This window comes from Streptomyces sp. NPDC058221 (assembly GCF_042882365.1).
Classification (GTDB): Bacteria; Actinomycetota; Actinomycetes; order Streptomycetales; family Streptomycetaceae; genus Streptomyces.
Genome location: NZ_JBHVWF010000011.1, coordinates 1 through 55,689 on the forward strand (window position 1 = coordinate 1; position 55,689 = coordinate 55,689).

Annotated in this window: 53 protein-coding genes (1 of these 53 only partly in view); 19 read left to right on the forward strand and 34 right to left on the reverse strand. The window is 70.8% G+C overall.

Annotation, left to right across the window (positions count from 1 at the left end; all coding sequences use genetic code 11):
* Window positions 1–78: 78 nt before the first annotated feature.
* Window positions 79–2,607: an ATP-dependent Clp protease ATP-binding subunit gene (locus tag ACFVW8_RS05915; protein WP_363029574.1), complete on the reverse strand. Its 2,529-nt coding sequence runs from the start codon at window positions 2,605–2,607 to the stop codon at window positions 79–81.
* Between the two features lie 442 nt (window positions 2,608–3,049).
* Between ACFVW8_RS05915 and ACFVW8_RS05920 the strand changes: the two genes are divergently transcribed.
* Window positions 3,050–3,661 (forward strand): SCO3374 family protein, encoded by a 612-nt coding sequence (locus tag ACFVW8_RS05920; protein ID WP_389686458.1) that lies wholly within the window; start codon window positions 3,050–3,052, stop codon window positions 3,659–3,661.
* Here the strand turns inward: ACFVW8_RS05920 and ACFVW8_RS05925 are convergent.
* The 10 genes from ACFVW8_RS05925 to ACFVW8_RS05970 all read right to left on the reverse strand — a co-directional run bounded on the left by ACFVW8_RS05925 (window position 3,640) and on the right by ACFVW8_RS05970 (window position 11,874).
* Complete coding sequence (locus ACFVW8_RS05925) at window positions 3,640–3,975, reverse strand: Lsr2 family protein (RefSeq protein ID WP_363071198.1); 336 nt, start codon at window positions 3,973–3,975, stop codon at window positions 3,640–3,642. The two genes, ACFVW8_RS05920 and ACFVW8_RS05925, sit on opposite strands and share 22 nt — an antisense overlap.
* Before the next feature lie 144 nt (window positions 3,976–4,119).
* On the reverse strand, window positions 4,120–4,677 hold the full coding sequence (locus ACFVW8_RS05930) for an amino-acid N-acetyltransferase (RefSeq protein ID WP_311311808.1): 558 nt from the start codon (window positions 4,675–4,677) through the stop codon (window positions 4,120–4,122).
* Window positions 4,678–4,686: 9 nt separating this feature from the next.
* Window positions 4,687–5,169, reverse strand: coding sequence for a BlaI/MecI/CopY family transcriptional regulator (locus ACFVW8_RS05935; protein WP_389686461.1), 483 nt, complete (start codon window positions 5,167–5,169; stop codon window positions 4,687–4,689).
* Between the two features lie 124 nt (window positions 5,170–5,293).
* A complete protein-coding gene (locus ACFVW8_RS05940) occupies window positions 5,294–5,473 on the reverse strand; it encodes a hypothetical protein (RefSeq protein ID WP_389686463.1) in 180 nt (59 codons plus the stop codon).
* Between the two features lie 43 nt (window positions 5,474–5,516).
* Complete coding sequence (locus ACFVW8_RS05945) at window positions 5,517–6,095, reverse strand: hypothetical protein (RefSeq protein WP_389686627.1); 579 nt, start codon at window positions 6,093–6,095, stop codon at window positions 5,517–5,519.
* 185 nt (window positions 6,096–6,280) lie between these two features.
* On the reverse strand, window positions 6,281–7,078 hold the full coding sequence (locus tag ACFVW8_RS05950) for a type III pantothenate kinase (protein WP_389686465.1): 798 nt from the start codon (window positions 7,076–7,078) through the stop codon (window positions 6,281–6,283).
* Window positions 7,078–8,112 carry a carboxylating nicotinate-nucleotide diphosphorylase gene (nadC, locus tag ACFVW8_RS05955; protein WP_389686467.1) on the reverse strand — a complete coding sequence of 345 codons (1,035 nt, stop codon included), beginning with the start codon at window positions 8,110–8,112 and terminating at the stop codon, window positions 7,078–7,080. The genes ACFVW8_RS05950 and nadC overlap by 1 nt, the downstream gene beginning before the upstream one ends.
* Window positions 8,113–8,114: 2 nt before the next feature.
* Window positions 8,115–9,872: an L-aspartate oxidase gene (locus ACFVW8_RS05960; RefSeq protein WP_389686469.1), complete on the reverse strand. Its 1,758-nt coding sequence runs from the start codon at window positions 9,870–9,872 to the stop codon at window positions 8,115–8,117.
* Entirely contained in the window at window positions 9,869–10,930 is a 1,062-nt protein-coding gene (panC, locus tag ACFVW8_RS05965) for a pantoate--beta-alanine ligase (protein WP_389686471.1), read from the reverse strand. The genes ACFVW8_RS05960 and panC overlap by 4 nt, the downstream gene beginning before the upstream one ends.
* Window positions 10,927–11,874 carry a Rossmann-like and DUF2520 domain-containing protein gene (locus ACFVW8_RS05970; RefSeq protein WP_389686473.1) on the reverse strand — a complete coding sequence of 316 codons (948 nt, stop codon included), beginning with the start codon at window positions 11,872–11,874 and terminating at the stop codon, window positions 10,927–10,929. Before ACFVW8_RS05970 ends, panC begins: the two co-directional genes overlap by 4 nt.
* A gap of 223 nt (window positions 11,875–12,097) precedes the next feature.
* Here ACFVW8_RS05970 and ACFVW8_RS05975 point away from each other — a divergent pair, with 223 nt between their 5' ends.
* Window positions 12,098–13,321 (forward strand): threonine aldolase family protein, encoded by a 1,224-nt coding sequence (locus tag ACFVW8_RS05975; protein WP_389686475.1) that lies wholly within the window; start codon window positions 12,098–12,100, stop codon window positions 13,319–13,321.
* A 27-nt stretch (window positions 13,322–13,348) separates the two neighbouring features.
* Here ACFVW8_RS05975 and ACFVW8_RS05980 read toward each other — a convergent pair whose 3' ends face one another.
* The 3 genes from ACFVW8_RS05980 to ACFVW8_RS05990 form a co-directional block, all read right to left on the reverse strand.
* Window positions 13,349–13,957, reverse strand: coding sequence for an AAA family ATPase (locus ACFVW8_RS05980; RefSeq protein ID WP_389686477.1), 609 nt, complete (start codon window positions 13,955–13,957; stop codon window positions 13,349–13,351).
* Window positions 13,958–13,960: 3 nt separating this feature from the next.
* Window positions 13,961–14,635, reverse strand: a complete 675-nt coding sequence (locus ACFVW8_RS05985) for a response regulator (protein ID WP_389686479.1) — start codon at window positions 14,633–14,635, stop codon at window positions 13,961–13,963.
* Between the two features lie 62 nt (window positions 14,636–14,697).
* Window positions 14,698–15,906, reverse strand: a complete 1,209-nt coding sequence (locus ACFVW8_RS05990) for a sensor histidine kinase (RefSeq protein WP_389686481.1) — start codon at window positions 15,904–15,906, stop codon at window positions 14,698–14,700.
* Window positions 15,907–16,002: 96 nt separating this feature from the next.
* On the opposite strand from ACFVW8_RS05990, the gene ACFVW8_RS05995 reads away from it, so the two are divergent.
* Window positions 16,003–17,028, forward strand: a complete 1,026-nt coding sequence (locus ACFVW8_RS05995; RefSeq protein ID WP_389686483.1) for an SAM-dependent methyltransferase — start codon at window positions 16,003–16,005, stop codon at window positions 17,026–17,028.
* A 169-nt stretch (window positions 17,029–17,197) separates the two neighbouring features.
* Complete coding sequence (locus tag ACFVW8_RS06000) at window positions 17,198–18,340, forward strand: NADH-quinone oxidoreductase subunit D (protein WP_389686485.1); 1,143 nt, start codon at window positions 17,198–17,200, stop codon at window positions 18,338–18,340.
* A 35-nt stretch (window positions 18,341–18,375) separates the two neighbouring features.
* Here ACFVW8_RS06000 and ACFVW8_RS06005 read toward each other — a convergent pair whose 3' ends face one another.
* The 4 genes from ACFVW8_RS06005 to ACFVW8_RS06020 all read right to left on the reverse strand — a co-directional run bounded on the left by ACFVW8_RS06005 (window position 18,376) and on the right by ACFVW8_RS06020 (window position 22,034).
* Complete coding sequence (locus tag ACFVW8_RS06005; protein WP_389686487.1) at window positions 18,376–19,395, reverse strand: hypothetical protein; 1,020 nt, start codon at window positions 19,393–19,395, stop codon at window positions 18,376–18,378.
* Between the two features lie 205 nt (window positions 19,396–19,600).
* A complete protein-coding gene (locus ACFVW8_RS06010; protein ID WP_389686489.1) occupies window positions 19,601–20,572 on the reverse strand; it encodes an ABC transporter substrate-binding protein in 972 nt (323 codons plus the stop codon).
* Between the two features lie 69 nt (window positions 20,573–20,641).
* Window positions 20,642–21,316 carry an ABC transporter permease gene (locus ACFVW8_RS06015; RefSeq protein WP_389686491.1) on the reverse strand — a complete coding sequence of 225 codons (675 nt, stop codon included), beginning with the start codon at window positions 21,314–21,316 and terminating at the stop codon, window positions 20,642–20,644.
* Window positions 21,317–21,320: 4 nt separating this feature from the next.
* On the reverse strand, window positions 21,321–22,034 hold the full coding sequence (locus ACFVW8_RS06020; RefSeq protein ID WP_389686493.1) for an ABC transporter permease: 714 nt from the start codon (window positions 22,032–22,034) through the stop codon (window positions 21,321–21,323).
* A 131-nt stretch (window positions 22,035–22,165) separates the two neighbouring features.
* On the opposite strand from ACFVW8_RS06020, the gene ACFVW8_RS06025 reads away from it, so the two are divergent.
* On the forward strand, window positions 22,166–23,371 hold the full coding sequence (locus ACFVW8_RS06025) for a betaine/proline/choline family ABC transporter ATP-binding protein (protein WP_389686495.1): 1,206 nt from the start codon (window positions 22,166–22,168) through the stop codon (window positions 23,369–23,371).
* 130 nt (window positions 23,372–23,501) lie between these two features.
* Here the strand turns inward: ACFVW8_RS06025 and ACFVW8_RS06030 are convergent, their stop codons facing one another.
* On the reverse strand, window positions 23,502–24,623 hold the full coding sequence (locus ACFVW8_RS06030) for an alpha/beta hydrolase (RefSeq protein WP_389686497.1): 1,122 nt from the start codon (window positions 24,621–24,623) through the stop codon (window positions 23,502–23,504).
* A 140-nt stretch (window positions 24,624–24,763) separates the two neighbouring features.
* Here ACFVW8_RS06030 and ACFVW8_RS06035 point away from each other — a divergent pair, with 140 nt between their 5' ends.
* From ACFVW8_RS06035 to ACFVW8_RS06060, 6 genes are all read left to right on the forward strand, one after another.
* Entirely contained in the window at window positions 24,764–26,605 is a 1,842-nt protein-coding gene (locus tag ACFVW8_RS06035; RefSeq protein WP_389686499.1) for a phosphatidylglycerol lysyltransferase domain-containing protein, read from the forward strand.
* A 194-nt stretch (window positions 26,606–26,799) separates the two neighbouring features.
* On the forward strand, window positions 26,800–27,597 hold the full coding sequence (gene folP / locus ACFVW8_RS06040) for a dihydropteroate synthase (RefSeq protein WP_389686629.1): 798 nt from the start codon (window positions 26,800–26,802) through the stop codon (window positions 27,595–27,597).
* Window positions 27,594–28,076: a nuclear transport factor 2 family protein gene (locus tag ACFVW8_RS06045; protein ID WP_389686501.1), complete on the forward strand. Its 483-nt coding sequence runs from the start codon at window positions 27,594–27,596 to the stop codon at window positions 28,074–28,076. Before folP ends, ACFVW8_RS06045 begins: the two co-directional genes overlap by 4 nt.
* Window positions 28,077–28,287: 211 nt before the next feature.
* Window positions 28,288–28,647 carry a dihydroneopterin aldolase gene (gene folB / locus ACFVW8_RS06050; RefSeq protein ID WP_389686503.1) on the forward strand — a complete coding sequence of 120 codons (360 nt, stop codon included), beginning with the start codon at window positions 28,288–28,290 and terminating at the stop codon, window positions 28,645–28,647.
* Entirely contained in the window at window positions 28,644–29,255 is a 612-nt protein-coding gene (gene folK / locus ACFVW8_RS06055) for a 2-amino-4-hydroxy-6-hydroxymethyldihydropteridine diphosphokinase (RefSeq protein WP_389686505.1), read from the forward strand. The genes folB and folK overlap by 4 nt, the downstream gene beginning before the upstream one ends.
* A 73-nt stretch (window positions 29,256–29,328) precedes the next feature.
* A complete protein-coding gene (locus tag ACFVW8_RS06060; protein ID WP_389686507.1) occupies window positions 29,329–29,814 on the forward strand; it encodes a DUF3180 domain-containing protein in 486 nt (161 codons plus the stop codon).
* Between the two features lie 46 nt (window positions 29,815–29,860).
* On the opposite strand, the gene folE is transcribed toward ACFVW8_RS06060, so the two are convergent.
* The 6 genes from folE to dacB form a co-directional block, all read right to left on the reverse strand.
* Window positions 29,861–30,466, reverse strand: coding sequence for a GTP cyclohydrolase I FolE (gene folE, locus ACFVW8_RS06065; RefSeq protein WP_389686509.1), 606 nt, complete (start codon window positions 30,464–30,466; stop codon window positions 29,861–29,863).
* A gap of 148 nt (window positions 30,467–30,614) precedes the next feature.
* Entirely contained in the window at window positions 30,615–32,642 is a 2,028-nt protein-coding gene (gene ftsH / locus ACFVW8_RS06070) for an ATP-dependent zinc metalloprotease FtsH (RefSeq protein ID WP_389686511.1), read from the reverse strand.
* Window positions 32,643–32,837: 195 nt separating this feature from the next.
* The gene (gene hpt / locus ACFVW8_RS06075; RefSeq protein ID WP_145767241.1) at window positions 32,838–33,377 is read right to left on the reverse strand and encodes a hypoxanthine phosphoribosyltransferase; all 540 of its coding nucleotides are present in this window, start codon (window positions 33,375–33,377) and stop codon (window positions 32,838–32,840) included.
* A gap of 98 nt (window positions 33,378–33,475) precedes the next feature.
* Entirely contained in the window at window positions 33,476–34,567 is a 1,092-nt protein-coding gene (gene tilS / locus ACFVW8_RS06080) for a tRNA lysidine(34) synthetase TilS (protein ID WP_389686513.1), read from the reverse strand.
* A gap of 201 nt (window positions 34,568–34,768) precedes the next feature.
* The gene (locus ACFVW8_RS06085; protein ID WP_389686515.1) at window positions 34,769–35,902 is read right to left on the reverse strand and encodes a zinc-dependent metalloprotease; all 1,134 of its coding nucleotides are present in this window, start codon (window positions 35,900–35,902) and stop codon (window positions 34,769–34,771) included.
* A 68-nt stretch (window positions 35,903–35,970) separates the two neighbouring features.
* Window positions 35,971–37,467, reverse strand: coding sequence for a D-alanyl-D-alanine carboxypeptidase/D-alanyl-D-alanine-endopeptidase (gene dacB / locus ACFVW8_RS06090; protein ID WP_389686517.1), 1,497 nt, complete (start codon window positions 37,465–37,467; stop codon window positions 35,971–35,973).
* A gap of 86 nt (window positions 37,468–37,553) precedes the next feature.
* Here dacB and ACFVW8_RS06095 point away from each other — a divergent pair, with 86 nt between their 5' ends.
* Both ACFVW8_RS06095 and ACFVW8_RS06100 read left to right on the forward strand, forming a co-directional pair.
* Window positions 37,554–38,048, forward strand: a complete 495-nt coding sequence (locus tag ACFVW8_RS06095; RefSeq protein ID WP_384126354.1) for an inorganic diphosphatase — start codon at window positions 37,554–37,556, stop codon at window positions 38,046–38,048.
* A 152-nt stretch (window positions 38,049–38,200) separates the two neighbouring features.
* On the forward strand, window positions 38,201–39,916 hold the full coding sequence (locus ACFVW8_RS06100) for a threonine/serine exporter ThrE family protein (RefSeq protein WP_389686519.1): 1,716 nt from the start codon (window positions 38,201–38,203) through the stop codon (window positions 39,914–39,916).
* Window positions 39,917–39,964: 48 nt separating this feature from the next.
* Here the strand turns inward: ACFVW8_RS06100 and ACFVW8_RS06105 are convergent, their stop codons facing one another.
* Window positions 39,965–40,663 carry a DedA family protein gene (locus ACFVW8_RS06105; protein WP_389686521.1) on the reverse strand — a complete coding sequence of 233 codons (699 nt, stop codon included), beginning with the start codon at window positions 40,661–40,663 and terminating at the stop codon, window positions 39,965–39,967.
* Window positions 40,664–40,812: 149 nt separating this feature from the next.
* Between ACFVW8_RS06105 and ACFVW8_RS06110 the strand changes: the two genes are divergently transcribed.
* Window positions 40,813–41,178, forward strand: coding sequence for a YbjQ family protein (locus ACFVW8_RS06110; protein ID WP_389686523.1), 366 nt, complete (start codon window positions 40,813–40,815; stop codon window positions 41,176–41,178).
* 46 nt (window positions 41,179–41,224) lie between these two features.
* Here ACFVW8_RS06110 and ACFVW8_RS06115 read toward each other — a convergent pair whose 3' ends face one another.
* Window positions 41,225–41,983 carry a MerR family transcriptional regulator gene (locus ACFVW8_RS06115; protein WP_389686525.1) on the reverse strand — a complete coding sequence of 253 codons (759 nt, stop codon included), beginning with the start codon at window positions 41,981–41,983 and terminating at the stop codon, window positions 41,225–41,227.
* 137 nt (window positions 41,984–42,120) lie between these two features.
* On the opposite strand from ACFVW8_RS06115, the gene ACFVW8_RS06120 reads away from it, so the two are divergent.
* The gene (locus ACFVW8_RS06120; RefSeq protein WP_389686527.1) at window positions 42,121–43,395 is read left to right on the forward strand and encodes an ion channel protein; all 1,275 of its coding nucleotides are present in this window, start codon (window positions 42,121–42,123) and stop codon (window positions 43,393–43,395) included.
* Between the two features lie 124 nt (window positions 43,396–43,519).
* Window positions 43,520–44,944, forward strand: a complete 1,425-nt coding sequence (locus tag ACFVW8_RS06125) for a glutamate decarboxylase (RefSeq protein WP_389686529.1) — start codon at window positions 43,520–43,522, stop codon at window positions 44,942–44,944.
* A gap of 129 nt (window positions 44,945–45,073) precedes the next feature.
* On the opposite strand, the gene ACFVW8_RS06130 is transcribed toward ACFVW8_RS06125, so the two are convergent.
* The 3 genes from ACFVW8_RS06130 to ACFVW8_RS06140 are packed head-to-tail and all read right to left on the reverse strand — an operon-like array spanning window position 45,074 to window position 48,157.
* Complete coding sequence (locus ACFVW8_RS06130; RefSeq protein ID WP_389686531.1) at window positions 45,074–45,715, reverse strand: PadR family transcriptional regulator; 642 nt, start codon at window positions 45,713–45,715, stop codon at window positions 45,074–45,076.
* 48 nt (window positions 45,716–45,763) lie between these two features.
* The gene (locus ACFVW8_RS06135; RefSeq protein ID WP_389686533.1) at window positions 45,764–47,221 is read right to left on the reverse strand and encodes an aldehyde dehydrogenase family protein; all 1,458 of its coding nucleotides are present in this window, start codon (window positions 47,219–47,221) and stop codon (window positions 45,764–45,766) included.
* A 54-nt stretch (window positions 47,222–47,275) separates the two neighbouring features.
* Window positions 47,276–48,157 carry a helix-turn-helix domain-containing protein gene (locus ACFVW8_RS06140; RefSeq protein ID WP_389686534.1) on the reverse strand — a complete coding sequence of 294 codons (882 nt, stop codon included), beginning with the start codon at window positions 48,155–48,157 and terminating at the stop codon, window positions 47,276–47,278.
* Between the two features lie 333 nt (window positions 48,158–48,490).
* On the opposite strand from ACFVW8_RS06140, the gene ACFVW8_RS06145 reads away from it, so the two are divergent.
* Window positions 48,491–48,988 carry an ATP-binding protein gene (locus ACFVW8_RS06145; RefSeq protein WP_389686536.1) on the forward strand — a complete coding sequence of 166 codons (498 nt, stop codon included), beginning with the start codon at window positions 48,491–48,493 and terminating at the stop codon, window positions 48,986–48,988.
* Between the two features lie 70 nt (window positions 48,989–49,058).
* On the opposite strand, the gene ACFVW8_RS06150 is transcribed toward ACFVW8_RS06145, so the two are convergent.
* Entirely contained in the window at window positions 49,059–49,301 is a 243-nt protein-coding gene (locus tag ACFVW8_RS06150; protein ID WP_384126280.1) for a DUF397 domain-containing protein, read from the reverse strand.
* 251 nt (window positions 49,302–49,552) lie between these two features.
* Here ACFVW8_RS06150 and ACFVW8_RS06155 point away from each other — a divergent pair, with 251 nt between their 5' ends.
* A complete protein-coding gene (locus tag ACFVW8_RS06155) occupies window positions 49,553–50,050 on the forward strand; it encodes a hypothetical protein (RefSeq protein WP_389686538.1) in 498 nt (165 codons plus the stop codon).
* Window positions 50,051–50,098: 48 nt separating this feature from the next.
* Here ACFVW8_RS06155 and ACFVW8_RS06160 read toward each other — a convergent pair whose 3' ends face one another.
* The 3 genes from ACFVW8_RS06160 to ACFVW8_RS06170 all read right to left on the reverse strand — a co-directional run bounded on the left by ACFVW8_RS06160 (window position 50,099) and on the right by ACFVW8_RS06170 (window position 54,519).
* A complete protein-coding gene (locus ACFVW8_RS06160) occupies window positions 50,099–52,243 on the reverse strand; it encodes an FUSC family protein (RefSeq protein WP_389686540.1) in 2,145 nt (714 codons plus the stop codon).
* A gap of 89 nt (window positions 52,244–52,332) precedes the next feature.
* Complete coding sequence (locus ACFVW8_RS06165) at window positions 52,333–53,514, reverse strand: DUF2786 domain-containing protein (protein ID WP_389686542.1); 1,182 nt, start codon at window positions 53,512–53,514, stop codon at window positions 52,333–52,335.
* A 93-nt stretch (window positions 53,515–53,607) separates the two neighbouring features.
* Window positions 53,608–54,519, reverse strand: coding sequence for an NADP-dependent oxidoreductase (locus ACFVW8_RS06170; protein ID WP_389686544.1), 912 nt, complete (start codon window positions 54,517–54,519; stop codon window positions 53,608–53,610).
* 120 nt (window positions 54,520–54,639) lie between these two features.
* On the opposite strand from ACFVW8_RS06170, the gene ACFVW8_RS06175 reads away from it, so the two are divergent.
* Window positions 54,640–55,689 carry the 5' portion of a bifunctional 3'-5' exonuclease/DNA polymerase gene (locus ACFVW8_RS06175; protein WP_389686546.1) on the forward strand. 666 nt of this gene lie beyond the right edge of the window, so only the first 1,050 of its 1,716 coding nucleotides appear in the window; the start codon lies at window positions 54,640–54,642; the stop codon falls past the right edge of the window.

Below are 55,689 nucleotides of genomic sequence, written 5' to 3' on the forward strand. Positions count from 1 at the left end.
ACCCCTCTGGGGCGCCCCCGCCGGCCGTCGCACCGGGGGGGGCCCCCGCCCCTTCGGACGTGCGGCGCTAAGCGCCTGTCACGCTTCCTTCGTCATGTTCGGGCCGGCGCCGCCTGCCGCCTGCTCGATCGGAGGGACGTCGGGCAGAGCCGACTTCTCCTCGCCGCGGAAGGTGAACGTCTTCTCGTCACCTTCGCCCTCGGTGCCGACGACCACGATGTGACCGGGGCGCAGCTCACCGAAGAGGATCTTCTCGGAGAGGATGTCCTCGATCGAGCGCTGGATCGTCCGGCGCAGCGGCCGGGCGCCCATCACGGGGTCGTAGCCCTTCTTCGCCAGGAGCGACTTCGCGTCCGCGCTGAGCTCGATGCCCATGTCGCGGTCCTTCAGCCGCTCGTCCACCTTGGCGAGCATGAGGTCGACGATCTGGATGATGTCTTCCTCGGTGAGCTGGTGGAAGACGACCGTGTCATCGACACGGTTGAGGAACTCGGGCCGGAAGTGCTGCTTGAGCTCTTCGTTGACCTTGTTCTTCATCCGCTCGTAGTTCGTCTTCACGTCACCCTGGGCGGCGAAGCCCAGGTTGAAGCCCTTGGAGATGTCCCTGGTCCCGAGGTTGGTCGTCATGATGATGACCGTGTTCTTGAAGTCCACGACCCGGCCCTGGGAGTCGGTCAGGCGACCGTCCTCCAGAATCTGGAGCAGGGAATTGAAGATATCGGGGTGGGCCTTCTCGACCTCGTCGAAGAGGACGACCGAGAACGGCTTGCGCCGCACCTTCTCGGTGAGCTGACCGCCCTCTTCGTATCCCACGTACCCGGGGGGAGAACCGAAGAGACGGGAAACCGTGTGCTTCTCGCTGAACTCCGACATGTCGAGGGCGATCAGTGCGTCCTCGTCGCCGAAGAGGAATTCGGCGAGCGTCTTGGAGAGCTCGGTCTTACCGACACCGGACGGACCGGCGAAGATGAACGAGCCACCGGGACGCTTCGGGTCCTTCAGACCCGCTCGCGTACGACGGATCGCCTGCGAGAGCGCCTTGATGGCGTCCTTCTGGCCGATGACGCGCTTGTGGAGCTCGTCCTCCATGCGCAGCAGACGGGAGGACTCCTCCTCCGTCAGCTTGAAGACCGGGATGCCGGTGGCGGTGGCGAGGACCTCGGCGATGAGCTCGCCGTCGACCTCGGCCACGACGTCCATGTCGCCGGCCTTCCACTCCTTCTCGCGCTTGGCCTTCGCCGCCAGCAGCTGCTTCTCCTTGTCACGGAGAGAGGCCGCCTTCTCGAAGTCCTGGGAGTCGATGGCCGACTCCTTGTCGCGACGCACGCCCGCGATCTTCTCGTCGAACTCGCGGAGGTCCGGCGGCGCGGTCATCCGGCGGATGCGCATCCGGGAACCGGCCTCGTCGATCAGGTCGATCGCCTTGTCCGGCAGGAAGCGGTCCGAGATGTACCGGTCGGCCAGCGTCGCGGCCTGGACCAGCGCCTCGTCCGTGATGGACACGCGGTGGTGGGCCTCGTAGCGGTCGCGCAGACCCTTGAGGATCTCGATGGTGTGCGGCAGCGAGGGCTCCGCGACCTGGATGGGCTGGAAGCGGCGCTCGAGAGCGGCGTCCTTCTCCAGGTGCTTGCGGTACTCGTCGAGCGTGGTGGCACCGATGGTCTGGAGCTCACCTCGCGCCAGCATCGGCTTGAGGATGCTGGCCGCGTCGATCGCGCCCTCGGCGGCACCCGCACCCACCAGGGTGTGGAGCTCGTCGATGAACAGGATGATGTCGCCGCGGGTGCGGATCTCCTTGAGCACCTTCTTCAGGCGCTCCTCGAAGTCACCGCGGTAGCGGGAACCGGCGACCAGTGCACCGAGGTCGAGGGTGTAGAGGTGCTTGTCCTTGAGGGTCTCGGGCACCTCGCCCTTGACGATGGCCTGGGCCAGGCCCTCGACGACCGCCGTCTTGCCGACGCCGGGCTCGCCGATGAGGACCGGGTTGTTCTTCGTACGGCGGGACAGCACCTGCATGACCCGCTCGATCTCCTTCTCGCGCCCGATGACCGGGTCGAGCTTGGATTCACGAGCGGCCTGGGTGAGATTCCGGCCGAACTGGTCCAGCACCAGAGAGGTGGAGGGCGTGCCCTCCGCGGGGCCGCCCGCTGTGGCAGCCTCCTTGCCGCCCGAGTAGCCGGAGAGCAGCTGGATGACCTGCTGGCGGACCCGGTTCAGGTCGGCGCCCAGCTTCACGAGGACCTGGGCTGCGACGCCCTCGCCCTCGCGGATCAGGCCGAGCAGGATGTGCTCGGTGCCGATGTAGTTGTGGCCGAGCTGAAGGGCCTCGCGGAGCGACAGCTCCAGGACCTTCTTGGCTCGGGGAGTGAAGGGGATGTGGCCGGACGGGGCCTGCTGGCCCTGACCGATGATCTCCTCCACCTGCTGGCGGACCGCCTCGAGCGAAATCCCGAGGCTCTCCAGGGCCTTAGCGGCGACACCCTCACCCTCGTGGATCAGGCCCAGGAGGATGTGCTCGGTGCCGATGTAGTTGTGGTTGAGCATCCGGGCTTCTTCCTGAGCCAGGACGACAACCCGCCGCGCGCGGTCGGTGAACCTCTCGAACATCGTTAATCGCTCCTCAGAGCGGTCAGGCAGTAAGGGGTCGGTCCCCTCCCTGTCCTTCCGCAGCTTAGTCCCGCAAGCGGGGACCGCTCATTTCAACTGCCGACACCCGGCCCTGCTTCCCGGGGGATCTGCCGCCCCGAACGCCGACAACTGCTCCAACCCGATGGTGCGAGACGATGTTCCCGCAGGCCAGGCAGATACCCCTATCGCCAGTACGCCGATGGCGAACGTGAGACGTCCGGTGGCTGCGTGTCGCCCCTTCCCCACTAGGGATGTCTTACCCGCAATTACAGACAGTCCATGCGGCGTACGCGGGTTCCCTCCGCTACGGGCGAACATCTTCGTACTCCTGAATGCGCCCGTACGCCCCCAACCCGGACACACTACGCGTTCGATCAAGGACTCTGCGTAACCCCCGGACGGGATCGGGAGTTCTTCCAGCATGGCCCTCACCGTCCCGCCTCCCCGCATTCCGCTTCCCGCCGAGCGGGACGGCTGTGATCCGCGGGGCGGCTGCGCCCGGTGGTACGAGCAGGAGCTCGGCTGGGCCACCGCCGGTGACGCGCCGGTGCGGCTGCTGACCGGGTTGCGGTTCGACGCGCTCGTCGTCCCCGCCGCCGCCGGGCACGCGGCGCTGCGGCGGGTGGGCCGCACAGGCCCCGTGGCTCTCATGGGCCGGCGGATGAGCCTGCTGGTGGCCGCGGGGAGCGCGGATGAGCTGCCCGGGCTGCTCGACTGGCTGGAGTGGGGCCAGGTCGCCCTCACGATGACCGTTCTCGGCGCGGGCGGCCGGATCACCGCACCGCCACCGCCGGGCCGGCCGGGCCCGCCGGGGGCCGCGGTGTGGCTGCGGCCCCCCTGCCCACCGCACGAGCAGGAGGGGGGACCGGTACTCCCGGCCCTCTCCGGCTTCGGGAGCAGGGGTGGGGCTACTCCCGATCTCGTCCGGATCGTGGACGCCGTGGCGACGGAATGCCACCGGGCCCGACTGATGCGCGCCCGGACGGGACTTTCCTCCGATGAACCGGCTGCTCAGCCGTTGGCCTTCTCGTAAGCCTCACGGATGTCGGCGGGAACACGGCCGCGGTCATTCACATTGTGGCCGTTCTCGCGTGCCCACTTACGGATCTCGGCGGTGTCCTTGTTGCCACCGGGAACCGCACGGCCCTTGCCGCGACCGGACGCCGCACGGCCACCGGTGCGCCGACCGCTCTTGGCGTAGGGCTCCAGCAGCGTACGGAGCTTGTCCGCGTTGCTCGTGGTGAGGTCGATCTCGTATGTCTTGCCATCCAGCGCGAACGTGACGGTCTCGTCCGCCTCGCCGCCGTCGAGGTCGTCAACAAGAAGGACCTGAACCTTCTGTGCCACCGGATTTCCTTTCATCGAAAATGGAGTACGCGGAAAGGAAACCGCTTTTCCCCGGAAAACACAAACCCCCGGGAGAGGTTCAGGTGCGCAAGAAGACGGGAAACGTGCGCGATTCGGACATAGGGCTCGGGCTTCTTCCGGCGGTCACAGGTGCAGAAGCATCCGACTGTTACCCAAGGTGTTCGGCTTCACTCGTTCGAGACCGAGGAACTCCGCGACTCCCTCGTCATAGGAACGCAGCAGCTCGCTGTAGACATCTCCGTCGACCGGAGTCTCCCCGATCTCCACGAAGCCGTGCTTCGCGAAGAAGTCGACTTCGAAGGTGAGGCAGAAAACCCGCCGCACGCCCAGCCAGCGGGCGGTCTGCAACAACTTGTCCAGTACCTGGTGGCCGACTCCCGCACCCTTGATGCTGTGGTCGACCGCGAGGGTACGGACTTCGGCGAGGTCTTCCCACATCACATGCAGTGCGCCGCAGCCGATGACCCTGGCATCCTCGTCGCGTTCGGCGATCCAGAACTCCTGGATGTCCTCGTAAAGCGTGACCGTTGCTTTGTCCAGCAGGATGCCTTCACGTACGTAGCCGTCGAGGAGTCGCCGGACGGCGGGCACATCGCTCGTCCTCGCACGTCGGACGGTGATGGCCACGTTTATAACCGACGGTTCGGTCTGGAAATCGGTTTGTGGAAGCTCTGAGGACATACCCCGACGCTATCGCCCGGCCTCAGACTCCGCTCCATCGGCTGCTTCGGCCGCTTCATCGACCGGTTCACCGACGGCTTCAACCGCTTCATCGCCCGCTTCACCGCTCGGGTCCGCGGCATCTTCGGCAAGAGTGGGCACAACCATCCGCATCGCGTCCCGGAGAGCGTCCCGCTGCTCGGCCGACATCATGCCGAAGAACGCGACCAGTGCGGCGGCCGGGTTGTCACTCGTCGACCAGGCTTCGTTCATCAGTGCGGCCGAGTACGCGGCGCGGGTGGAGACCGCCGTATATCGATAAGCGCGGCCGTCCACTTCCCTGCGGACCCAGCCCTTCTGATGGAGATTGTCCATTACCGTCATGACGGTGGTGTAGGCGATGGACCGTTCCTGCTGAAGGTCCTCAAGGACTTCCCGCACGGTGACCGGACGGTTCCATTGCCAGACCCGGGTCATCACGGCGTCTTCCAGCTCTCCCAATTGACGGGGCACAGCGTCACCCTAGTGCCAAATGTCTGGAATAGCCGGTTATTCACACAGCAAAAGGGCGTACGGCTCTCTCGGAGCCGTACGCCCTTCGTACGGTGCTGCGTGCAATGCGCGCGGGTCCGCGGAGTCAGACCGCTTCGGTCCGCGGGGCCTGGTGGGCCGCCTCCGCGCGGCTGATCGCCGCATCCACGGCCGCATCCTCTTTGGCCTTGTTGGGGCCGCCCTGGCTCTTGACGATCGTCACGACCAGACCGATGAAGAAGGCTGCCATCACCACGGGGGGCACAAGCGCGGATACGTAGTCCATGGTGTCCAGAGTAGCGAGCCCGGTACGGACTTCCGCGCGCCCCCTATCCCGCGGCGCGCTGCTGCTGCGGCGGGGGTGCCGGACGGCGGCGGGGCGGGAAGACCTCGGAGGGCTTCGGGGCCGGGCGGTCGGACGGCGCCGCCGGCCGGGCCGGGGCCGCCGGGACCTTCGGCTTGTCCGGCTCCGCGGCGCGGCCGCCGGGGAGCGCGAGCAGCCGGCTGCGGGGCGCCGGTGTCGTCGCGGCGACGGAGCGGCCGGCCAGCCGGGCTCGCACCGAACGCTCCGCGAGCACCTGACACCGCTCCAGGAGCGCCGCCGCGACCGGTCCGCCGCGCAGGGCGCGCAGCGCGGCCAGATCCTCGGGGCGGGGGTCGTACCCGGCGGCCAGCGCGTCCTGGAGGAGCTCCAGATAGCCGCTGAGCGAGCCGGGGAGGGCGTTTCGGTAGCGGACGAGGTCGGCGAGGAGGAAGGCGCGCAGCCGTCCGGCCTCGCTGACCGTCTCGTCCACGGAGCCCGCTAGCCGCAGGCAGTCCTGGACATCCTCGTCGGGCAGGGGCGCGGGATGGAGGGCGATGGCGAGGGCGCGTCGGAGCACTCGCAGCTCGTCCGCGCTGAACGCCATACCGCCGCGTGATCCGTAAGGCGTGGGCATGACGCGACAATACGTGCTAAATGGACAAAATCCGTTTAACTGGCCGTCGGGCGGCGCGGCGGCCCGGCGGAGCCGTCGCACCGCCGAACCGCCGGTCGGGGCCTGTTTCCGGGCCCGGCCAGGCCCTGTCCGGCCCTGATCCGCCGGACACGGCCCTACAGGCGCGCGACGTTCCGCTCGTACACCAGGCGCAGGCCGATGAGCGTGAGCCAGGGCTCGTGCTCGTCGATGACCGACGACTCGCCCAGCACCATCGGAGCAAGGCCGCCCGTCGCGATGACGGTGACGTCGTCGGGGTCGGCGGCCAGTTCCTTCTTCATCCGCCCTACGACACCGTCGACCTGGCCGGCGAAGCCGTAGATGATGCCGGACTGCATGGCCTCGACGGTGTTCTTGCCGATCACGCTGCGCGGCCGGGCCAGCTCGATCTTGCGCAGCTGGGCACCCTTGACGCCGAGCGCCTCGACCGAGATCTCGATGCCGGGCGCGATGACGCCGCCGGTGTACTCGCCCCGGGCGGAGACCGCGTCGAAGGTGGTGGCCGTGCCGAAGTCGACGACGATCGCCGGACCGCCGTACAGGTCGACGGCGGCGACCGCGTTGATGATGCGGTCCGCGCCGACCTCCTTCGGGTTGTCCATCAGGATCGGCACGCCTGTCTTGATGCCCGGCTCGACGAGAACGGCGGGGACGTCGCCGTAGTAGCGGCGGGTCACCTCGCGCAGCTCGTGCAGGACGGCGGGGACGGTGGAGCAGATGGCGATGCCCTCGATGCCGTCGCCCAGCTCCATGCCCAGCAGCGGGTGCATGCCCATCAGGCCCTGGAGCAGCACCGCCAGCTCGTCGGCGGTGCGGCGGGCATCGGTGGAGATCCGCCAGTGCTCGACGATCTCCTCACCGTCGAACAGACCGAGCACGGTGTGGGTGTTTCCGACGTCGATGGTGAGCAGCATCAGGCGCCGGCCCCGTCGGTGTCGCGGAAGTCCAGGCCGATGTCGAGGATCGGCGAGGAGTGGGTGAGCGCGCCGACGGCCAGGTAGTCCACACCGGCCTCGGCGTAGGCGCGGGCGGAGCCCAGCGCCAGCCGGCCGGAGGACTCCAGGACCGCGCGGCCGCCGACGAGGGCGACCGCATCGGCCGTCTGCGACGGGGTGAAGTTGTCCAGCAGGATCAGATCGGCGCCCGCGTCCAGCACCTCGGTGACCTGCTCCATCGTGTCGACCTCGACCTCGATCGCGAGGTCCGGGAACTCGTCCCTGACCCGCTTGAAGGCCTCGGCGACCCCGCCTGCCGCGATGACGTGGTTGTCCTTGACCAGCGCGGCGTCGGAGAGCGACATGCGGTGGTTGACCCCGCCGCCGCAGCGCACCGCGTACTTCTCCAGGGCGCGCAGGCCCGGGGTGGTCTTGCGGGTGTCACGGACCTTGGCCTCGGTGCCTTCGAGCACATCGGCCCAGGCGCGGGTGGCGGTGGCGATGCCGGAGAGCCGGCAGAGCAGGTTGAGCGCGCCGCGCTCGCCGGTGAGCAGATCACGGGTGCGGGTGGTGACGGTCAGCAGCTTCTGGCCGGCGGCGACGCGGTCGCCGTCCTCCACGTGCCGCTCGACCTCGAACTCGGACGTGCAGACGATGGACAGGACGGCCTCGGCCACGTGCAGACCGGCCACCACTCCCGCCTCCCGGGCGGTGAAGTCGCCGGTGGCCATGGCGTCCTCGGGGACGGTGGCCACGGTCGTGACGTCCACCCCGCCGTCGAGGTCCTCCGCGATCGCGACGTGCGCGACGTCCTCGACCTGCACCGGGTCAAGACCCGCATCGGCGAGGAGCCGGGCGAGCGAGGGGTCGAGCCCGCACTCCTCCTCGTAGCCGTCGTCCCCGCCGCAGCCGCAGCCGTCCCCGCAGCCACCCGCGGCAGGTGCGGGCGCGCCGATCTGGATCAGCGGTACGTCCACGGGTGTGGGGCGCGGATTCTCTTCGGGCGTGCTCACGGTTACGGCTCCTCGGGGGTGGGGTGGGTGGTGCCTGCTGCTGCGCAGTCTGCTCGCCCGGACGGGCGTACGGGGCCGAATGCCTCGGTATCCGTCCGACGGAGGACGAGCGCCGCGGCAGGCAGCGTCGGCTGCCGGTTGGAGGTGAGCCGTACGACGAGGTGCCGGCGCCAGTGCTCGTCGTCGCGCTCGGGCCGGTCCTCACGCCAGTGGCAGCCGCGGGTCTCCTCGCGCTCCCTGGCCGCGGCGACCAGCACCCGGGAGACCAGGAGGAGGTTGGTGACCTCCCAGGCCTCGACACCGGGCTCCGCGAGCTTCGGCTCGGTCGCCCCGGCCTTCAGGAACGCGCTGCGGTGCAGGTCCTCCAGCTCGTCGGCGGCCCTGGCGAGGCTGTCGGCGGAGCGCAGGACGCCCGCGCCGCGGGTCATGATGCGCTGGATCGTTCCCCGGGCCTCGGGGGCCAGCAGCGGCGAGGTCACCGGATGTGCGGCAACGGCCTCGGCGCCCGCACGGGGGCGGTCCGCGACGATGTCCGCCGCGATGCGCTCGGCGAAGACCAGACCTTCGAGGAGCGAGTTGGAGGCCAGCCGGTTGGCGCCGTGCACACCGGTGCAGGCGGTCTCGCCGCAGGCGTACAGGCCGGGCACGGTCGTACGTCCCCGCAGGTCGGTGCGGATGCCGCCGGAGGCGTAGTGCGCGGCCGGGGCGACCGGGATCGGCTCCTTCACCGGGTCGATGCCGTGGGCCCGGCAGGCGGCCAGGATCGTGGGGAAGCGCTGTTCCCACATCTCGGCGCCGAAGTGGCGGGCGTCGAGGTACATGTGCTCGGTGCCGTGCAGCTGCATCTGCCGGGTGATGGCCTTGGCGACGATGTCGCGCGGGGCGAGCTCCGCCATCTCGTGCTGCCCGAGCATGAAGCGCGTGCCGGACGCGTCGACGAGGTGGGCGCCCTCGCCCCGTACCGCCTCCGAGACGAGGGGCTGCTGGCCCTCGGAGCCGGTGCCGAGGAAGAGGACCGTGGGGTGGAACTGGACGAATTCGAGGTCCGAGACCTCCGCGCCGGCCCGCAGCGCGAGTGCCACACCGTCACCGGTGGAGACCGAGGGGTTGGTGGTGGCGGAGAAGACCTGGCCCATGCCGCCGGTGGCGAGGACCACCGCGGGGGCGTGGACCGCGCCGACGCCGTCGTGCTGGCCCTCGCCCATGACGTGCAGGGTGACGCCCGCGGTGCGGCCTTCGGCGTCGGTCAGCAGATCGAGGACCAGGGCGTTCTCGACGGTGTGCAGGGCGGCTTCGCGGACCGCTTCGACCAGGGTGCGGGAGATCTCCGCCCCGGTCGCGTCGCCGCCCGCGTGCGCGATGCGGCGGCGGTGGTGACCGCCCTCCCGGGTCAGCGCGATGTCGCCGTCGTCCGTGGTGTCGAAGTGGGCGCCGGTGCCGATCAGCCGCCGCACGGCGTCCGGGCCCTCGGTGACGAGCAGGCGCACTGCCGCCTCGTCGCACAGGCCGACGCCCGCGACCAGGGTGTCGTCCAGGTGCTGCTCGGGGGTGTCGCCCTCGCCGAGGGCCGCCGCGATGCCGCCCTGGGCCCAGCGGGTCGAGCCGTCGTCGAGCCGCGCCTTGGTGACGACGACGGTGGCGAGGCCCGCGGCGGCGCAGCGCAGTGCGGTGGTGAGGCCGGCCACGCCGGAGCCGACCACTACGACATCGGCGTCGATGGACCAGCCGGGGGCGGGGGCGGTCAGCCGTATTCCGGTCACGCGGTGGCTCCGAAGGTCAGCGGGATGTTGTCGATGAGGCGGGTGGCGCCCACCCGGGCGGCGACGGCGAGTACCGCCTCGCCGGCCGTGCGGTCGTCGGGGATCTCGGTGAAGTCGGCCGGGTCCACGAGCGCCACGTAGTCGAGGGCGAGCGGGGGCTGTTCGGCCGCCGCCTCGTCCAGGACCGCGCGGGCCGCGGCGCGCACGGCGGCGGGTCCGCCGTCCTGCCCGGCGCGGGCGACCGCCTGCGCGTCGGCTGCCAGCCGGGCCTCGCCGAGCCGGTTGAGCCCGGCGGCCCGGCCCTCGCTCGCCCCGCCGGCCAGTGCGCGGGCGTGCAGCGCCTGCTGGGCGGCGAGCCGGTCGCGGGCGGCGAACAGGGCCCTGGACAGGGCGAGCGCGGTGTGCCGTTCCTGAGGGTCGAGGAAGCGGTTGCGGCTGGAGAGCGCGAGCCCGTCGGGCTCGCGGGCCGTCTCCACGCCGACGATCTCCACGGGGAAGTTCAGATCGCTCACCATGCGGCGGATCAGCGCCAGCTGCTGGGCGTCCTTCTGCCCGTAGAACGCGAGGTCCGGGCGGGTGAGGTGGAGCAGCTTGGCGACGACGGTGAGCATCCCGTCGAAATGCCCGGGGCGCGAGGCCCCTTCGAGACGCTCGCCCATCGGGCCGGCCGAGATGCGGACCTGCGGCTGCCCGCCCGGGTAGACCTCGTCGCCCGACGGGGCGAAGACGACGTCGGCACCGGCCGCGCCCGCGAGGGCGAGATCGGCGTCGAGGGTGCGGGGGTAGCGGTCGAGGTCGGCCGCCTCCCCGAACTGGAGCGGATTGACGAAGACGGTGACGACGACCTGACCGGCCCGGCCCACAACAGCGCGTGCGGTACGGATCAGCGAGGCGTGGCCCTCGTGCAGGGCGCCCATGGTCATCACGACGGCGCGCTCGGGCCCGGTCCGGCCGGTGTCGGCCGTGCTGTCGACGGGGGCGTACGCGTGCCCGTCGGCGGGGGCATAGGCATCGAGCTCCGCGGCGGTGCGGAGCAGGGTGGCGGCGGGATCGGTCATCGGGACTCCTCCGGTCCGGTGCCGCCGGTGCGGCCGCCGTCGCCCAGGACGCCGAGCAGGTCCTCGGCGAGCTCCGGCTTGAGCATGCCGTGGGCGAGCGCGCGGTCGGCGGTGGCGCGGGCCATGGCGACGTATCCGGCCACCGTCTGCGGGGCGTGGGTGCGCAGCTCGCCGATGTGCGCGGCGACCGTGCCGGCGTCACCGCGGGCGACCGGGCCGGTCAGCGCGGCGTCACCGGAGCGCAGGGCGTTGTCGAGTGCGGCGCCGAGCAGCGGGCCGAGCATCCGGTCGGGGGCGGCCACCCCCGCCGTGCGCAGCAGCTCCATCGACTGGGCGACCAGCGTGACCAGGTGGTTTGCGCCGAGGGCGAGGGCCGCGTGGTAGAGCGGGCGGGACTCCTCGGCGATCCATTCCGGCTCGCCGCCCATCTCGATGACCAGCGCCTGGGCCGCCAGCCTCAGCTGCTCGGGTGCGGTGACGCCGAAGGAGCAGCCGGCCAGCCGCTGGACGTCCACGGAGGTGCCGGTGAACGTCATCGCCGGGTGCAGGGCGAGCGGCAGGGCGCCGGCCCGCAGCGCGGGGTCCAGCACCTTCGTGCCGTAGCGCCCGGAGGTGTGCGCGATGAGCTGTCCCGGCCGGACCGCGCCGGTCTCGGCAAGGCCCTCCACCAGGCCCGGCAGCGCGTCGTCGGGGACGGTCAGCAGGACGAGCTCGGCGCGCGCCAGGACCTCGGCGGGCGTCACCAGGGGGACGTCGGGGAGCAGGGCGGCGGCGCGGCGCACCGAGGCGTCGGACACGCCGGAGACCGCGACCGGGCGGTGTCCCGCGAGCTGCAGGGCGACGGCCAGGGCGGGGCCGACACGGCCCGCGCCGACGACACCGACGGTGAGGCGGGCAGGGCGGTCCCTCGCGTCGAGAGGGTCCTTCGGGGCTGTTGCATTCACGCGGCAGTGGCCTTCCGTTCCAGTCCGCGGGGGGTACCGGACGATTTCTCTGCATGCTACGCCAGCGTTTCGTCCGGCTCCGGGCCGTCCACAGGCTGTGGGAAACTCCGTGCCCCGCAGGGCGTCCCGGCCGGACCGCACCGACGGGCCGCCGGACGGACCGAAGGGAGCGGCCTCGCGATAACCCGTGGGCGGCAGCCCCGTTCTGCGTGATGATCGTCCCATGGCAGACATGAACGAGCAGGCGCACGGCAGGACGGCGGACGAGGCAGCGGACTCCGGCGACGGGCAGCGGGACGAGGACGACGCCCCCACGCTCCGCCGGCTGGCCGCCTGGCGGCAGGCCGGACGGACCCTGCACCGGTCGCCGCTCGACCGCTCGCTCGGCGAACAGCTGGAAGTGCTGGCCGCCGAGGCCGGCACGGTCACCGATCTCGACCGGCCCGGGGACATCTACGGCAACGGTGTCGTCACCGAGCTCGAGCAGCGGATCGCCGAGGTGCTGGGCACGGAGGCCGCCGCGTTCTTCCCGACCGGGACGATGGCCCAGCAGGTCGCGCTGCGGTGCTGGGCCGGACGGACCGGCAGTCCGACGGTGGCGCTGCATCCGCTGGCCCACCCCGAGGCGCACGAGCGCGGCGCGCTCGGCGCGGTGAGCGGGCTGCGTACCGTCCATCCGACGTCGGCGCCGAGGCTGCCCACGGCGGACGAGATCCGTGACTTCGAGGAGCCGTTCGGCACCCTGATGCTGGAGCTTCCGCTGCGTGACGCGGGCTTCGTCCTTCCCACCTGGGAGGAGCTGGAGGCAGTGGTGGCGGCCGCGCGCGAACGCGACGCGGTGGTCCACTTCGACGGGGCGCGGCTGTGGGAGTGCACCACCCGTTTCGGGCGGGAGCTGCCGGAGATCGTGGCGCTCGCGGACAGCGTGTACGTGTCGTTCTACAAGACCCTCGGCGGAATCTCCGGCGCCGCGCTCGCCGGTTCCGCCTCGCTGATCGACGAGGCCCGTACCTGGCGGCACCGGTACGGCGGCCAGCTCTTCCAGCAGTTCCCGGCTGCGCTCTCCGCCCTGAGCGGCCTGGACCGGGAGCTGCCGAAGCTGCCGTCGTACGTGGCACAGGCACGGTTGGTGGCCGCGGCGCTGGCCGAGGGGTTCGCGGAGTCCGCTACCGGGTGGTCCCGGGTGCACCCCGAGCCGCCGCACACGCACCAGTTCCAGGTGTGGCTGCCGTACGGGGCCGACGTGCTGACGGAGGCGGCGGTGCGGCAGGCGGAGGAGACGGGAGTGTCGCTCTTCCGCAGCTGGTACCCGGCGCCCGCCGCACCCCCCGGACTCTCCCTCACGGAGGTCACGGTCGGGGCCGAGGGGCTGGAGTGGACAGCCGCCGACGTCAAGGCGGCCCTGGACGAGTTCCTGAAGCGGGTGGCCGAGGGGATCCGGCGCTGAGCGCCGCGCGGCGCTCAGCGCCGGCGGTCAGTCGAACCGGATGTGCCTGATCCCCGTCCAGGTGCGCCGCAGCCGGTGCCGCAGCGCGCTGTCCGTGTCCGGCAGCAGGGTGAGCCCCGCCGGTCCGGCGATCCGGTCGGCGACCTGCGGAACGGTCAGCCGGTCGGTGTGGATGTGCTCGGCGAACTCCGGAGCCGCGAGCCGCTCCAGGCAGTGATCCAGCTTCGCCACGGCGAAGCTCTCGCGCTTCAGCCCGCGCCCCAGTCCGCGTTCGCGCAGCCGCCGCAGCACCGTCGCGCGCTCGGCGAGCAGGGCGAAGTGGTGCACCGTGTGCCCGTCCTCGCGCAGCCGCCCGATGATCTCGGCGAAGTAGCCGGAGTCGACCAGGGTCATCGGGGCGATCACTGTGCCGGGATGCCCGTCCAGGGCGAGGGCGAGCATGTCGTGCACACCATGCCGCCAGACAGGCAGATCCTGGAAATCGCCGCGCAGCGCCGGCGGCAGCGTCCGGTGCAGCCCGAAGCCGATGTGCTCCGGGTCGCAGACCACGCTGCCGGGCAGCCGCCGCTTCAGTTCGTACGCTGTCTGCGTCTTGCCGCCGCCGAACGGGCCGTTCACCCAGATCAGCGCCCCCATGACTCAGCCCGCTCCGCCGCCGGCGCGCACCAGCCCCGTCTCGTAGGCGAGGACGACGACCTGCACCCGGTCGCGCAGACCCAGCTTGGTCAGGATGCGGCCGACGTGCGTCTTCACGGTCGCCTCGGAGAGCACCAGCCGGGCGGCGATCTCACCGTTCGACAGTCCCTGGGCGACCAGCAGCATCACCTCGCGTTCGCGTTCGGTGAGCTTGGCGACGTCCTTGTGGCGCGGCTCGGGCGTACCGCTCGGCAGCATCGGCGAGAACCGGTCGAGCAGCCGGCGGGTGGTGGACGGGGCGACGACCGCGTCGCCGCTGTGCACGGAACGGATCGCGGCGAGCAGTTCGCTCGGCGGCACGTCCTTGAGCATGAAGCCGCTGGCCCCGGCCTTCAGCCCGGAGAACGCGTACTCGTCGAGGTCGAACGTCGTCAGGATGAGCACCTTGGGCGCGTCAGGCTCCGCACAGATGCGGCGGGTGGCCTCGACGCCGTCCAGCCTCGGCATCCGCACATCCATCAGCACGACGTCGACCGCGGTGGACCGGAGGTTCTCGATCGCCTCCACGCCGTCGCCGGCCTCGGCGACGATCTCCATGTCCGGCTGCGCGGCCAGCACCATCCGGAATCCGGTACGCAGCAGCACCTGGTCGTCGACGAGCATTACGCGGATCGCCATGAGGGTCCTTGTCTCCTGTTTCGTTCTGTGGTCGGTCGTCGGCGGGTTCCGAGGCGCGCGGGTCAGGTGGCCGGCTTGAGCGGCAACAGCACGCTGATCCGGAATCCGCCCCCGGGGCGCGGTCCGGCGTCCAGCGTGCCGCCGACCATGCCGACGCGCTCACGCATGCCGATCATCCCGTGGCCCGCGCCGTCGGCACCGCCGTCCTCGTACAGTTCGTGCGCGGCACCCCGGCCGTCGTCCTCCACCAGCAGGCCGAGCCCGTCGTCGAAGTACACCAGCCGCACGCTGGCCCCCGCGTTCGGGCCGCCGTGCTTGCGGGTGTTGGTCAGCGCCTCCTGCACGATGCGGTACGCGGTCAGCTCGACGCCACTGGGCAGCGGGCGAGGGGTGCCCTCGATCTTGAAGTCGACGGCCAGACCGGCGGCCCTGACATGCTCGATCAGGTCCGCGATCTGGTCGACGTCGGGCTGCGGAACGTACTCCCCGGTCTCCGGAGCGTCCCCCGTCCTCAGCACCCCGAGCAGCCGCCGCATCTCCGCGAGTGCCTGCCTGCCGGTGCCGGAGATGGTCTCCAGCGCCTGCCGCGCCTGGTCGGGCGCCGCGTCCATGACATAGGCGGCGCCGTCCGCCTGGACCACCATCACCGAGACGTTGTGCGCGACGACATCGTGCAGCTCACGGGCGATACGGGCCCGCTCGGCAGCCACCGCGACCTTCGACTGCGCCTCCCGCTCCCGCTCCAGCCGGGCGGCGCGCTCCTCCAGCTGGTCGAAGTAGGCGCGCCGGGTCCGCATCGAGTCCCCGAGCACCCAGGCGAGCACGAACGGCACCGTCATCACGACGACGACGAACAGCTTCTCCATCAGGCCGCTGGGCTCGCTGTTCGGCCAGCGCAGCTGGGAGAGGGCGGCAGCGCACAGACTGCACGTCAGGGCGAGCCTGGACGCCCAGCGCTCGCCGACGGTGGCCACGGTGAACGTGATCACCAGCATGGCGAAGTTCGCGGTGGTCGGTCTGACCCCGAACCCCAGCTGGGCGACCCCCATCGCGATGGCGAGGAGCAGCATCTTCTCGGGCGCGCGGCGGCGCAGGGCGACGACGACGCTGAGACCGATGACGATCGGCACGATGGCCAGGCGCTCGGCCCGGCCGCCGTGGCCGACATCGCCCACGACGATGGTCATGCCGGAGATCCCGAGGAGGAAGACAGCCCAGAAGCTGTCGACGCCCGTCGGGTGTCTGCGGATGAAATCGTAGAGGCGCTGCACGTAACCCAGCGTAGGGACAGGCGACAGGTGCCCGGGTCAGCCGAAGGGCCGATCCGGGTCCGGAGACCGTACTCCCCAAGGTGGAGACTTGGATACGTGACGGATGACTGGCGCGGGTGGCAGGAGGCGGCCGAGACCGCTTTGTACGGCGACGAGGGGTTCTACCGGAGCCCCGAGGGACCCGCGGGCCATTTCCGTACGTCCGTACACGCCTCCCCGTTGTTCGCCGCGGCCGTCGCCCGGCTGCTGGTCAGGACGGCCGGGGAGCTCGGGACCGATGCGGTGGACCTGGTGGACCTGGGGGCGGGGCGCGGAGAGCTGCTGACGGGGGTCCTCGCGGCGCTGCCTGCCGAGGGCGGCGGCGGCCTCGCGGTCCGGGCGTACGCCGTGGAGCTTGCCGACCGCCCCTTCGGCCTCGACCCCCGGGTGGAGTGGTGCGCGAAGCCGCCGCAGGGTGCGCGCGGGCTGCTGTTCGCCAACGAGTGGCTGGACAACGTGCCGACGCCGGTCGCCGAGACCGGTCCGGACGGCGTCGACCGTTACGTCCTGGTCCGTTCGGCGGACGGCGCGGAGCGGCCGGGCGAGCCGGTGAGCGGGGCGGACGCACGGTGGCTGAGCCGCTGGTGGCCGTCGGCGGGCCCGGGCAGCCGGGCCGAGATCGGCCGCCCGCGCGACGAGGCCTGGGCCCGCGCCGTGTCCACGCTGTCCGGCGGGCTCGCGGTGGCGGTGGACTACATGCACCTGCGGGAGACCCGACCGCCGTTCGGCACCCTGACCGGCTTCCGTGCGGGACGCGAGGTGCGGCCGGTGCCGGACGGCGGCTGCGACCTCACCTCGCACGTGGCGCTGGACGCGTGCGCGGCGGCGGGTGGCCCGGCAGCGGAGATCCGCACCCAGCGCGAGGCGCTGCGCGACCTGGGCGTCTTCGGGGACCGCCCGCCGCTGTCCCTCGCGTCGAGCGATCCGGCCGCATACGTGCGGGCGCTGGCCGGCGCGGGCGAGGCCGCGGAACTGACCGCCCGCGGCGGCCTGGGCGACTTCGGCTGGCTGACCCAACGGGTGCCGTTCCCCTCGGGGGCGCTGCCCCCGAACCCCCGCTCCTCAATCGCCGGAGGGGCTTGAATTGTCCGGCCCGCATTCAAGCCCGCCGGGCACACTCCAGCCCGCCGGCGTTTGAGGCGCGCTTCCAGCCTCGCCGGCGTTTGAGGCGCGGGGGTTCGGGGGCAGGGCCCCCGCAAGCACGGGGAGGGGCTTGATTCGGCCCGCGCCCCCGCAGGGAATACTGTCCCGCATGACGGAGACGACAGTCGGCATCGGCGGCGCGGCGGAGAGCACCGACATGGTGCTCAACATCGGCCCGCAGCACCCCTCCACCCACGGCGTGCTCCGGCTGCGGATCGTCCTCGACGGCGAACGCATCCAGCAGGCCGAACCGGTCATCGGCTACATGCACCGCGGCGCGGAGAAGCTCTTCGAGGCCCGCGACTACCGGCAGATCATCATGCTCGCCAACCGCCACGACTGGCTGTCGGCGTTCTCCAACGAACTGGGCGTCGTGACGGCCGTCGAGCGCATGCTCGGCATGGAGGTCCCGGAGCGCGCGGTCTGGACGCGCACCCTGCTCGCCGAGCTGAACCGGGTCCTCAACCACCTGATGTTCCTGGGCTCGTACCCGCTGGAACTCGGCGGCATCACCCCGGTGTTCTACGCGTTCCGGGAGCGCGAGGAGCTCCAGGCCGTGATGGAGGAGGTCTCCGGCGGCCGGATGCACTACATGTTCAACCGGGTCGGCGGCCTCAAGGAGGACCTCCCGGCGGGCTGGCTCGGCCGCGCCCGGGACGCCGTCGCCTCGGTCAGGTCCCGGATGGGCGTGTACGACGAACTGGTCCTCGGCAACGAGATCTTCCGGGGCCGCACCCGCGGGGTGGGCACGCTGTCGGCAGCGGCGGTGCACGCGTACGGGGTGTCGGGGCCGATCGCCCGCGCCTCGGGCGTCGACTTCGATCTGCGGCGCGACGAGCCGTATCTCGCGTACGGGGAGCTCCAGGACACCCTGAAGGTCGTCACCCGCACCGAGGGCGACTGCCTGGCCCGCTTCGAGTGCCTGCTGGACCAGACGCACAACGCCCTGGACCTGGCGGACGCCTGCCTGGACCGGATGGCGGACCTGGCACCCGGCCCGATCAACCAACGGCTGCCCAAGGTGCTGAAGGCCCCCGAGGGCCACACCTACGCCTGGACGGAGAACCCGCTCGGCGTCAACGGCTACTACCTGGTGTCCAAGGGCGAGAAGACGCCGTACCGGCTGAAGCTCCGCTCGGCCTCGTTCAACAACATCCAGGCGCTCACCGAGCTGCTGCCCGGCACCCTGGTCGCCGACATGGTGGCGATCCTGGGCTCGCTGTTCTTCGTCGTCGGCGACATCGACAAGTAGGACAAGCAGACCGACGGGTAACAGGCCGGTACCGCCTACGAGATCGCGCTGCGCAGCTCCGCCACGTCCAGCTGCTCGGTCTCGTCGTGCGCGGTCAGGTCGATGACCTTGCCGACGGCCCGGTTGTCGGCGGCGCCCGTGCGGTGCGCGGCCAGCGCCTCCTCGCCCACCACGTCGGCGAGGTCCTCGTTCTGCACGGACTCGATCGCGGCGTCCGCCTTCTGCGTACCGAAGAAGTCGAAGCTGCCCTGCGGCACCAGATGACGGCGGGCCGCCGCGTACGGGACGACCGCACTGGCGGCCGGCACGGGGCGCTGCGCGGGCAGTGCCTGGGGCGGCCGGGACGCGGGCAGCGCGGCCGGGCGGCGGTGCTGCTCGCCCGTCGTGGCGCCGGCCGGCGCGGCCGTCGCATGCTTGCCCTGCCGCTCCTCCGCCGCCCGGGCCCGCTCCGCGAGATCCCGCTTCCTGGCCTGCTCGGCGGTGCGACGCGCCTCCTGGAGCGCCCCGTTGCGTGTGAGGTCCTCCAACGCCTGGGCGGCGCGCAGATATCCGGCCGGAGTCGGGGTGCTGCGAGCGGCGGGCAGTTCGCGGGGCGGCGCGGCCGCCTCCAGGGCAAGCTGCCGACGGCTCTCCAGCACACTGGCGCGCTCGGTCTCGGCGTTGGCGTACCGGCGCAGCAGCCCGGCGTGTTCGCCGCGCAGTCCGGCGAGCTCGACGCGCTTGCGGCGCAGCTTCGTCTCCAGACGGGCGCGCAGCTCGCGCGACTCCTCCAGATCGGCTTCGATCTCCGCTATGCGTTCCTCGGCCCGCCACTCGTCGCCCTGGCGGGCGCGGGTCAGCTCCGCGACGCGACGGCCGGCCTCCCGGTCCCAGCTGCGCATCAGATACGCGCCGGTGAGGGCGGCGACCGCCGCGGCGGCGACCAGGGCACGCAGGACCAGCGGCTCTGCGAGTAGCCAGGCTCCCGCGGCACAGAGGACCGAGGCTCCGGCCACGGCCGAAGGCGGCAGGATTCTGTGCAGAGGTGGCGAATGGCGATGGCGTCCACGTGGCATGGCCTGAAATTTACCGTGCGTACGGTCTGCTTGGGAGGCCGCCCGGCAATCTGTTCCCCGCCGGTTACCTGACGGCCCCTGAACCACTCACTCCGCTCGCGCGGCCGGGAGTTCCCGCAGGCCTTCGAAAGCGGCTTCCGGAGCGCCTTGCGGCGCCTGTTCCGGAGCCCCTTCCGCGGGCCTGCGGGCCTTCCACGGCCCTCGGTTACTTCTTGATCAGGCCCTTCGACCGAAGGTATTCCCTGGCCGCGTCCGCCGGCTTGGCCCGCTCGGCGTCGACCTTGCGGTTCAGTTCCGCCAGGTCCTCGGTGGTGAGCGCCTCGCTGAGTTTGCCGAGTGCGTCGGCGATGTCCTGTGCGCCCGCGTCCTTGGCATTGACGACCGGCAGAATGTTGTCCGCGTTCTGGAGCTTCTTGTCGTCCTCCAGGAACACCAGGTCGTAGGTGTCCAGCACGCCGTCCGTGGTGGTGGTGAGGACCAGCTGGTCCTTGCCGTCCTTGACCGCCTGCTTGGACTGCGGGGTGCCGACGCCCTTGGGGTCGATGCCGGTGACGTCGATGCCGTAGGTCTTCTTCAGCCCGGGTGCGCAGAACGGCCGCACCTCGCACTCGTCACCCGCCGCGATCTTCACCTTGGAGGCACCGAGGTCCGAAAGGGTCTTGAGCTTGTTCTTCGTGGCGAATTCCTTGGTGACCGCGAAGGCGTTCTGGTCGAGCGCCTTACCGGCCGGCAGCACCTTCAGTCCGCGCGGGGTCGCCAGCTTCTCCAGTGCGGTGACGGTGGCCGCGGTGTCACCCGAGGCGACCGGCTTCTTCTCGGCGGCCTTCGCCCCGTTCGCCTTGGCGTTGAGGAATTCGGCGATCGTCGCGGCGTATTCCGGTACGACGTCGATCTCGCCCTTCTCCAGCGAGGGTTCGTACAGTTCGCGGTTCTTCACCGTGGTGACCGAGGTGCTGTATCCGGCGTCCTTGAGGATCTGCGCGTACAGCTCCCCGAGCACCTTGGACTCGGTGAAGGCGGCGGCGCCGATGACGAGCGAGCCCTTCTTCGACGAGTCGTCTCCGCCGGCCGGTGCGCCGTTGTCCTTCTCCAGGCTGTCGCCGCCGCAGGCGGCGAGCGAGCCCGCCAGCGCGACGATGCCGATCACCGCGCCGGCTATGCGCGAGGTCTTGCTCATCTTGTTCTCCGTCCACGGCAACAGGGCCATATGCGATATGCGATGTCGGTTACGAAAGCCGGCCGGGGCTCACGCCGTCCGGCGGCGGCGAAGCGGGGACAGCAGCCGGTCGAGAACGACCAGCACCGTCTCCACCAGCAGAGCGAGCACGGCGACCAGCAGGGCCCCCGCGACCACCTGCGGGGTGTTGTACGTGTTGAATCCGGCGGTGATGATCCGGCCGAGACCGCCCTGGCCGACCATCGCCGCGATCGTCGCCGTGGCCACCACCTGGACCGCGGCCGAGCGCAGCCCGGTCATGATCATCGGGTAGGCCAGCGGGAGTTCGACGCGGAGGAAGAGCTGGCCGCCCGACATGCCCATTCCGCGCGCGGCCTCCGCCACCGAACGGTCGACCTCGGTCATCCCGACGTAGGCGTTGGTCAGCAGCGGCGGCACGGCGAACAGCACCAGGGCGATGACGGTGGGCACGTATCCGCTGTTGCGCAGCGGCGAGACCATGAAGAGCGCCAGCACCGCGAAGACCGGGACCGCCCGCCCCACGTTGGAGATGTTGACGGCCAGCGCGCCGCCCTTCCCGATATGCCCGAGGTAGAGCGCGATGGGCAGTGCGATGGCGCACGACAGGAGAAGTGCCACCCCGCTGACGTACAGATGCTCACCGAGCCGGTGGCTCACCCCGCTCTCCCCCGACCAGTTGGCGCCGGTGGTGAGCCAGGTCCAGGCCTCGCCGAGAACTCCCATGGGGTCAGACCGCCTTCGCCGTGCCGGCCGTGTCCACGGCGTTGTGCGCGCTTGATATGCGGGTCCACGGGGTCAGCAGCCGCTGCACGCCGAGCAGCAGCAGATCCGCCACCACCGCCAGCAGTACGCAGAGCACCGAGGCGGCCAGCACCTGGGCCTTGAAGAAGCTCGGCAGGGCGTCGTCGATGAGATTGCCCAGGCCGCCCCGGCCGACGATCGAACCGATCGTCGTCAGCGCGATCGTGGACACCGTGGTTATGCGTATCCCGGCCATCAGCGCGGGCATGGCGAGCGGCAGCTCCACCTCCCACAGCAGCCGGGCGGGGCCGTAGCCCATGCCGCGCGCGGCCTCTTTCGCCTCCTGGGGCACCGCTTCGAGCCCCGCCAGGATGTTCCGCACGAGAATGGTCAGCGAATACAGCACCAGGCCGGTGACCACGAGCGCGGCGGAGAGCCCGAAAAGCGGCAGCAGCAACGAGAACATCGCGAGCGACGGCACGGTGTAGAGCACCGTGGTCAGCCCGAGAACCGGACCGGCGAAGCGCCGGCTGCGGCGGGCGAGCAGGGCCAGCGGAAATGCCACGGCGACCCCGATCGCCACCGAGACCGCGGTGATCCAGATGTGCTGGACCGTGGCATCGGTCAACTCCTGGCTGCGGGAACGGAGATACTCCCCGCAGATCCAGTCGTTCGTCACCAGGCAGTTCTGTGCGGCCATCTTGTCCCCCACCTCCCGATCGCCCACTCGTACTGATGTCCGGCGAGCCTATCCTCGACCACTGACAATCACGGAAGCCGTTGTATTCCAGCAACATGTCCGTCACAAAACACGCGCCACAATGGGGAACCATGATCCGTTTCGAGCACGTCACCAAGCGGTATGCGGACGGCACCACCGCCGTCGACGATCTTTCCTTCGAGGTCGCCGAGGGTGAACTCGTCACGCTCGTCGGACCCTCGGGGTGCGGCAAGACGACCACCATGAAGATGGTGAACCGGCTGATCGAACCGACCGAGGGGCGGATATTCCTCGACGGGGACGACATATCCGCCATCGACCCCGTCCAACTGCGGCGCCGTATCGGTTACGTGATCCAGCAGGTCGGTCTGTTTCCGCACAGAACGGTCCTGGAGAACACCGCGACCGTCCCCCATCTCCTCGGCTGGAAACGCGGAAAGGGCCGCGAACGCGCCGCGGAACTCCTCGATCTGGTCGGACTCGATCCTTCCGTTTATGGCGACCGATATCCGGAACAGCTCTCCGGCGGCCAGCGCCAACGCGTGGGCGTGGCAAGGGCGCTGGCCGCCGACCCGCCCGTGCTGCTGATGGACGAGCCTTTCGGTGCGGTCGACCCGGTCGTCCGGGAACGGCTGCAGAACGAATTCCTGAAGCTCCAGGCCCAGGTCCGCAAAACCGTGCTGTTCGTCACGCACGACATCGAGGAGGCCGTCCGGCTCGGCGACCGTATCGCCGTCTACGGACAGGGCTCGATCGAGCAGTTCGACTCGCCGGCCACGGTGCTCGGCGCCCCCGCCACCGACTACGTCGCGGATTTCGTCGGCGCGGACCGCGGCCTCAAGCGGCTGTCGGTCACCGCCATCGAGGAGAGCGACCTCGACCAGCCGCCGGTCGTCCACCTCGACGACCCGCTGGCCACGGCGACCGAACGGCTGCGCGCGGAAGGCGCCCGCTGGGCGGTCGTGCTGGACGGCGACGACCATCTGCACGGCTGGATCCCGGCCGGTGACGCGATCAGCGGCGCCAAGGGCACCGTGCGCGAACACGCCCGCCGGATGGAGGCGTGGCTGCCCGTCGGCGCCCCGCTCAAGCAGGCGTTCGCCACCATGCTCCAGCACGACGCCGGCTGGATCGCGGTCATCGACAAGGAGAGCGCGGGCCGGTTCCTGGGTGTGCTCACCCCGGCCCGGCTCCACGAGGCGCTGCGCCGGTCGATCGACGCGGACGACCGGGCCGTGCCGCGCGCCGAGGTGGCCGTGGAGAGCGTGGAGAGCGTGGCGGGTGCGGCGGGTGCGGCCAAGACCGCGGGCCGCTGAGGGCCGCCGCGTCCGGCACGGGCACGGGCTTCGGCTCCGGGTCCGGCACGGGCTTCAGCTCGGGCATGGGCTCCGGCTTCGGCTTCAGCCCCGGCTCCGGCTCCGGCTCCGGCTCCGGCTCCGGCTCCGGTCAGTTCTCGCTGAGCCGGCTGCTCATCCACTCCAGCGAGGCCGGGATCTCCCGGCGCCAGGTGTTGAAGTTGTGCCCGCCGCTGCCGAGCACGATCGACGAGGCCTGGGCGGGCGACTTCACCTTCGCCAGGAACTGCCGCGTGGAGGCGTAGTTCGCCTCGCCGTGGCGGGAGGTCGTCACCAGGAAGGACGAGTCGGGCAGCGGCCGGTGGTCCAGGGTCCACAGCAGGTCGGCGCGCTCGCGTGCCTGCCGGTCGCCGTGGAAGAGGTCACCGGTCGTCGGGTCCTCGGCCGCCTTGTAGTACGCGGAGAGCCCCGCGCTCGCCGTGAACCGGTCCGGGTGGTGCAGCCCGATCTTCAGGGCGCAGTAGCCACCGGTCGAGTTGCCGATGATGCCCCAGTTGCGGGCATGCCGGCCGACCCGGTAGGCGGCCGAGACCGCCGGGGGGAGGTCCTTCGCGAAGAAGGTCTCGGTCTGCGGACCACCCTTTATGTCCACGCACTCGGTGTCCCTGGGCGGCGCCACCGTCGGCCGCAGCATCACCAGGACCATCGGCTGTGCCCGGCCCGCCTTCACCCGGTCGAGTGACGTGCGCGGGTAGCGCAGCCCCTTGATGAGGTTCTCCGACGTGCCCGGGTAGCCCGTGAGCACCACGACCGCGGGGAACTTCCGCCGGGCGTACGCCGCCTGGAAGTACTCCGGCGGCAGGTACACGTACGCCGAGCTCTCGATCTTCGAGTGCCGCCCCGCGATCACGACCTTGTCGATCCGGCCGCCCCGGGCGGGCAGCGCACCGCCCGGCACGTCCGGCCGCTGTGTCCCCACCCGGACGATGTTCTTCGCGGCCAGGGCCTCGGCGGCATGATCGGTGACCACGCCCAGCTCCTGCTTCCGGCCGAACAGATCCGCCCAGGAGCCGTAGAAGAGGAACGAGTTGTTGGCCATCAGGCCGACCGAGGCGAACACCGCCACCTGGGTCGCCAGCAGCAGCCCGACCCGGCCGAACACCATGGGCACACTGCGCCGGGCGAACCGCGGCCAGAGCCAGATCGTGACGGCGAACAGCACGACGGCCAGCGTGATCGCCAGGATCAGCACTGCCTTGCCGGTAAGGCCCATGGCGGTTGAACTTTCTTGTCAGGAAATTTCCGGGATACGGGTGAACCCGTGGCCCGGAAGGCTCGTCCTAGAGGTCGCACATCGTCCGCAGGGCTCCGGCCGACGGACTCCAAGAATCTCTCGCGGAACCACGGGAAGCGATGTCTGTCACGCTAGATGGGGATAAATCGGGATCGGTTCCGAATGGTGCACGCACGTTCGTGCGCGGACCGAGGCCCGAGACCGTACCGGTGGTCGTCGGCACCGCCTGCACCGTGGTCGGACTGATCGACGTCGCCGCGGGGGTCTTCCCGCGCTTCCGCCACAGCCGGATGCACACCCTCGCCGAGGTGCTCCCCGGAGCCCTCGGCCCGTTCGCCGCCGCGCTGTCGCTGAGCGCCGGCGTCCTGCTGCTGCTCCTGGCCCACGGCCTCAAGCGGCACAAGCGGCGGGCCTGGCGGGCTGCCGTCGTACTGCTCCCGGCCGGTGCGCTGTCGCAGTTCCTCTACCGGCACTCGGTGCTGGGCGTGGTCGTCTCGCTGACGCTGTGTTATCTGCTGGTACGCCACCGGAGTGAATTCGCCGCACTCCCCGACCCGCGCAGCCGTTGGAGGGCACTGGCCAACTTCGTCCTCCTCGGCGCTGGTTCGCTCGGCCTCGGTCTGGTCATCGTCAGCGTCCACCCCGGCCGGCTGGTCGGGAACCCCAGCATCGCCGACCGGCTCCAGCACGTGCTGTACGGACTGTTCGGCATCGAGGGCCCGGTCGAGTACGCCGGTGTCACCTCCTGGACCGTGGGCTACTCGCTGGGCGCGCTCGGTCTGCTGACCGCCGTCACCACCATCTACTTCGCGTTCCGCCCCGAACATCCTGCCGCCCGTCTCACCGAGGACGACGAGGACCGGCTGCGTGCACTGCTGGAACGGCACGGCCGCCGTGACTCGCTCGGCCACTTCGCGCTCCGCCGCGACAAGGCCGTGGTGTTCTCCCCCAGCGGCAAGGCCGCCGTCTGCTACCGCGTGGTGTCCGGGGTGATGCTGGCCAGCGGCGACCCGATCGGCGACGTGGAGGCCTGGCCGGGCGCCATCGAACGCTTCATGGACGAGGCCAGGGCCCACTCCTGGACGCCGGCCGTGATGGGCTGCAGCGAGACCGGCGGCGAGGTCTGGACCCGCGAGACGGGGCTCGACGCCCTGGAACTCGGCGACGAGGCGGTGGTGGACGCCGCGGATTTCTCGCTCGCCGGACGTGCGATGCGCAACGTACGCCAGATGGTGAAGCGCATTGAACGCGGCGGCTACGAGACCCGGGTCCGGCGGGTGGCCGACATCGGCGAGACCGAGCTGGCCCGGATCCGGCGCGCCGCAGCCGACTGGCGGGGCACCGACAACGAGCGCGGCTTCTCCATGGCGCTCGGCCGGATCGGCGACAGCGCCGACGCGGACTGCTTCATCGCCACCGCCCACAAGGCCGACGAACAGAGCGCCGAGTCCCCGTACGGCGACCTGAAGGCCGTACTCCACTTCGTCCCCTGGGGCACCGACGGCATGTCCCTGGACCTCATGCGCCGCGACCGCGCCGCCGACCCGGGGATGAACGAACTGCTGATCGTCGCCTCCCTCCAGGCCGCGCCCAGGCTCGGCATCACACGGGTCTCACTGAACTTCGCGATGTTCCGCTCCGCGCTGGCCCGCGGCGAGAAGCTGGGCGCAGGACCGGTGCTGCGGATCTGGCGCGGACTGCTGATCTTCCTGTCGCGCTGGTTCCAGATCGAGTCGCTGTACAAGTTCAACGCCAAGTTCCGGCCTCGCTGGGAGCCGCGGTTCGTGGTCTACCGCACCGCACGGGAGCTGCCCCGCATCTCACTGGCGGCCATGCAGGCCGAGGGCTTCGTCAGCTTCGCGCTCCCCCGTCCGCTGGCCCGCCGGCTGCCCGGCGGCGGACGGCGCCCGTGCGCGCACGGGACGGCCACCACCGGGGAGCACGGCGCCCACGCGGCGTGACCGGTCCCCTGGCGCGCCCAGGGCCTGTCGTCGAACTGCCGTCTGCCGCGTGACGCCATGCGCGCACTCTCGCCGCACGGCCGTCCTTCGGGCGACGACGGCAGTGCGACGACAGGCCCTAGGCTGGTCGTATGAGTACGTTGCGTGGACGAGGCACGGTCCTGGGCCTGCCGGAGTGGGACCGCTGTGCGGTCATGGGTGTCGTCAATGTGACCCCCGACTCCTTCTCCGACGGGGGCCGCTGGTTCGACACCACGGCGGCCGTCAAGCACGGTCTCGACCTGGTCGGCGAGGGCGCCGACCTGGTCGATGTCGGCGGTGAGTCGACCCGCCCCGGCGCCAGCAGGGTGGACGAGTCCGAGGAACTGCGGCGGGTGATCCCGGTCGTCCGCGGTCTGGCCTCGGAAGGGGTCACGGTCTCCGTGGACACCATGCGGGCCCGGGTCGCCGAACAGGCCGTCGCCGCCGGAGCGGTCCTCGTCAACGACGTGAGCGGCGGGCTCGCCGACCCGGAGATGATCCCGGTCGTCGCCGCCGCAGGGGTGCCCTTCGTCGTCATGCACTGGCGCGGCTTCAGCGAGTCCATGAACAGCCGGGCGGTCTACGAGGACGTCGTCACCGAGGTCGTCGACGAGCTGCGGACCCGGATGGACGCGGTGGTCGCGGGCGGTGTCGCGGCCGAACGGATCGTGATCGACCCCGGTCTCGGCTTCGCCAAGGACGCCGGCCACGACCTCTCGCTCATCGCCCGTCTGGACGCACTGCACGGACTGGGGCGCCCGCTGCTGGTCGCCGCCTCCCGGAAGCGGTTCCTGGGCCACGTACTGGCCGGTGCGGGCGCCGCCCCGCCGCCCGCCCGCGAACGTGACGCGGCCACCGCCGCGGTCTCCGCCATCTCCGCCCGTGCCGGCGCCTGGGCCGTCCGGGTCCACGAGGTACGGGCCACCGCCGACGCCGTACGCGTCGCCCGCGCCGTCGAGGGAGCCGCGTGAACGAGCCGCAGGACGAGCACGCGGCCGCGGCCGCCGACGTCGAGGCCGTGGAGCAGGCCAACACCGCCTTCTACGAGGCGCTGGAGCGCGGCGACCTCGAAGAGCTCACCGGGCTCTGGCTGCCCGGCGAGGACCTCACCGTCTCCTGCGTCCACCCGGGCTGGCCGGTGCTCACCGGCCGCGGGGAGGTGCTGCGCAGTTACGCCCTGATCATGGCGAACACCGAGTACATCCAGTTCTTCCTGACCGATGTCGGGGTCTCCATGACGGGCGACACCGCCCTGGTCACCTGCACCGAGAACATCCTCAGCGGCGGTCCCGCCGAGGAGGGCAGTTCCCTGGGGCCCCTCGTCGGCCAACTGGTGGTCGCCACCAATGTGTTCCGGCGCACTCCGGACGGCTGGAAGCTGTGGTCCCACCACGGTTCGCCCGTACTGGCCGAAACCGGTGAGGAAGAGGACGAAGAGTCACCCTCCTGAGTGGGTACAACCCCGGTGGAGGGTCGAAAAACAACTCCCCGGGATTGGGATCGGGCACATCCGGGTATCAGCGGCTACCAGCCCCGTGCGGTCCGCCGTGGCCCCCGCGGGCGAGTGCTGTCGGTGCTCGCAGGTAGATTCGAACGAGGGCAGGCAGCCGCCCGCACGCGGACCCGTGCCCCTACGACCAACAACAGCAGGAGTGATTCGCGTGGATCGTGTCGCGCTGCGCGGCCTCAAGGCCCGTGGGCACCATGGCGTCTTTCCCCGGGAACGGGCAGAGGGACAGACGTTCATCGTGGACCTGGTGCTCGGCCTCGACACCCGCCCCGCGGCAGCCGCCGACGACCTGACGAAGACCGTGCACTACGGGGTGGTCGCGGAGGAGGTCGTCGACGTCGTCAGGGGCGAGCCGGTCGACCTGATCGAGACGCTCGCGGAGCGCATCGCCCAGCAGTGCCTCAAGCACGAAGGCGTCGAGGAGGTGGAGGTCGTGGTGCACAAGCCGGATGCGCCGATCACTGTCCCCTTCGACGACGTGACCATCACCATCACCCGGAGCCGAGCATGACTGCATTTTCTACCGAGGGGCAGAGCGACCCGACCGTACAGCCGGTTCCCGCCTCCGTGGTCGAGCAGGTGGACGCCGCGGACATCACCCTCTCCAACCCCAAACGCGCCGTGATCTCCCTCGGCTCCAATCTCGGCAACCGCCTGGAGACGCTGCAGGGCGCCATCGACGCCCTGGAGGACACCCCGGGCCTCCGGGTCAAGGCCGTCTCCCCGGTGTACGAGACGGAGCCGTGGGGCGTCGACCCCGGCTCCCAGCCGTCGTACTTCAACGCGGTGGTCGTCGTGAAGACGACCCTGCCCCCCTCCTCGCTCCTGGAGCGCGGCCAGGCCATCGAAGAGGCCTTCGACCGGGTACGCGAGGAACGCTGGGGTCCGCGCACCATCGATGTCGACATCGTGGCGTACGCCGATCTGGTCTCCGACGACCCGGTGCTCACGCTCCCGCACCCCCGCGCCCGCGAGCGCGCCTTCGTCCTCGCCCCGTGGCACGACGTGGATCCGGCGGCCCAGCTCCCCGGCATCGGCCCGGTCGCCGATCTGCTGGCCGGTGTCGGCCGCGGCAGCGTACAGCCCAGGGGCGACCTGGAACTCCGGCTGCCCGAGTAGTCGTTAGGCTCACAGAGGACAGCAGGACAACTCAGCAGTACGCACCCACAGGCGGCGAAGGGCGGCTCACCCGGTGAAGCAACTACGGCTCGGAGTACTTGCCGGCCTCTTCGCCGCCGCCGGGGTGCTGTCCTGGGGCGGCGCCCGCCTCTGGGACTCCCTCGGCACCCTGCCGGGCGTGCCGCTGGCCGCACCCATCGTGCTCGCGGTGATCGCCGCCGCCCTGCTGGCGACGGCGCTCTCCATCCGTGCCCGGCTGCGCGCCCAGCGGGAGCGCCGTCCTGGTGCGAAGGGCGTCGAGCCGATGATGGCGGCCCGTGCCGTGGTCTTCGGCCAGGCCAGCGCCCTCGTCGTCGCCCTGGTCTCCGGGGTGTACGGCGGCACGGGCGTCTTCCTGCTCGGCTCCCTCGACATCCCGCCCCGCCGCGACCAGGCGATCTACGCCGGCTTCGCGGTCCTGGCCGGCATCGCGGTGATCGCGGCGGCCCTGTTCCTGGAGCACGTCTGCAAGCTCCCCGGCGACGAGGACGACAACAACAAGAACGCTGCGGCGGCGTAACCGCCCGCCGCGCTTCCGTCCCCGTCCGTCTCCGCTGCCTGCCGGGTCAGCGGGCCATGATCAGGCTCATGGCCTCGGCGCGCGTCGCGGGGTCGCGGAGCTGTCCGCGTACCGCCGAGGTCAGCGTCTTCGCACCGGGCTTGCGGATCCCGCGCATCGACATGCACATGTGCTCGCACTCCACGACGACGATGACGCCGCGCGGCTCCAGGATCTTCATCAGCGACTCGGCGACCTGCGTGGTCAGCCGCTCCTGGACCTGCGGCCGCCGGGCGTAGACATCCACCAGCCGGGCCAGCTTCGACAGACCGGTGATCTTGCCACTGGTCGCCGGGATGTAGCCGACATGAGCCACCCCGTGGAACGGCACCAGGTGATGCTCACAGGTGCTGAACACCTCGATGTCCTTGACCAGCACCATCTCGTCGTGGCCGAGGTCGAACGTGGTCGTCAGGACGTCCTCGGGCGCCTGGTAGAGGCCCGCGAATATCTCCTTGTACGCCCGCGCCACCCGCCCCGGCGTCTCGCGCAGCCCTTCCCTGTCCGGGTCCTCCCCCACGGCGAAGAGGAGCTCACGTACGGCTGCCGCGGCCCGCTTCTCGTCGAACTCGCCGATCGAACCCTGGCCGTCCAGCGTCACCGGGTCGGTCATCTGTGCCTCGTTCCTCTGAACTGTCAGCTGCGCGGACATCCGCGCAGACATACGAAAGCCGCGCCCCCCAGGCTAAAACCTGGGGGACGCGGCATCCATTCCGGGCCCGGTGGAGCCCCCGTGACAGGGGCCACACCGGGGTCGGTGTCTAGCTCTCGGGACGCTCCTCGGGGATCGACTCCGTGGCCGGGACAGCGTCCGTGACCGAGGTGCCGTTCGCCGTGGTGGCGCCGTTGGTGAGGGCGAGCTCCTTCGGGGAGAGCACAGGCGGCCGGGTGGACGGCGCGCGCCGGGCGGAGCCGGTCCACGCCGGACGGGCCGGACGCTTGACGATCGGAGCGAAGATCTCCGCGATCTCCGCCTTGCCGAGGGTCTCCTTCTCAAGGAGCTGGAGAACCAGTGCGTCAAGAACGTCGCGGTTCTCGACCAGGATCTCCCACGCGTCGTTGTGCGCGGTCTCGATGAGCTTCTTGACCTCTTCGTCGACCAGCGCGGCGACCTCTTCCGAGTAGTCGCGCTGATGGCCCATCTCGCGGCCCACGAAGGGTTCGGTGTTGTCGCCGCCGAACTTGATCGCGCCGAGCCGCTCCGTCATGCCGTACTGCGTGACCATCGCGCGGGCCGTTGCGGTGGCCTTCTCGATGTCGTTCGCAGCGCCGGTGGTCGGATCGTGGAAGACCAGCTCCTCGGCCGCGCGGCCGCCCAGCATGTAAGCCAGCTGGTCGAGCATCTCGTTGCGCGTCGTGGAGTACTTGTCCTCCTCCGGGAGCACCATCGTGTAACCGAGGGCGCGGCCGCGGGAGAGGATCGTGATCTTGTGGACCGGGTCCGACTGAGGTGAGGCCGCCGCGACCAGGGCGTGTCCGCCCTCGTGGTACGCGGTGATCTTCTTCTCCTTCTCGGACATGATCCGGGTCCGCTTCTGCGGACCCGCCACGACGCGGTCGATGGCCTCGTCGAGCATGTTGTTGTCGATGAGCTTCAGGTTGCTGCGCGCCGTGAGGAGCGCGGCTTCGTTCAGCACGTTCGACAGGTCGGCACCGGTGAAACCGGGCGTACGACGGGCAACGGCGCCGAGATCGACGTCCGGTGCGACCGGCTTGCCCTTCTGGTGGACCTTGAGGATCTCCAGCCGGCCCAGCATGTCCGGCCGGTCGACCGCGATCTGCCGGTCGAAGCGGCCCGGACGCAGCAGCGCCGGGTCGAGGATGTCCGGCCGGTTCGTGGCGGCGATCAGGATGACGCCGCCCTTCACGTCGAAGCCGTCCATCTCGACGAGCAGCTGGTTCAGCGTCTGCTCGCGCTCGTCGTGACCGCCGCCCATACCGGCACCGCGGTGCCGGCCGACTGCGTCGATCTCGTCGACGAAGACGATCGCCGGGGCGTTCGCCTTGGCCTGCTCGAAGAGGTCACGCACTCGGGAGGCGCCGACACCGACGAACATCTCGACGAAGTCGGAACCGGAGATCGAGTAGAACGGGACGCCCGCCTCGCCGGCCACGGCGCGTGCGAGCAGCGTCTTACCCGTACCGGGAGGCCCGTACAGCAGGACACCCTTGGGGATCTTGGCGCCGACGGCCTGGAACTTCGCCGGCTCCTGGAGGAACTCCTTGATCTCGTAGAGCTCCTCGACCGCCTCGTCCGAGCCCGCCACATCGGAGAACGTCGTCTTCGGGGTGTCCTTGGTGATCAGCTTGGCCTTGGACTTGCCGAACTGCATGACCTTGGAACCGCCACCCTGCATCTGGTTCATCAGAAACAGGAAGACGACCACGATGAGAACGAAGGGCAGCAGCGAGAAGAGGATCGAGACGAACGGGGACTGCTTCGACGGCGAGACGGTGTAACCCTTCTCGATGTCACCGCCCTCGAACTTCTTCTGCAGCATGTCGGCGAGCTCGACGCCCTGGTTGCCGATGTAGCTGGCCTGGAACTTGCTGCCGGACTCGCCGGAGAGTTTCTGGCCGTCCTTCAGCTCAATCTTGAGGATTTGATCGTCACCGGTGGTCAGCTTGGCCTGCTCCACCTGGTTCTTACTGATCGCCTGGATCACCTTGCCGGTGTCCACCGTCTTGTAGCCGCCGCCCGAGCCGACGACATTCATCAGCACGACCACGGCGAGGACGGCCAGCACGATCCACATGACCGGCCCACGGAAGTATCGCTTCACGTCCATCCATACGGAGCGAAGACGCCCCGTCCCTCCTGCCCGTAGGTAAATGCTGCTGTGAGTAAAGACTGTTCCTCGGACGGTACCCCAGCATTGTCACCGACGACCGCCGGGGACGTCTGTCAAACCCGCCTTCGAAGGCTCAACGGCGGGAAATCCGTGAGGGTTCCCCGGAGCCGGTGCGGCTTGCGCCGCGTCGGGTCAGCCGCCGTAGACGTGCGGGGCGAGCGTGCCGACGAAGGGGAGGTTGCGGTACTTCTCGGCGTAGTCCAGCCCGTAGCCGACGACGAACTCGCTGGGGATGTCGAAGCCGACCCACTTGCAGTCGAGCGCGACCTTCGCCGCGTCCGGCTTGCGCAGCAGGGTGCAGATCTCCAGCGAGGCGGGCTCGCGCGAGCCCAGGTTCGACATCAGCCAGGACAGGGTCAGACCCGAGTCGATGATGTCCTCGACGATCAGGACGTGCTTGCCCTTGATGTCGGTGTCCAGGTCCTTGAGGATCCGGACGACACCGGAGGACTGGGTGCCCGCGCCGTACGAGGAGACGGCCATCCAGTCCATGGTGACGGGGGTGGACAGGGCGCGTGCCAGGTCCGCCATGACCATCACCGCGCCCTTGAGGACACCGACGAGGAGCAGGTCCTTGCCCGCGTACTCCGCGTCGATCTTCGCGGCCAGCTCGACGAGCTTCGCGTCGATCTCTTCCTTGGTGAGGAGCACCGACTGAAGGTCGGTACCCATGTCCTTCTCGTTCACCCGCGTCTCTTTCTTTGCCTGCCGGGTCCGGGTGGTGTCCCGGACCTGCGCGGCCGCTCGCCTGCATGTCAGCCGCTTGTGCGTCAGCTCTGCCGAATCACCAGTCTGCCACCCTGCCGCCGGGCTTCGACGCGGCCGGGGAGGTTGATGGCCTGCTGGCCGCGCCAGCCGGTGATGAGACGGTCGACTTCCTCGATGTGACGGGCGAAGAGAGAACCGGCCGGGGAACCCGCGTCTATGGCCGCGCGGCGCAGTACCCGGCGGCGGACGGCGGGCGGCAGCGCGTAGAGCTTGGCGCACTCCAGCCGGCCCGCGTCGTCGCGTACGTCACGGTCCGCCTCGGCGGCCCAGGTGTCCAGGGCGTCGGCGTCGTCGCGGGAGAGCTGCGCCGTGCGGGCCAGTGCCTCGACGACCCCTTTGCCCAGCGCCTTCTCCAGGGCGGGCAGGCCCTCGTGGCGCAGCCGGGAACGGGTGTAGGCCGGGTCGATGTTGTGCGGGTCGTCCCAGACGGTCAGGGACTGCACCAGACAGGCCTTGCGGGCGGTCTGCCGGTCGAGCTGGAGGAAGGGGCGGCGGTAGCGGCCGGACGGGCCGGACGCGGCGGCCATGCCGGAGAGGGAGCGGATGCCGGAGCCGCGGGCGAGGCCCAGCAGCACCGTCTCCGCCTGATCGTCGCGGGTGTGGCCGAGCAGGACGGCACAGGCGCCGTGGCGTTCGGCGGCGGCGTCGAGCGCGGCGTAGCGGGCGTCGCGGGCGGCGGCCTCGGGCCCGCCGTCGTGGCCGACCCGCACCACGACGGCCTCGACCGGGTCGAGGTCCATGGCGGCGAGGCGGCCGGCGACCTCGGCCGCGCGGGCGCCTGAGCCGTCCTGGAGGCCGTGGTCGACGGTGATACCGCCGGCCCGGACGTCGAGTTTGCGGGCCTCGAAGGCGAGGGCGGAGGCGAGCGCCATCGAATCGGCGCCACCGGAGCACGCGACCAGCACCAGGGGGGTGTCGGGGCGTTCGGGAAGTGCGGCGCGCCGCCTGCCGGCGCCGGCTTCGGCGAGCTGGGGGTGCGGGGCGCGTCCGGCGTGCGGCGCGCGTTCGGTCTGTTCGGCGAAGTCGGTGATGACGTCGTGGAGTACGCGGCGGACCGCCAGGCGTATCGCCGCGACCGCAGGATGGGGACCCATGTCCGGTGCCCTTCGTGAAGTTTCGGAGAGGTGCCTCGGAGTGCCGGGACAGAGAAGAGTGCCGTCACTCAGAGTGCGTCGATGGTGACAGAGCAATGCTGTTCATCGAGCATTGCACGCCTTCCCATGCCCCTACGGTCCCTCGGATGGGTGATTACCGGCGCGTTTACCTGTGGCTCCGAGCCCCTGTTCGCGCCGTGATCATGACTCTGCCTTACGGTGCACCCTCGCGATCCAGTCCTCCGGCTTGGCGATCTCCGCCTTGGTCGGAAGGGTGTTGGGCGAGGTCCACACCCGGTTGAAGCCGTCCATGCCGACCTCGTCGACCACGGCGCGCACGAAGCGCTCGCCGTCCCGGTACTGACGCAGCTTGGCGTCGAGGCCCAGGAGCTTGCGCAGCGCCTGGTCGAGCCGGCTCGCGCCGCGCGCCCTGCGCTGCTGGAACTTCTCCCGGATCTCCCCGACGGAAGAGACCACCTCGGGGCCGACGCCGTCCATCACATAGTCCGCGTGCCCCTCCAGCAGGGACATCACCGCGGTGAGCCGGCCGAGGATCTCGCGCTGGGCGGGGGTCTGTACGACCTCGACGAGGCTGCGCCCGCCGTCCTCGCCCTCCTCGCCCTCGGGCCGGCCGCCGGCCAGCGACTGGGCGGCCTCACGGAGCCGCTCCAGCACCGTCATCGGGTCGACGTCGGTCTCGTCGAGGAATGACTGGATCTCGCCCTGCAGATGGTCGCGGAGCCAGGGCACCGCGGTGAACTGGGTGCGGTGCGTCTCCTCGTGGAGGGCGACCCAGAGGCGGAAGTCGTGCGGGTCGACCTCCAGCTCGCGCTCGACGTGCACGATGTTCGGCGCGACCAGCAGGAGCCGGCCGCCGCCGTCGGCCGAGGCGGGGAGGTCACGGGTGGCAGGGGCGAACGTCTCGTACTGGCCGAGGACCCTGGAGGCCAGGAACGACAGCAGCATCCCCACCTCGACCCCGGTCACCTTGGAGCCGACCGCGCCGAGCACGGCGCCGCCCGCGCCGCCGCTGCGCCGTTCCTCCATCTTGTCCAGGAGAGGCCGGAGCAGCTCGCGGAAGCCCGCCACGTTGGCCTTGATCCAGCCGGCCCGGTCGACGACCAGGACCGGGGTGTCCTCCGGTTCGGTCCCCTCCGGGATCATCCGGGTGAAGGCCCGGACGTGCTCCTCCGCGGCCTTGGCATGCCTGCGCAGCTCCGCCACGACCTCGCGGGCCTCCTCGCGGCTGATCTCGGGCCCCGGCCGCACAAGTCGGGTCGCGGTCGCAACCGCGAGATTCCAGTCGACCATCCCGGCACCACCGATGCTCGTCATGCGTCAACCGTACGTGCTCGCTCCCTGATGCGGTGTGGTGTTGACCGCCTCGGACGCCCGGCAGCCGCTCAGCGTTTGCCGGCGGCCAGTGCGGTGGCGAGTGCGTCGAGCGCGGACTGCGCCCCGGACGGGTCGGTGGTGCCCGATGCCATGAAGGCGAAGGCCAGCAGCCGGCCCTGCGGGTCGACCACCGTGCCGGCGAGCGTGTTGACGCCGGTGAGCGTGCCGGTCTTGGCGCGGATCAGACCGGTGCCGCCGGACTTCGTCGAGTAGCGGCCGCTCAGTGTGCCGCTGAAGCCGGCCACCGGGAGACCGGTGAGGACGGGGCGCAACTCGGGGTGGTCCTGGTCGGCCGCACGGGCGAGCAGACCGGCGAGCAGGGCGGCGGTGACCTTGTCCTTGCGGTTCAGTCCGCTGCCGTCGGAGAAGTTCACGCCCTTCAGGGGCAGTTTCAGGTTTTTCAGCTGCGCGGTGACGGCACGTCGGCCGCCTTTGAAGTCGGCCGGTTCGCCCGCGGCCAGTGCGGTCTGCCGGGCGAGCGCCTCGGCGATGTCGTTGTCGCTGTTGGTCAGCGCCCGCTCGACGAGTCCGGACAGCGGGGCGGAGAGGTGCTTGGCGACGGGCCGGGACTTCGCCGGCGCCCGGCCGGACTCGGGTCCGGACGCGGTGGCGATGCCTGCCTTGTCCAGGAGTTCACCGAACGCGTCCGCGGCGTCCCGGGCCGGATCGCCGCTGCGCGGGGCGGGCCCGCTGGATGTGTTGTCGAGGCGCCCCTCGTTGACCATCAGGGCGCTCACGGGTGCGATGTTCTCGTTGGGGCCGATCGGGTGAAGTGCGGGCCCCGAGTAGCCGGATGCGTCGTAGCGGAGCCGCACCTCGTGGACGCCGCCGTCCTTCAGGGCGTGTGCGGTGTCGGCGGCCAGGGAGCGCAGGGCCGCCCGGTCGAGGGTGGGGTCGCCGCCGCCGACGAGGGTCACGGTGCGGGAGTCCGCGGAGGCCTGGACGGTCGTGGGGATGCGGTGGGCGGGACCGAGTGCGGTCAGGGCCGCGACCGTGGTGGCGATCTTGACGGTGGAGGCCGGGGTCATCGGGGTGTCGGCGCCCTTGCCGTAGAGCCGCTTGCCGGTGGCGGTGTCGATGACGACGCCACTGGGGCCGGTGCCGAGCGCGGGGGCCTTCAGCAGCGGTTCCAGCACGGCCCGGAGGCCGGCCGCTGCTCCGTCCGGGGCATCGGGCGCGTCCGGGGCCGACCGGTTCACGGTGGTGCCCAGGGCGGCGAGCACGGCCGGGGCGCTGGGCGCGGGGTCCGCTCCGCCCGGCGCGTCGGGGTCGTGATGTGCGCCACCCCGGGCAGCCGCCCAGTCCTGCTCGGCCTTACGCTGACCCGAGTCCCAGGGACCGGCGGCAAGGACGACGCCGGCTGCGAGCGCCAGGCCGAGGGCGGCGGAGACGGCCGTGAACTGCCAGTTGCTCAGCCCGTTCCGCAGGTTCAGGTGGTCCGTCAGGGCCGCCCTGCTCAGCTTGCGATACGGATTGATCGACGGTCTTTTCACCGGATCGCCCACCGCTGACCAGCCCCTTTCGCGAGCACACATCTCCGTGGGGGACACTTAACCATCAGTCGTATGTGTTGATCATGGAGGAGCCACCCGTGGAGTTCGACGTCGTTATCGAGATCCCGAAGGGTTCGCGGAACAAGTACGAGGTGGACCACGAGACCGGTCGGATCCGCCTGGACCGTCGACTCTTCACCTCGACCAGCTACCCGGCGGACTACGGTTACGTCGAGAACACCCTCGGCGAGGACGGCGACCCGCTGGACGCGCTGGTCATCCTGGAGGAGCCGACGTTCCCCGGCTGCCTCATCAAGTGCCGCGCGATCGGCATGTTCCGGATGACCGACGAGGCCGGTGGCGACGACAAGCTGCTGTGCGTACCGGCCTCCGACCCCCGGGTGGAGCACCTGCGCGACATCCACCACGTGTCGGAGTTCGACCGCCTGGAGATCCAGCACTTCTTCGAGGTCTACAAGGACCTGGAGCCCGGCAAGTCCGTCGAGGGCGCCGACTGGGTCGGCCGTACCGAGGCCGAGGCCGAGATCGAGAACTCGTACAAGCGCCTCGAGGCGCAGGGCGGCGCGCACTGACGTTCCGCTCGTGGTTCCGTTTCCGGTTCCGCGCACGCGACGGGCGGCACACCTTCACCGGTGTGCCGCCCGTTTCGCGTGGCGGCCCATCCCCACGGCCATACTGGGCAGGAGCGCTGCCGAAGACACGGAGCCGATGATGAGTGAGGTCAGTGGTGGCGGAACCGGGCGGTCCCGAGGACCAGAAGCCCCAGTCCGACGAGGCGCGCAGCGCCTTCTCCCATCCGGCCGGGGTGGGGAGGCCGACGGGCCCGCCCGACGAGGAACACCCGACGTCGGAATTCGCGCTCCCGACCGGCCTGACGCCTGAGCCGCAAGGTTCGGGAACGGGCTCGGGCCCGGGTTCCGCTTCCGGCTCCGGACCGGCCTCCGGATCGGACACGCTCAGCTCCGCCTTCGTCCCGCCGCGCACCTACAGCGCACAGAACTCCCCCGCCTTCACACCCGCGCACGGCATCCCGATGATCCGGCTGACCAAGGAAGCCCCCTGGCAGGACCGGATGCGCACGATGCTGCGGATGCCGGTCACCGAGCGCCCGGCGCCGGAGCAGGCCCAGAAGGCCGACGACGACTCGGGCCCCGCTGTGCCGCGCGTGCTCGACCTGACGCTGCGTATCGGGGAGCTGCTGCTGGCCGGCGGCGAGGGCGCCGAGGACGTCGAGGCGGCGATGTTCGCCGTGACCCGCAGCTACGGTCTCGACCGCTGCGAGCCGACCGTCACGTTCACGCTGCTGTCGATCTCGCACCAGCCGTCGCTGGTCGACGACCCGGTGACGGCGAGCCGTACCGTACGCCGGCGGGGCACCGACTACACCCGGCTGGCCGCGGTCTTCCGGCTCATCGACGACATCACCACCGAAGAGGCCGAGATCTCTCTCGAGGAGGCCTACCGGCGCCTCGCGGAGATCCGGCGTAATCGCCACCCGTACCCCGGCTGGGTGCTCACGCTGGCCGCCGGCGGGCTGGCGGGCGCGGCATCGGTGCTGGTCGGCGGTGGGTTCGTGGTGTTCCTGATCGCCGCGCTCGGCGCGATGCTCGGTGACCGGCTGGCCTGGCTGTTCGCCGGGCGCGGGCTTCCGGAGTTCTACCAGTTCGTCGCGGCGGCGATGCCGCCCGCCGCGATGGGGGTGGCGCTCACCCTCACCCACTGGTCCGACGTCCGGCCCTCCGCGGTCATCACCGGTGGACTGTTCGCGCTGCTGCCCGGGCGGGCCCTGGTGGCGGGCGTGCAGGACGGCCTGACCGGCTACTACATCACCGCGGCCGCACGGCTCCTGGAAGTCATGTACTTCTTCATCGGGATCGTCGCGGGTGTGCTGATGGTGCTGTACGGGGGCCTTCAGCTCGGAGCCGAGCTCAACCCGGAGGCGCGGCTCATCTCGCACGACCGGCCATGGCTGCAGATCCTGGCGTCGATGCTGCTGAGCCTGTCCTTCGCGATCCTGCTCCAGCAGGAGCGGTCCACGGTGCTGGCGGTGACCCTCAACGGCGGGGTGGCCTGGATCATCTTCGGGGCGATGGCCAATACCGGCAAGATCTCGCCGGTGGCGGCCACGGCGGTGGCGGCCGGCCTGGTGGGGCTGTTCGGGCAGTTGTTCTCGCGGTACCGGTACACCTCGTCGCTGCCGTTCATCACGGCCGCGATCGGCCCGCTGCTGCCCGGTTCCGCCACGTACTTCGGTCTGCTGGGCATCGCACAGAACGAGCTGGACCGGGGGCTCGCCTCGCTGTCGACCGCGGTGGCGACGGCGGGGGCCATCGCCATCGGGGTGAACCTGGGAAGCGAGATCTCCCGGCTGTTCATGCGGGTGCCGGGTGCGGTCGGCGGCGCGAACCGCCGCGCGGCCAAGCGGACCCGCGGCTTCTGATCCGCGGACGCGCGGCTCCCGGCCGGACGGGCAGCCCGGCCGGGGCCGTCAGCGCTTGGCGTGCCGGCCGCGGCGGCCTCCGGCGGCCGGGTCCTGGCCCTCGTCGTCCCGCGCGGCCGCTTCCTTCTTCGACTTGCTGCGGGCGCGCAGGAACTCGATGGCGATCGGCACGACCGAGATCAGCACGATCAGGACGAGCATCGCCTCGATGTTCTTGTGCACGAACTCGATCTTGCCCAGGACCGCGCCCAGGAGCGTCACGCCGACGCCCCAGAGGACTCCGCCGATGACGTTGAACGTGATGAACGAGCGGTAGTTCATCCGGCTCACACCGGCGACGATCGGGGTGAACGTCCGCACGATCGGCACGAAGCGGGCCAGGACCAGCGACTTCGGCCCGTACTTCTCGAAGAACTCGTGGGCCTTCTCGACGTTCTCCTGCTTGAAGAGGCGGGAGTCCGGGCGGTTGAAGAGCGAGGGGCCGACCTTGCGGCCGAAGAGATAGCCCACCTGGTCGCCGATGATCGCGGCCAGCGCGACCAGCACGCACACCAGCCACAGCGGGGTGTCCAGCTTGCCCGTCGTCACCAGCAGACCCGTGGTGAACAGCAGGGAGTCGCCGGGCAGGAAGAACCCGATCAGCAGCCCGGACTCGGCGAAGACGACGACCAGCACCCCGATCAGCCCGAACTGGCCGATGAGATGGTCCGGGTCCAGCCAGCTCGGTCCGAGCGCAAGCGTATTCAAGGGTCCGGGCTCCAGGATGTGGTCGATGGGCGGCTGCGTGGCCGCCCAAAGCTATCAACGCAACGGGACCCCTCCGGGTTCCAGTGGCCCCCGTGGAGATGCACACGGGGCGAACCGGGGCAAAACTCGGTGCCAGGAGGTGCCACACCATGGGCATTGAGGATTACGGCGGCGGCCAGACGGCACACGCCGAAGTGCTGGTCGTCACCACCAATGACGTACCGGGCCACCAGGTGACCCAGGTCATCGGTGAGGTGTTCGGCCTGACGGTCAGGTCCCGCCACCTGGGCAGCCAGATCGGTTCCGGGCTGAAGTCCATGATCGGCGGCGAGCTGAAGGGGCTGACCAAGACGCTCGTCGAGACCCGCAACCAGGCCATGGACCGGCTGGTCGAGCAGGCGAAGGCGCGGGGCGCGAACGCGGTGCTGGCGATGCGCTTCGACGTGACCGAGGCGGCCGATGTGGGCACGGAGGTCTGTGCGTACGGAACGGCCGCGGTGATCAACAGGATCTGAGCGCTGCCGATGGGGGGGGGGTGCGCCCCGCCCCCATCGGCAGCACTTACTCCCGGCGCTCCGCGTTGGCGTTGATCGCGTCGCGCAGGTGCTCGGCCAGACCCGTGCGCATCGACTCGTAGAACTCCTTGAACCGCGGGTCGGCGACGTACATCTCACCGAGCCCCCGGTGGATCTCCGGCGTGCAGTCGTAGAACCAGGTCGTGATGTGGAGCCGGTGCTCCTCGGCGAGGTCCATCGCGCGCTCGCCGGTGGCCGGCTCACCGGCCGCCATCAGCGCGTCGTAGCGCTCGCCCCAGGAGGCGACCTCCGCCTGCATCCGCTTCCAGTCCTCCTTGGTGTAGCGGGCGGCCCGGCGCTGCGACTCCGCGTAGGCCTCGGTGCCGCCCCAGCGCCGCTCGGCCTCCTCGGCGTGCTGCTCCGGATCCTTGCCCCCGAAGACCTCGAACCTCTCCTCGGGCGTGAGATTGATGCCCATCTTCCGCGCCTCCATGGCTGTCTCGACCGCTGCGGCCATCCGCTGCAGTTCGGCGATCCGGTCCGACAGCAGCGCGTACTGACGGCGCAGGTGCGCCTGCGGGTCCGCGTCCGGGTCGTCCAGCAGGGCCGCGATCTCGTCGAGCGGGAAGCCGAGCTCCCGGTAGAACAGGATCTGCTGGAGCCGGTCGAGGTCGGCGTCGTTGTAGCGCCGGTGACCGGCGTGGCTGCGCCCGCTGGGCGAGAGCAGCCCGATGCCGTCGTAGTGGTGCAGCGTGCGCACCGTGACCCCGGCGAATCCGGCGACCTGTCCCACAGAGTGCCCCATGGCTTCGCGCCCCTTTCCTTGTGCTGGGTACGTGACCGAGCCTGCGCCCTGACGTGACGTGAGGTGCAACTCCGAAATGCCGCCGGACCCCACCCCTTTGGAGGGTTATGCGGCTTTTGCCTCGCTAGGGTGAGCCGATGTCCACCGACTCCGCTGTCTCGGCCGGACCGGCCCCCGCGCGCCGGCTGCTGCCGCTCCTCGTCCCCGCCCTGGCCGTCGGAGTGGCCTCGGCCCTCGTCCTGCTCGGCGTCAGCGTCGTCGCGGACAGACTTCAGGACGTGCTCTGGCAGACCCTGCCCGACGCGCTGTCGATCGGCCGGTACTCCTCGCTGTGGATGATCGTGATGCTCACCGCGACCGGGCTGGTGGCCGGTCTGGCCATCCGGGCGGTGCCGGGCCGGGCCGGACCCGATCCGGCGACCATGGGTCTCGTCGATCCGCCGCTGGCGCCGGGTGTGGTGCCGGGGCTGCTGGTGGTGACGGTCCTGGCACTGGCGGGCGGGGTCAGCCTGGGGCCGGAGAACCCGATCACCGCGGCCAATATCGCGCTGGCCTACTGGGCGGGGCGCCGTTTCGCGCCGGACGCCCCGGCCGCGCTGTGGGTCTCGCTCGCCGCGGCCGGCACCATCGGCGCCCTGTTCGGCACGCCGGTCGCCGCCGCGCTGATCCTCTCCGAGACGCTCGCCTCGACGCCCGGACCCGGCGCGCTCTGGGACCGGCTCTTCGGCCCGCTCGCGGCCGGGGCGGCGGGAGCCCTCACCATGACGCTGCTCGCCCACCCCAGCTTCGATCTGTCGCTGCCCCCCTACACCCATGCGCACTGGGGCGATCTGCTCTCCGCGGTCGTGATCGCCTCCGCCGGGGCCGTGTTGGGCCTGGCGGCGGTGTACGCCTTCCCTCATGTCCACCGGGCCTTCCGCGCCCTGCCCCATCCGGTCCTGGCGCTGACCCTGGGCGGGCTGCTGCTGGGGCTGCTCGGTGCGCTCGGCGGACACCTCACCCTGTTCAAGGGGCTGGACGAGGTCAAGGAGCTGGCCGCCGATCCGGACGGCTGGTCGGCCGGCCGGTTCGCGGTCATGGCGGTGGTGAAGACCGCGGCCCTGCTCATCGCGGCGACCTGCGGCTTCCGGGGCGGGCGGATCTTCCCGGCGGTGTTCTCCGGCGTCGCGCTCGGCCTGTGCGCCCATGCCCTGGTCGACGGGGTGCCGGTGTCCCTCGCGGTGACGTGCGCGGTGCTCGGGGTGCTGCTGGCCGTCACCCGGCAGGGCTGGCTCAGCCTGTTCACGGCCGCGGTGCTGGCATCCGACATGGCGCTGCTCCCGCTGCTCTGCGTCGCCTCGTTGCCGGCCTGGCTGCTGGTGACCGGGCGGCCGCAGATGCAGCTGCACGAGGACGGGACGCCGCTGCGGTGAACCCGGGCGTCCGGTGCGGCGGGCGGGCGCCCAACGCGCCGGACGCCCGCGGTGTCCGTATCGTCTGATTCGTACGGCCTCGCGGCCGAGACTCCCGGCGCGTACCGAGAAGGGCAGGTCAGCGATGCCGCTCCACAAGGGCTCCGCACCCCGCAGTGAACCGTCCGCAGAGCAGCGCAGGCTGGCCCTCAACCCGTTCTTCGGGGAGGCCGACCCGACAGCGGGCATGGAGTCCGCGCCGCCCCGGCACAAACTGCCGGACGGGGCGCTGCCGCCCGCCACCGCGTACCGCCTCGTCCACGACGAGCTGATGCTCGACGGCAACTCCCGGCTCAACCTCGCCACCTTCGTCACCACCTGGATGGAACCCCAGGCCGGGGTGCTGATGAGTGAGTGCACCGACAAGAACATGATCGACAAGGACGAGTACCCGCGCACCGCCGAGCTGGAGCGGCGTTGTGTGGCGATGCTGGCCGACCTCTGGAACGCCCCCGACCCCTCGAACGCCGTGGGCTGTTCGACGACCGGGTCCAGCGAGGCCTGCATGCTGGCCGCGCTCGCGCTCAAACGCCGCTGGGCCCAGCGGAACGCCGACCGGTACCCGGCGACCGCCCGGCCCAATCTGGTCATGGGCGTGAACGTACAGGTCTGCTGGGACAAGTTCTGCACGTTCTGGGAGGTCGAACCGCGTCTGGTCCCGATGGAGGGCGACCGCTTCCACATCGACCCGCAGGCCGCCGCCGATCTCTGCGACGAGAACACCATCGGCGTGGTCGGCATCCTCGGCTCCACCTTCGACGGTTCCTACGAGCCCATCGCCGATCTCTGCGCGGCCCTCGACGCCCTGCAGGAGCGCACCGGCCTTGACATCCCCGTCCACGTGGACGGGGCGTCCGGGGCGATGGTGGCCCCCTTCCTGGACGAGGACCTGGTCTGGGACTTCCGGCTCCCGCGGGTCTCCTCGATCAACACCTCCGGGCACAAGTACGGGCTGGTCTACCCGGGCGTCGGCTGGGCGCTGTGGCGTTCCCCGGCCGAACTGCCCGAGGAGCTGGTCTTCCGGGTCAACTACCTGGGCGGCGACATGCCCACCTTCGCGCTGAACTTCTCCCGGCCCGGCGCGCAGGTGGTGGCGCAGTACTACACCTTCCTGCGGCTGGGCCGGGAAGGCTACCGGGCCGTGCAGCAGGCGTCCCGGGACGTGGCCCGGGGCCTGGCCGAACGGATCGAGGATCTGGGCGACTTCCGGCTCCTCACCCGGGGCGACCAGCTGCCCGTCTTCGCGCTGACGACCGCGCCGGAGGTGACGGCGTACGACGTCTTCGACGTGTCGCGGCGGCTGCGCGAGCGGGGCTGGCTGGTGCCGGCGTACACCTTCCCCGCGAACCGGCAGGATCTGTCCGTGCTGCGGATCGTGTGCCGCAACGGGTTCTCCTCGGACCTGGCGGAGCTGCTGCTGGAGGATCTGCGGTTGCTGCTTCCCGAACTGCGGGCCCAGGAGCATCCGTTGAGCCGGGATCATGGGGCGACTACGTCGTTCCACCACTGAGCCCGTAGGCGGCTTGTGCAGGCCACACACGTTGGTCGCCGGTTCCGGCCTCGAACGCCGGACGGGCTCTGGATCTGCCGGACCGCAGGAAGCCGACCGGCCGGACCAGGACCTGTACCGCGAACTTGATCAGTGGGCATCCCCGGGATCGGCGACCCCGGTCGCGTACGGGTTCTCCTCGCCCTCGGCGAGCACGCCGACGAACGGTTCGCCCTCACCTGCGAAGGTGTACGCGCCGCCCTCGATACGGTCGATCAGCCCGCGCGTCCATGCGGCACCGGCGTCCGCCGAGTGCACCCACATGTTCATGATCTCGCCGATGTGACCGATCGACTCGGGACCCGCCTCGGGGACGTAGTGCGCGGTGACCGAATCCCGCCACCTGGCCAGACCCACCACCCGCTCCCTGAGCAGGGACAGCGCCTCGGACCGCTCCAGGTCGACGATGCCGCCCAGCCCCGCCGACAGCATGTCCAGCTTCTGGTCGTACGAGGTCAGCGACGCACGCAGCAGCGTGAAGTACTCCTCGTCGCCCTGCTCGGTGATCTCGTACTCGGTGCGCGGCGGGCCGCCTGCGGTGCTCGGGGCGACCTCGTGGGCGAGCAGCACGCCCTGCTTCGCCATCTGTTTCAGTGCGTGGTAGATCGAACCCGGCTTGGCGCTGGACCACTCATGGGCGCCCCAGTACTCCAGGTCGTTGCGGATCTGATAGCCGTGCGCCCGGCCGTGCTGCCGTACGGCGCACAGGACCAGCAGCCGGATCGCGGACATGCCCACCCACCTCTCTACTCAACTTTGACGAGAGTAGCGGTGCCTGTTTCAGAGCGGGAAAACGCTCCGGCCGTGCTGGATCGATATCCACTTCTGGGTGGTGAAGGCCTCCACCATCGCCTCGCCGTTCAGCCGGCCCGTCCCGGACTGCTTCTCGCCGCCGAAGGCGACCAGCGGGTCGTCCTGGACGCTGGCGTCGTTGACATGGAACATCCCGCTGCGGATCCGCCGGGCGAACCGGACCCCTCGTTCGGCGTCCGCGGTGTGCACGGCGCCGCTGAGCCCGTACGGACTGTCGTTGGTGATCCGCACGGCCTCCTCCTCGCCGTCGAACGTGATCAGCAGCGCCACCGGGCCGAAGATCTCCTGGGTGAGCAGCGGGGAGTCGTCCGCGAGTCCGGCGAGCACCGTGGGCTCGACGAGATTGCCCCGGGTGCGGCCCCGGACCAGCGCCGTGGCCCCCGCGTCCACCGCCTGGTCGACCAGTGCGGTCAGCGCGTCCGCCTGGAAGGTGTTGATGACCGGGCCGATCTGGGTCTCCGGGTCGCGCGGGTCGCCGGTGCGCAGCGCGGCCACCCGCGCGGTGAACTTCTCGGTGAACCCGTCCACCACGGCGCGGTCCACCAGGATCCGGTTGGCGGCCATGCAGACCTGCCCCTGGTAGACGAAACGGCTGAAGACCGCGGCGTCCACCGCGTAGTCGATGTCCGCGTCGTCGAGCACCACCAGGGCGCTGTTGCCACTGAGTTCGAGGATGGTGCGCTTGAAGAGCCCACCCGCCGTCGCGGCGACATGACGCCCGACCCGGTCCGATCCGGCGAACGAGATCACCTTCGGCACGGGGTGCTCGATGAACGCGTCGCCTATCTCGGCGATGTCGGTGATCAGGACGTTGAGCAGTCCGGCCGGCAGTCCCGCGTCGTGGAAGATCCGGGCTACCAGCCCGCCGCCGACCACCGGGGCGTTCTGGTTCGGCTTGACCACGACCGCGTTGCCGAGGGCCAGGGCCGGTGCGACCGACTTCATCGTCACCAGGAAGGGGAAGTTGAAGGGGCTGATGACACCGACGACCCCGACCGGCAGCCGGTAGAGCCGGTTCTCCTTGCCGTCCACCGGGGACGCCAGGATCCGGCCGCCGGGGTGCAGCGCCTGGTGGGCGGCCTCGCGCAGGAACTCCTGGGCGGCGCGCAGTTCGTAGCGGGCCTTGGACCGGGTGCCGCCCAGCTCGTCGATGACGGCCTCGACGATTTCGTCGGCCAGCTCCTCGGTGATGCGCAGGGCCCGTTCCAGGACGCGGGCGCGCTCGTAAGGACTCGTGGCGGCCCAGTCCCGCTGCGCGCGCTCGGCGGCACGGTAGGCGCGGTCGACCTCGTCGGCGGAGGCGACGGTGATGGCGGCGAGCTTTTCCCCGTTGTAGGGATTGAAATCGATGATGTCCCACGAGCCGGTGCCGGTGCGCCATTCACCGTCGATGTACTGGTCGGCCAGCTCGTGGAAGAAGGACATGCGATCCCTTACTGCAGGTGCAGACTCCTGTTGAGGTGTCATCGTACTGAAATATCAGGAGAGTTGGAGAAGTCCACGGAGCAGATCGCGGCTCTCCTCGGGCCCCGGGCTCTCCTCGTGGAGCCGGACCATCGCCTTTTCGTACTGGGCGACTTCTTCGGCCTTGTCCAGATAGAGCGCACTTGTCAGCTGCTCCAAATAGACAATGTCCGACAGGTCGGATTCCGGGAATCGCAGCATCGTAAAGGAACCGCTCTCCCCCGCATGCCCGCCGAAACTGAAGGGCATCACCTGGAGAGTGACGTTCGGCTGTTCCGACATTTCGATCAGATGCCGCAATTGTTCGCGCATCACCTCGCGCCCGCCGTACGGTCTGCGCAGCGCCGCCTCGTCCAGCACGGCATGGAAGCGCGGGGCCCGCTCCGCGACGAGGGCCTTCTGCCGCTCCAGCCGCAGCGCGACCCGGCGGTCGATCTCGGCGGCGGGAGCGCCGCGCATTCCCCGGGAGACGACCGCATGGGCGTACCCCTCGGTCTGCAACAGGCCGTGCACGAACTGGACTTCGTAGATCCGGATGAGCGAGGCCGCCCCCTCCAGACCGATGTATGTCTGGAACCAGCCGGGCAGCACATCGCCGAAACTGTGCCACCAGCCCGCCACGTTGGCCTCACGGGCCAGGCCGAGCAGGGAGTCGCGCTCCGCCTCGTCCGTGACGCCGTAGAGCGTGAGCAGGTCCTCGACGTCCCTGGCCTTGAAGCTCACCCGTCCCAACTCCATGCGGCTGATCTTCGATTCGGAAGCCCGGATGGAGTAGCCGGCCGCCTCACGGGTGATACCGCGTGAGTCCCGCAGCCGTCTGAGCTGTGAGCCCAGCAGGATGCGCCGCACCACGGATCCACTCGACTCGCCTGCCGCCACTGGTCCAACCCTCCCCATCGCTTCCCGGGCATCGGGGCTCCCCCTGAACCCCAAGAGCCGGATTCTGCCATCAAAACGCTTCAGCCCGTACTCATTCGATTACGGAAATGAGAAGACTTCCCCAAGACTCCAGAACTCCACACAGGAAGAAATGAGCAAGAAACGGCACGGGGTCGGACAGGTCAGGCGCGTGCACGTGCATCTGCCCTTGCATCTGCCGTGCGCATTCGGAACCATGGGCCTCGCGCACCTGCGTGCTCGTTCGTGTTGTGCCGCTGTACCCGAGTACCCGTAGTACCGAGACAGCCGCGAATCCCGGGAGTGCCTCGTATGGGGACGAATGGATCGACGATGCTCGAGCCGTTACGGCAGGGGCTTCCCCCCATCGATCCATCTGCCGTCTCCGGATCAGCCACCTGCACGCTGCCTGCCCAGTACGAAGCCGTGGGCGGGGCCAGACAGTTCACCCGGTCGACCCTGACCGGCTGGGGCCTGAGCGAACGGTTCGACGATGTCGCACTGGTCGTCTCCGAACTGGTCACCAACGCCCTGCGGCACGCGCTTCCCTGCGACGTCCCGCGCGAGTCGCAGGACCCGCCCGTGCGTCTGCACCTGCTGCGCTGGACCTCACGGCTGGTGTGCGCGGTACGCGACCCGAGCCAGGCGAGTCCGGTGGCCTCCGAGGCCGCCGATTCCGCGGAGTCGGGCCGCGGTCTCTTTCTGGTGGAGTCCTTCAGCGACTCCTGGGGGTGGCACCCCTCACCCGTGGTGGGCGCGGAGAGCGCTTCCGGTCCCGCGCTGCGGGGCAAGGTGGTCTGGGCGCTCTTCCGGCTGACCGACCCGGCGTGACGTACCGCCGGCCGGAACGGGCGACGCCGCACACGACGGCGGGACACGGTGCCGCACCGTCGGACGGCGGTCAGACCTCCGCTATGAGATGGTCGAACTCCCCGTCCTTCACGCCGAGCAGCAGCGCCTCTATCTCGGCCGGCGTATAGACGAGCGCCGGCCCGTCGGGGTGGCGCGAATTCCGCATCGCCACATCCCCGTCGGGCAGTTTCGCGAACTCCACGCAGGATCCCTGGGAGTTGCTGTACCTGCTCTTCTGCCAGACGACTCCGCGAAGCTCTGTGGCCGCCATGCCGTTGTACACGTGGTGCACAGGACGCTCCCCGAGTTGCAAGGTGCAAGTGTCAACTGTCTCGGATCATAGCTCTGTTCAATTCTCGGTGCATGAGCGGATGCACAGGCAGATGCACGTGCACGCGGGGTGTTCCCGTGATTACAGCTTCCCTGAAGTCAGAGACGTATGCCGGGCCGGTTCGGCTCCCCGTTCTCCGAGTTGACCGTCTCAGCCCCGTTGCGACTCACTGGTAGCTTGGACCGTATTTCGTCTTCCAGGGGGAATTCCACATGCGCAAACTCGTACGTACCGGTGCAGTTGTGGCCACCGGCCTGCTGACCGCGCTCGCGCTCACCGGCTGCGGAAGTGACAGCGACAAGGGCGCATCGGACAAGGACTCCGCGTCCGACTCGACCCCGGCCCCCGCCGGCAGCGACGCCTCGGACTCCTCGACGGGCGGCGGGGACGGCGCCTCCACCGGCGGCACCAAGGCGCTGGAAGGGGCCTGGGCCGGGCAGTCCGACGGCAAGGCCGTGGTGCTGTCCGTCGCATCCGGGAAGGCCGTCGTCGTCGCCGACTCCCATGTCTGCTCGGGCAGCGCCAAGGGCACGGACAAGGTCACGCTGGAACTCAAGTGCGTGGACGGCGACACCAGCCGGGCCGCGGGGTCCATCGAGTCCAACGACGGCAAGACCGTCGTCGTCGCGTGGGCCGGCGGCGGCAAGGACACCCTCGCCAAGACCGACGCCGACTCGCTCGAAGGACTGCCCGACCTGCCGACTCCGTAACACCCGGGGTTCCCGGGTGCGTTGCGGCGGACCGGTCCTCACGGGGTCTCAGTCGTCGGCGGAGGCGCCGGGCCGCGAGCCGTCGTCCAGTCCCCGGGAGAACTCCTCCAGCGCTTCGAGAAGGAGATCGGCCCCGTTCCGTACGACAGGGTCCGACTCTCCTTCGCGCAGCCGCTCCTCCTCGTCCCACCGCTCCAGCGCCGCCCGGACCGGCTCCCAGTCCGGCACCCGCCGCTCCCGCACCGCCTTCGCGCCCTGCTCGGTGGCCCGGCGCAGCGCCTCGGCCAGCGGTCCCGCCTCCGGTACGGGGGTTGCGCCGCCCTCCGGAAGGTGTGCCTCCATCAGCATCGCGACCCGGCCGAGCTGGGAGAGCGCGTGCTGGGTGTCGTCGGCGGCGGCGTGCGAGAGACCGCGGTGCCGCACCGGTTCGTGCTGGGCGGTGGCCACCGCCTCCTGCCAAGCGACCCGCGCCGCCCGGGTGGCGAGCAGCGCGCTGCGGACGTCGTCGTGGCCCCGGCCGGCCGGATCCGCGTACTGGTCGACGACCGAGGCGGCGTAACGGCCGTCCTCCTTCAGCCAGTCGCCGAGCCGGCCGCGCAGCCGCGGGGTCTCCCACGCCGGGTAGACGGCGTACGAGATCATCGCGACGAGACCGCCGCCGAGGGTGAGGACGAGCCGTTCCAGCACGGTCTGCGACCAGTCGTCGCCCGCCATGCCGAGCAGGAAGACCACGTACGCGGCGACGCAGGCCTGCCCGACCGAGTAGCCGGTGCGCATCAGGAGGTACATCAGGAGGGCGCAGGCCACGGCGAGTACGGCGGACAGTCCCACGCCGGGGTGGGCGGTCTGGACGATCGCGGTGGCGAGGAGGACACCGACGACGGTGCCGCCGAACCGGGCCACGGAGCGTTCGTACGTCTGCGAGAACTCCGGCCGCATCACCATGACGGCGGTCATCGGCGCCCAGTAGCCGTGACCGAACGGCAGCACGGTGCCCAGGAGATAGCCGACGGCGGCGACGACCGAGATCCGGATGGCGTGCCGCAGGATCGGGGAGCCGTGGTGCAGCTCGCGGCGCATCGAGTTGAGCACCACCGGGACCAGCCGCAGCAGGGTGGGACGCCGGTGGTGGTCGGCCGGCGAACCGCCCCGGCCCGCCTTGAGGGCGTCGGCGGTCTGCTCGGCCTCGGCCCTTTCCTCCCTGGTGCCCTCGCCCTCGGCCGCCTCGATGACATCGGAGAGCAGCGCGGCCAGCCGGTCGGCTGCGCGCAGCGGCGGGCCGGTGAGCAGGGCCCCGGTGTCGGGGGTCTTCAGCGTGGCGACGGCGGGCGCGGGCAGCCGCACCGGATCGCCCTGCCGGATCGCCCGCGCCGCCGCGTCGAGCAGCGATCCGGCGGCGGCGAGCAGCTCGCGGACCCGGTCGCGCTCCGGCCCTTCGACCGGCACACCCATCGCGGGGTCGGCGAGCGAGGCGAGCACCGGTCTGATCCGCTCGGCGACCCCGCGTGAGCCATGCAGTTCGGCCGGGCGGCGGCGGGCCTGACGCGGGGTGATGGCGGCCGCCCTGCGGGCCTCCATCAGCGGCACCGGGTCGAAGTGGGCGACCGGGTCGTGGCGCAGCCTGCGGGCGTAGTCCGCCTCGGCGGCGAGCGCGTCGGCCAGTGCGTCCCGCTGGGCGCCCCATCTGCGGACCGGGAACAGCACGATCAGCGCCGCCTGGACCACTCCGCCGAACGCGATCATCCCGGCGTGCAGGGCCGCCTGGGCGACGGAGGTGGGCAGAGTGATCGTCACCAGCATGATCGCGACGTTGGACGCGGCAATGATGCCGCCCGTCGGGCCCGCCGCCCAGGCGAGCCCCGCGACGAAGGTCCAGATGACCAGCAGGAGCATGAAGAGCGGCAGATGGGAGCCGGTGACATAACCGAGGAACGTGGAGACGGCGAGGCTCGCGCCGGAGACCAGGGCGAGCACCGGCCGGGGCCGCCAGCTGCGCTGGAAGGTGGCGATGGCCGCCTGGAACGCGCCGAAGGCGGAGCTGGCCGCGACCACGGGCCCGAAGAGGGCGAGGCTCACCCCCATCACCAGGGCCAGACCGGCCGCGCCGCGGATGGCGATCAGCGGTTCGAGGCGCCGCCGCTCGATCGTCAGCCCCGAGCGGGCGGTCTCCTTCAGCGCCCGGAGCCAGCTCATGCCCAGAGCCTAACCGGATTTACCGTTACGCCCGAGTTGTCGGGATCGGTTGTGCCGGATCCGTCACCGCCGGACACATGCCCGGAGTGTCAGTCGGAGATCTCCGGTGCCGCCGCGCCCATCCTGGCCCGGTCGGCGGCGGCCGTGCCATGGGTCCAGCCGTCCGGGTCGGTGGCGCCCCGCACCCGGGCCGTCGTGGTCCGGGGGAACATCCGCTCGGCGGTGTCCGTGACCGCAAGGTCGCGCGCGGCCAGCACGGGCAGCAGACCGGGGTCGGCCGCGCCGGACGATCCTGCTGCCGCCGCGCCCTCGGCGTCGGCCTCGGCGGTGGCCCGGGCGGTGCCGTCCGCCAGCCGGCGGCCAAGACGCTGGGCGTACGCCATCAGGAAGGACTGCCGGAACGTCTTGGTCCGTTTGCGCCCGCCGGCCCGCTGGCCCGCCTCGGCCCGGGTCATCGCCACGGTGCCCTGCACCAGCAGCGAGGTGTGGAGCAGTTCCACGGCCTCCAGGTCCGGCTCGAAGCCGACGACCGTCGAGAAGCCGAGATCACTGTTCCACACCGCCCGGCAGCGGTTCGCGGAGGCGACGGCATCGAGCAGGATCGCCTTCGCCGTCTCGTACGGGGCATCCACCCCGATCCGGCAGGCGCCCGGCTCGCGGCCGCTGTGTGTACGGGCGGCGAGCAGCGCCTCGTCGATGCTGTGCCGGGCCATCAGCTCCTGCGCCTTGGTGGTGAGCGCCTCCGCCTCCTCCGGGAAGCCGGTGGCCTCCGCCTTGGCCAGCAGCGCCCGGATGCGGGTCAGCATGCGGGGTTCACCGTGCGCGGGCGGCAGCCGCAGACCGTCGCGCGGCGCACCGGGCGGCGGCCCGACGGCTTCGATGACGGGCAGCCGCAGCAGCAGCCGGTAGAGCCCGAGGAGCTCGGATGCGTACGAGAACCGGTCGGGCCGGCCCGGCGGCGGCACCGCCGGCAGCTCGTCCAGCTGGGACTGCCAGCGCGGCGGCAGCCGCTCGTACCGCCGGACCTCCGAGCCGATCAGTCCGGCGGCCAGGCCGGCCCGGTGCTCGTCCAGTTCACGGCGGACGACGCGGACGAGATCGGCCGGCAGCCAGCCGCGCTCCCAGGCCCGCCGGACGAACTCCTCGCCGCGCCGCAGCAGCTCGGCGTCGGCCGACGGATCGGCGGCGAGGAGGGAGGCGCCGGTGTCGAGACCGGCGTCGCCGTCCGAGTAGAGGGCCGCCGTGAATGCCTGGTCGATCACCGGTTCCATGAGGTCAGGGTAGGCGTGGCCGGATCGGCGGAATTCATCCACAGCCTGTGGATATCTATTTCCCGGCCGGCCCCGCCGTGCTGCCGGGACACGTCAGGGAAGCAGGACGAGCTTCCCCCGGACATGCCCCGCCTCGCTCAGCCGCTGTGCGTCGGCCGCGTCGACGAGCGGAAGGGCCCGTTCGACCTGCACCCGCAGCTCACCGTCGGCCGCGAGCCTGGCATGCTCGGCCAGCTGTTCCTTGGAACGGGTCCCGCCGCCGGAGAAGGCGACACCGTGGGCGGCGGCTGCCTGGTCGGCGATGGTGACGATCCGGTCGGTGGTGCCGCCGCGCAGCTCGATGGAGTCCGGCAGCGCGCCTCGCCCCGCCACGTCGAAGACCGCGTCCACACCCTGTGGAGCGGCTTCGCGCACCCGGTCCACCAGCCCCTCCCCGTACGCCACCGGGGTCGCGCCGATCACCCGCAGGTAGTCGTGGTTGGCCGCCGACGCCGTCCCGATCACGGTCGCGCCCCGGGCCGTCGCCAGCTGCACCGCCGCCGAGCCGACGGCTCCGGCCGCCCCGTGCAGCAGCAGTGTGTCGCCCGCGCCCACGGCGAGTTCGTCCAGGACGCGCTGGGCCGTGTTCGACGCGATGGTCAGCGCCGCCGCGTCCTCCCAGCTCAGCTCCGCCGGCTTGGCGGCCACGAGAGCGGCATCGGCCAGCGCGTACTGGGCGTAGGAACCGGTCGCGCTCCAGCCCAGCACCTCGTCGCCCACCGCCACATCCGTGACGCCCTCGCCGATCCGGTCGACCACTCCGGCGAACTCGACGCCCGGGATCGCCGGGAGCGAGGTGGGGAACATGTCCTCCATCCAGCCGTTCCGGATCTTGTAGTCCATCGGGTTCACCCCGGCGGCCATCACCTTCACCCGTACCTGTCCTGGACCGGGGTACGGCTCCTCGACCCGGGCGGGGTTCAGGACCTCGGGTCCGCCGAACTCCTCGAAAACGATCGCTTCCATCGTGCCTGTCCCCTCGGTGGACGCTCCGGGCCCCGCAGCAGGACCGTTGCCGATCCTCCCGCCTGCGACCCGCCCGCGCACGCCGCCTCGCTGTCAGTGCCGGGTGCCAGACTCGGCCGTATGACCGAACGCTGGGCCCTGGCCACCACACAGAGCGGTGGCGCCCGCCTCGTCCCGCTGGACGGCGCAGGTATGCCCACCGCCCCGGTCGCGACCGAACCGGACCTGGCCGAGGCCGTCCGCTCCCGGCCCGGTGTCACCCGCTGGGTGTGGCGTTCGAGCGCCGAGGTCTATCCCCGGCTGCTCGCCGCCGGAGTGCGGGTGGAGCGCTGCTACGACATCGAGGTGGCCGAGTCCCTGCTGCTGGGCCACGAGGGCCGGCTCGGCGAACCCCGCTCGGCGGCCGCCGCCCACGCCCGCCTGCTGGACGCCCCGGTGCCGCCCGACCCGCCGCCGCGCTCGGCGGAGCCCGGCTCCCAGTCCTCCCTGTTCGAACCCCGGTCCGGTACGGACCTGCCCTTCGACGCCCTGCTCCAGGTGTACGCGGACCAGCTCGCCCGGCACGACGCCACGGACCGGCCGGACCGGATGCGGCTGCTGACGGCCACCGAGTCGGCCGGCATGCTGGTCGCCGCCGAGATGAACCGCGCCGGTCTGCCCTGGCGGGCCGACGTCCACCGGGAGGTCCTTCAGGAGCTGCTCGGCGAGCGGTACGCGGGCGGCGGCGAGCCCCGCAGACTGGCCGAGCTGGCGGACGAGGTGTCCGCCGCCTTCGGCCGCAGGGTCCGCCCCGATCTCCCCGCCGATGTGGTGCGGGCGTTCGCGCAGTCCGGCATCAAGGTGAAGTCCACCCGCCGCTGGGAGCTGGAGGAGCTGGACCATCCGGCGGTGCAACCGCTCGTCCAGTACAAGAAGCTCTACCGGATCTGGACGGCACACGGCTGGAGCTGGCTCCAGGACTGGGTGCGCGACGGCCGCTTCCGCCCGGAGTACCAGCCGGGCGGCACGGTCAGCGGCCGCTGGACGACCAACGGCGGCGGTGCGCTGCAGATCCCCAAGGTGATCCGGCGGGCCGTCGTCGCCGACGAGGGCTGGCGCCTCGTCGTCGCCGACGCCGACCAGATGGAGCCGAGAGTGCTGGCCGCCATCTCGCGTGACCGGGGCCTCATG

Coding starts and splice junctions, on each gene's coding strand:
- ACFVW8_RS06125 (WP_389686529.1), top strand. CDS start 43,520: ATGCCGCTCCACAAGGGCTCCGCACCCCGCAGTGAACCGTCCGCAGAG.
- ACFVW8_RS05980 (WP_389686477.1), bottom strand. CDS start 13,957: ATGGGGGCGCTGATCTGGGTGAACGGCCCGTTCGGCGGCGGCAAGACG.
- ACFVW8_RS06020 (WP_389686493.1), bottom strand. CDS start 22,034: ATGGCCGCACAGAACTGCCTGGTGACGAACGACTGGATCTGCGGGGAG.
- ACFVW8_RS06155 (WP_389686538.1), top strand. CDS start 49,553: ATGCGCAAACTCGTACGTACCGGTGCAGTTGTGGCCACCGGCCTGCTG.
- tilS (WP_389686513.1), bottom strand. CDS start 34,567: ATGGGTCCCCATCCTGCGGTCGCGGCGATACGCCTGGCGGTCCGCCGC.
- ACFVW8_RS06145 (WP_389686536.1), top strand. CDS start 48,491: ATGCTCGAGCCGTTACGGCAGGGGCTTCCCCCCATCGATCCATCTGCC.
- ACFVW8_RS06010 (WP_389686489.1), bottom strand. CDS start 20,572: ATGAGCAAGACCTCGCGCATAGCCGGCGCGGTGATCGGCATCGTCGCG.
- ACFVW8_RS06015 (WP_389686491.1), bottom strand. CDS start 21,316: ATGGGAGTTCTCGGCGAGGCCTGGACCTGGCTCACCACCGGCGCCAAC.
- ACFVW8_RS05930 (WP_311311808.1), bottom strand. CDS start 4,677: ATGTCCTCAGAGCTTCCACAAACCGATTTCCAGACCGAACCGTCGGTT.
- ACFVW8_RS06115 (WP_389686525.1), bottom strand. CDS start 41,983: ATGGGGCACTCTGTGGGACAGGTCGCCGGATTCGCCGGGGTCACGGTG.
- ACFVW8_RS06085 (WP_389686515.1), bottom strand. CDS start 35,902: ATGACGAGCATCGGTGGTGCCGGGATGGTCGACTGGAATCTCGCGGTT.
- ACFVW8_RS06165 (WP_389686542.1), bottom strand. CDS start 53,514: ATGGAACCGGTGATCGACCAGGCATTCACGGCGGCCCTCTACTCGGAC.
- ACFVW8_RS06170 (WP_389686544.1), bottom strand. CDS start 54,519: ATGGAAGCGATCGTTTTCGAGGAGTTCGGCGGACCCGAGGTCCTGAAC.
- ACFVW8_RS06140 (WP_389686534.1), bottom strand. CDS start 48,157: ATGGGGAGGGTTGGACCAGTGGCGGCAGGCGAGTCGAGTGGATCCGTG.
- ACFVW8_RS06030 (WP_389686497.1), bottom strand. CDS start 24,623: ATGGGCCTTACCGGCAAGGCAGTGCTGATCCTGGCGATCACGCTGGCC.
- ACFVW8_RS05915 (WP_363029574.1), bottom strand. CDS start 2,607: ATGTTCGAGAGGTTCACCGACCGCGCGCGGCGGGTTGTCGTCCTGGCT.
- ACFVW8_RS06110 (WP_389686523.1), top strand. CDS start 40,813: ATGGGCATTGAGGATTACGGCGGCGGCCAGACGGCACACGCCGAAGTG.
- ACFVW8_RS06025 (WP_389686495.1), top strand. CDS start 22,166: ATGATCCGTTTCGAGCACGTCACCAAGCGGTATGCGGACGGCACCACC.
- ACFVW8_RS05975 (WP_389686475.1), top strand. CDS start 12,098: ATGGCAGACATGAACGAGCAGGCGCACGGCAGGACGGCGGACGAGGCA.
- ACFVW8_RS06035 (WP_389686499.1), top strand. CDS start 24,764: ATGTCTGTCACGCTAGATGGGGATAAATCGGGATCGGTTCCGAATGGT.
- folP (WP_389686629.1), top strand. CDS start 26,800: ATGGGTGTCGTCAATGTGACCCCCGACTCCTTCTCCGACGGGGGCCGC.
- ACFVW8_RS06135 (WP_389686533.1), bottom strand. CDS start 47,221: ATGTCCTTCTTCCACGAGCTGGCCGACCAGTACATCGACGGTGAATGG.
- ACFVW8_RS05985 (WP_389686479.1), bottom strand. CDS start 14,635: ATGGCGATCCGCGTAATGCTCGTCGACGACCAGGTGCTGCTGCGTACC.
- folK (WP_389686505.1), top strand. CDS start 28,644: ATGACTGCATTTTCTACCGAGGGGCAGAGCGACCCGACCGTACAGCCG.
- hpt (WP_145767241.1), bottom strand. CDS start 33,377: ATGGGTACCGACCTTCAGTCGGTGCTCCTCACCAAGGAAGAGATCGAC.
- folE (WP_389686509.1), bottom strand. CDS start 30,466: ATGACCGACCCGGTGACGCTGGACGGCCAGGGTTCGATCGGCGAGTTC.
- ACFVW8_RS06120 (WP_389686527.1), top strand. CDS start 42,121: ATGTCCACCGACTCCGCTGTCTCGGCCGGACCGGCCCCCGCGCGCCGG.
- ACFVW8_RS06160 (WP_389686540.1), bottom strand. CDS start 52,243: ATGAGCTGGCTCCGGGCGCTGAAGGAGACCGCCCGCTCGGGGCTGACG.
- panC (WP_389686471.1), bottom strand. CDS start 10,930: ATGACCGATCCCGCCGCCACCCTGCTCCGCACCGCCGCGGAGCTCGAT.
- ACFVW8_RS05945 (WP_389686627.1), bottom strand. CDS start 6,095: ATGGCGTTCAGCGCGGACGAGCTGCGAGTGCTCCGACGCGCCCTCGCC.
- ACFVW8_RS05920 (WP_389686458.1), top strand. CDS start 3,050: ATGGCCCTCACCGTCCCGCCTCCCCGCATTCCGCTTCCCGCCGAGCGG.
- ACFVW8_RS06000 (WP_389686485.1), top strand. CDS start 17,198: ATGACGGAGACGACAGTCGGCATCGGCGGCGCGGCGGAGAGCACCGAC.
- ftsH (WP_389686511.1), bottom strand. CDS start 32,642: ATGGACGTGAAGCGATACTTCCGTGGGCCGGTCATGTGGATCGTGCTG.
- ACFVW8_RS05940 (WP_389686463.1), bottom strand. CDS start 5,473: ATGGACTACGTATCCGCGCTTGTGCCCCCCGTGGTGATGGCAGCCTTC.
- ACFVW8_RS05950 (WP_389686465.1), bottom strand. CDS start 7,078: ATGCTGCTCACCATCGACGTCGGAAACACCCACACCGTGCTCGGTCTG.
- ACFVW8_RS06130 (WP_389686531.1), bottom strand. CDS start 45,715: ATGTCCGCGATCCGGCTGCTGGTCCTGTGCGCCGTACGGCAGCACGGC.
- ACFVW8_RS06005 (WP_389686487.1), bottom strand. CDS start 19,395: ATGCCACGTGGACGCCATCGCCATTCGCCACCTCTGCACAGAATCCTG.